Annotated in this window: 57 protein-coding genes and 1 pseudogene (2 of these 58 only partly in view); 20 read left to right on the top strand and 38 right to left on the bottom strand. The window is 71.1% G+C overall.

The genetic code is table 11. From position 1 onward, the window contains the following. A protein-coding gene (gene dnaG, locus V1457_RS14540; RefSeq protein ID WP_338604460.1) for a DNA primase crosses the window boundary here: on the bottom strand, positions 1-1,367 show its 5' portion. The gene continues 526 nt to the left of window position 1, outside the view; only the first 1,367 of its 1,893 coding nucleotides appear in the window; its start codon is at positions 1,365-1,367; the stop codon falls past the left edge of the window. Positions 1,368-1,421: 54 nt separating this feature from the next. On the opposite strand from dnaG, the gene V1457_RS14535 reads away from it, so the two are divergent. After that, complete coding sequence (locus tag V1457_RS14535; protein ID WP_200070991.1) at positions 1,422-2,345, top strand: sigma-70 family RNA polymerase sigma factor; 924 nt, start codon at positions 1,422-1,424, stop codon at positions 2,343-2,345. On the opposite strand, the gene V1457_RS14530 is transcribed toward V1457_RS14535, so the two are convergent. The 6 genes from V1457_RS14530 to V1457_RS14505 all read right to left on the bottom strand — a co-directional run bounded on the left by V1457_RS14530 (position 2,308) and on the right by V1457_RS14505 (position 7,956). Next, entirely contained in the window at positions 2,308-2,874 is a 567-nt protein-coding gene (locus V1457_RS14530) for a carboxymuconolactone decarboxylase family protein (RefSeq protein WP_200070990.1), read from the bottom strand. The genes V1457_RS14535 and V1457_RS14530 overlap by 38 nt on opposite strands. Before the next feature lie 83 nt (positions 2,875-2,957). After that, positions 2,958-4,058: a serpin family protein gene (locus tag V1457_RS14525; protein ID WP_295139850.1), complete on the bottom strand. Its 1,101-nt coding sequence runs from the start codon at positions 4,056-4,058 to the stop codon at positions 2,958-2,960. A 171-nt stretch (positions 4,059-4,229) separates the two neighbouring features. Continuing rightward, positions 4,230-4,415: a hypothetical protein gene (locus V1457_RS14520; protein ID WP_200070988.1), complete on the bottom strand. Its 186-nt coding sequence runs from the start codon at positions 4,413-4,415 to the stop codon at positions 4,230-4,232. Between the two features lie 150 nt (positions 4,416-4,565). Then, positions 4,566-5,846: a deoxyguanosinetriphosphate triphosphohydrolase gene (locus tag V1457_RS14515; RefSeq protein ID WP_338604454.1), complete on the bottom strand. Its 1,281-nt coding sequence runs from the start codon at positions 5,844-5,846 to the stop codon at positions 4,566-4,568. A gap of 44 nt (positions 5,847-5,890) precedes the next feature. Further along, positions 5,891-6,547 carry a YdcF family protein gene (locus V1457_RS14510; protein ID WP_200070986.1) on the bottom strand — a complete coding sequence of 219 codons (657 nt, stop codon included), beginning with the start codon at positions 6,545-6,547 and terminating at the stop codon, positions 5,891-5,893. A gap of 23 nt (positions 6,548-6,570) precedes the next feature. Next, entirely contained in the window at positions 6,571-7,956 is a 1,386-nt protein-coding gene (locus tag V1457_RS14505; protein ID WP_200070985.1) for a glycine--tRNA ligase, read from the bottom strand. Positions 7,957-8,488: 532 nt separating this feature from the next. Between V1457_RS14505 and V1457_RS14500 the strand changes: the two genes are divergently transcribed. Together V1457_RS14500 and V1457_RS14495 are read left to right on the top strand one after the other, a co-directional pair. Further along, on the top strand, positions 8,489-9,016 hold the full coding sequence (locus tag V1457_RS14500; RefSeq protein WP_338604450.1) for a metalloregulator ArsR/SmtB family transcription factor: 528 nt from the start codon (positions 8,489-8,491) through the stop codon (positions 9,014-9,016). After that, on the top strand, positions 9,013-9,435 hold the full coding sequence (locus V1457_RS14495; protein ID WP_200070984.1) for a Fur family transcriptional regulator: 423 nt from the start codon (positions 9,013-9,015) through the stop codon (positions 9,433-9,435). Before V1457_RS14500 ends, V1457_RS14495 begins: the two co-directional genes overlap by 4 nt. 93 nt (positions 9,436-9,528) lie before the next feature. Here V1457_RS14495 and V1457_RS14490 read toward each other — a convergent pair whose 3' ends face one another. From V1457_RS14490 to recO, 7 genes and pseudogenes are all read right to left on the bottom strand, one after another. Then, entirely contained in the window at positions 9,529-10,233 is a 705-nt protein-coding gene (locus V1457_RS14490; protein ID WP_407074785.1) for a TIGR03943 family putative permease subunit, read from the bottom strand. Between the two features lie 96 nt (positions 10,234-10,329). Continuing rightward, positions 10,330-10,512: pseudogene (locus V1457_RS14485) on the bottom strand (TIGR03943 family protein); the annotation flags it as partial. Next, positions 10,512-11,528 carry a permease gene (locus V1457_RS14480; protein WP_200070982.1) on the bottom strand — a complete coding sequence of 339 codons (1,017 nt, stop codon included), beginning with the start codon at positions 11,526-11,528 and terminating at the stop codon, positions 10,512-10,514. The pseudogene V1457_RS14485 and the gene V1457_RS14480, both read right to left, overlap by 1 nt. A 280-nt stretch (positions 11,529-11,808) precedes the next feature. Next, the gene (locus tag V1457_RS14475) at positions 11,809-12,243 is read right to left on the bottom strand and encodes a hypothetical protein (protein ID WP_200070981.1); all 435 of its coding nucleotides are present in this window, start codon (positions 12,241-12,243) and stop codon (positions 11,809-11,811) included. Next, positions 12,240-13,088, bottom strand: coding sequence for an isoprenyl transferase (locus tag V1457_RS14470; protein WP_200070980.1), 849 nt, complete (start codon positions 13,086-13,088; stop codon positions 12,240-12,242). The genes V1457_RS14475 and V1457_RS14470 overlap by 4 nt, the downstream gene beginning before the upstream one ends. A gap of 53 nt (positions 13,089-13,141) precedes the next feature. Next, positions 13,142-13,741, bottom strand: coding sequence for a GNAT family N-acetyltransferase (locus tag V1457_RS14465; protein WP_295144614.1), 600 nt, complete (start codon positions 13,739-13,741; stop codon positions 13,142-13,144). Positions 13,742-13,743: 2 nt separating this feature from the next. Beyond that, complete coding sequence (recO, locus tag V1457_RS14460) at positions 13,744-14,568, bottom strand: DNA repair protein RecO (protein WP_295144611.1); 825 nt, start codon at positions 14,566-14,568, stop codon at positions 13,744-13,746. Between the two features lie 172 nt (positions 14,569-14,740). On the opposite strand from recO, the gene V1457_RS14455 reads away from it, so the two are divergent. After that, positions 14,741-15,130, top strand: a complete 390-nt coding sequence (locus V1457_RS14455; RefSeq protein WP_295144608.1) for a DUF4190 domain-containing protein — start codon at positions 14,741-14,743, stop codon at positions 15,128-15,130. Between the two features lie 7 nt (positions 15,131-15,137). Here V1457_RS14455 and V1457_RS14450 read toward each other — a convergent pair whose 3' ends face one another. The 10 genes from V1457_RS14450 to hrcA all read right to left on the bottom strand — a co-directional run bounded on the left by V1457_RS14450 (position 15,138) and on the right by hrcA (position 24,106). Beyond that, positions 15,138-15,515: a DUF2752 domain-containing protein gene (locus V1457_RS14450; RefSeq protein ID WP_338604442.1), complete on the bottom strand. Its 378-nt coding sequence runs from the start codon at positions 15,513-15,515 to the stop codon at positions 15,138-15,140. A 20-nt stretch (positions 15,516-15,535) separates the two neighbouring features. Beyond that, complete coding sequence (locus V1457_RS14445; RefSeq protein WP_338604439.1) at positions 15,536-16,414, bottom strand: RDD family protein; 879 nt, start codon at positions 16,412-16,414, stop codon at positions 15,536-15,538. A gap of 145 nt (positions 16,415-16,559) precedes the next feature. Beyond that, positions 16,560-17,468 (bottom strand): GTPase Era, encoded by a 909-nt coding sequence (era, locus tag V1457_RS14440; protein ID WP_338604435.1) that lies wholly within the window; start codon positions 17,466-17,468, stop codon positions 16,560-16,562. 47 nt (positions 17,469-17,515) lie between these two features. Further along, entirely contained in the window at positions 17,516-17,875 is a 360-nt protein-coding gene (locus V1457_RS14435) for a cytidine deaminase (protein WP_338604432.1), read from the bottom strand. Beyond that, entirely contained in the window at positions 17,868-19,232 is a 1,365-nt protein-coding gene (locus V1457_RS14430) for a hemolysin family protein (protein WP_295144595.1), read from the bottom strand. Before V1457_RS14430 ends, V1457_RS14435 begins: the two co-directional genes overlap by 8 nt. Positions 19,233-19,245: 13 nt before the next feature. After that, on the bottom strand, positions 19,246-19,803 hold the full coding sequence (gene ybeY / locus V1457_RS14425) for an rRNA maturation RNase YbeY (protein ID WP_200070972.1): 558 nt from the start codon (positions 19,801-19,803) through the stop codon (positions 19,246-19,248). Continuing rightward, positions 19,800-20,867: a PhoH family protein gene (locus tag V1457_RS14420; RefSeq protein WP_200071153.1), complete on the bottom strand. Its 1,068-nt coding sequence runs from the start codon at positions 20,865-20,867 to the stop codon at positions 19,800-19,802. The genes ybeY and V1457_RS14420 overlap by 4 nt, the downstream gene beginning before the upstream one ends. 290 nt (positions 20,868-21,157) lie before the next feature. Next, a complete protein-coding gene (locus V1457_RS14415; protein ID WP_200070971.1) occupies positions 21,158-21,529 on the bottom strand; it encodes an HIT domain-containing protein in 372 nt (123 codons plus the stop codon). A 316-nt stretch (positions 21,530-21,845) separates the two neighbouring features. Continuing rightward, positions 21,846-23,024: a molecular chaperone DnaJ gene (dnaJ, locus tag V1457_RS14410; RefSeq protein WP_200070970.1), complete on the bottom strand. Its 1,179-nt coding sequence runs from the start codon at positions 23,022-23,024 to the stop codon at positions 21,846-21,848. A gap of 59 nt (positions 23,025-23,083) precedes the next feature. Further along, positions 23,084-24,106: a heat-inducible transcriptional repressor HrcA gene (gene hrcA, locus V1457_RS14405; RefSeq protein WP_200070969.1), complete on the bottom strand. Its 1,023-nt coding sequence runs from the start codon at positions 24,104-24,106 to the stop codon at positions 23,084-23,086. Positions 24,107-24,283: 177 nt separating this feature from the next. Between hrcA and V1457_RS14400 the strand changes: the two genes are divergently transcribed. Continuing rightward, a complete protein-coding gene (locus tag V1457_RS14400; RefSeq protein ID WP_200070968.1) occupies positions 24,284-24,559 on the top strand; it encodes a ribbon-helix-helix protein, CopG family in 276 nt (91 codons plus the stop codon). Beyond that, a complete protein-coding gene (locus tag V1457_RS14395; RefSeq protein WP_200070967.1) occupies positions 24,559-24,966 on the top strand; it encodes a PIN domain-containing protein in 408 nt (135 codons plus the stop codon). The genes V1457_RS14400 and V1457_RS14395 overlap by 1 nt, the downstream gene beginning before the upstream one ends. Before the next feature lie 33 nt (positions 24,967-24,999). On the opposite strand, the gene hemW is transcribed toward V1457_RS14395, so the two are convergent. Beyond that, positions 25,000-26,226 carry a radical SAM family heme chaperone HemW gene (gene hemW / locus V1457_RS14390; protein ID WP_338604420.1) on the bottom strand — a complete coding sequence of 409 codons (1,227 nt, stop codon included), beginning with the start codon at positions 26,224-26,226 and terminating at the stop codon, positions 25,000-25,002. A gap of 114 nt (positions 26,227-26,340) precedes the next feature. Between hemW and V1457_RS30610 the strand changes: the two genes are divergently transcribed. The 11 genes from V1457_RS30610 (at position 26,341) to V1457_RS14340 (ending at position 42,243) form a co-directional block, all read left to right on the top strand. Continuing rightward, complete coding sequence (locus V1457_RS30610) at positions 26,341-26,433, top strand: putative leader peptide (protein ID WP_367269019.1); 93 nt, start codon at positions 26,341-26,343, stop codon at positions 26,431-26,433. 121 nt (positions 26,434-26,554) lie between these two features. Further along, a complete protein-coding gene (locus tag V1457_RS14385; RefSeq protein ID WP_200070965.1) occupies positions 26,555-28,267 on the top strand; it encodes a nitrite/sulfite reductase in 1,713 nt (570 codons plus the stop codon). Continuing rightward, the gene (locus V1457_RS14380; protein ID WP_200070964.1) at positions 28,264-28,425 is read left to right on the top strand and encodes a zinc finger domain-containing protein; all 162 of its coding nucleotides are present in this window, start codon (positions 28,264-28,266) and stop codon (positions 28,423-28,425) included. Before V1457_RS14385 ends, V1457_RS14380 begins: the two co-directional genes overlap by 4 nt. 14 nt (positions 28,426-28,439) lie before the next feature. Then, positions 28,440-29,162 (top strand): phosphoadenylyl-sulfate reductase, encoded by a 723-nt coding sequence (locus V1457_RS14375; protein ID WP_200070963.1) that lies wholly within the window; start codon positions 28,440-28,442, stop codon positions 29,160-29,162. A gap of 44 nt (positions 29,163-29,206) precedes the next feature. Further along, positions 29,207-30,160 (top strand): sulfate adenylyltransferase subunit CysD, encoded by a 954-nt coding sequence (cysD, locus tag V1457_RS14370; protein WP_233627636.1) that lies wholly within the window; start codon positions 29,207-29,209, stop codon positions 30,158-30,160. A gap of 146 nt (positions 30,161-30,306) precedes the next feature. After that, positions 30,307-31,653, top strand: a complete 1,347-nt coding sequence (locus tag V1457_RS14365) for a sulfate adenylyltransferase subunit 1 (RefSeq protein ID WP_200070962.1) — start codon at positions 30,307-30,309, stop codon at positions 31,651-31,653. A gap of 16 nt (positions 31,654-31,669) precedes the next feature. Beyond that, positions 31,670-32,527, top strand: coding sequence for a sirohydrochlorin chelatase (locus tag V1457_RS14360; protein ID WP_200070961.1), 858 nt, complete (start codon positions 31,670-31,672; stop codon positions 32,525-32,527). 507 nt (positions 32,528-33,034) lie between these two features. Then, the gene (locus V1457_RS14355) at positions 33,035-39,016 is read left to right on the top strand and encodes a type VII secretion system-associated protein (protein ID WP_338604409.1); all 5,982 of its coding nucleotides are present in this window, start codon (positions 33,035-33,037) and stop codon (positions 39,014-39,016) included. Between the two features lie 10 nt (positions 39,017-39,026). Next, the gene (locus V1457_RS14350) at positions 39,027-39,620 is read left to right on the top strand and encodes a hypothetical protein (protein WP_338604406.1); all 594 of its coding nucleotides are present in this window, start codon (positions 39,027-39,029) and stop codon (positions 39,618-39,620) included. Further along, positions 39,569-41,422, top strand: coding sequence for an ADP-ribosylglycohydrolase family protein (locus tag V1457_RS14345; protein ID WP_338604403.1), 1,854 nt, complete (start codon positions 39,569-39,571; stop codon positions 41,420-41,422). The genes V1457_RS14350 and V1457_RS14345 overlap by 52 nt, the downstream gene beginning before the upstream one ends. 41 nt (positions 41,423-41,463) lie before the next feature. Beyond that, the gene (locus V1457_RS14340; RefSeq protein ID WP_295143617.1) at positions 41,464-42,243 is read left to right on the top strand and encodes an enoyl-CoA hydratase-related protein; all 780 of its coding nucleotides are present in this window, start codon (positions 41,464-41,466) and stop codon (positions 42,241-42,243) included. A gap of 46 nt (positions 42,244-42,289) precedes the next feature. On the opposite strand, the gene V1457_RS14335 is transcribed toward V1457_RS14340, so the two are convergent. From V1457_RS14335 to V1457_RS14290, 10 genes are all read right to left on the bottom strand, one after another. Continuing rightward, positions 42,290-42,661, bottom strand: coding sequence for a barstar family protein (locus tag V1457_RS14335; RefSeq protein ID WP_295143620.1), 372 nt, complete (start codon positions 42,659-42,661; stop codon positions 42,290-42,292). Positions 42,662-42,804: 143 nt separating this feature from the next. After that, on the bottom strand, positions 42,805-43,056 hold the full coding sequence (locus tag V1457_RS14330; protein ID WP_233627635.1) for a hypothetical protein: 252 nt from the start codon (positions 43,054-43,056) through the stop codon (positions 42,805-42,807). Then, a complete protein-coding gene (locus V1457_RS14325; protein WP_233627694.1) occupies positions 43,056-43,271 on the bottom strand; it encodes a hypothetical protein in 216 nt (71 codons plus the stop codon). Before V1457_RS14325 ends, V1457_RS14330 begins: the two co-directional genes overlap by 1 nt. Before the next feature lie 52 nt (positions 43,272-43,323). Beyond that, a complete protein-coding gene (gene mmsB / locus V1457_RS14320) occupies positions 43,324-44,259 on the bottom strand; it encodes a 3-hydroxyisobutyrate dehydrogenase (RefSeq protein ID WP_200070956.1) in 936 nt (311 codons plus the stop codon). 51 nt (positions 44,260-44,310) lie between these two features. After that, positions 44,311-45,357 carry an enoyl-CoA hydratase/isomerase family protein gene (locus V1457_RS14315; RefSeq protein WP_338604393.1) on the bottom strand — a complete coding sequence of 349 codons (1,047 nt, stop codon included), beginning with the start codon at positions 45,355-45,357 and terminating at the stop codon, positions 44,311-44,313. Next, complete coding sequence (locus tag V1457_RS14310; RefSeq protein ID WP_200070954.1) at positions 45,354-46,538, bottom strand: acyl-CoA dehydrogenase family protein; 1,185 nt, start codon at positions 46,536-46,538, stop codon at positions 45,354-45,356. The genes V1457_RS14315 and V1457_RS14310 overlap by 4 nt, the downstream gene beginning before the upstream one ends. A 36-nt stretch (positions 46,539-46,574) precedes the next feature. Then, positions 46,575-48,074, bottom strand: coding sequence for a CoA-acylating methylmalonate-semialdehyde dehydrogenase (locus V1457_RS14305; protein ID WP_200070953.1), 1,500 nt, complete (start codon positions 48,072-48,074; stop codon positions 46,575-46,577). A gap of 224 nt (positions 48,075-48,298) precedes the next feature. Beyond that, complete coding sequence (locus V1457_RS14300; protein WP_338604387.1) at positions 48,299-49,636, bottom strand: SLC13 family permease; 1,338 nt, start codon at positions 49,634-49,636, stop codon at positions 48,299-48,301. Between the two features lie 66 nt (positions 49,637-49,702). Next, positions 49,703-50,467 (bottom strand): SDR family NAD(P)-dependent oxidoreductase, encoded by a 765-nt coding sequence (locus V1457_RS14295; protein WP_200070951.1) that lies wholly within the window; start codon positions 50,465-50,467, stop codon positions 49,703-49,705. A gap of 39 nt (positions 50,468-50,506) precedes the next feature. Then, entirely contained in the window at positions 50,507-51,352 is an 846-nt protein-coding gene (locus V1457_RS14290; RefSeq protein ID WP_338604383.1) for a sugar phosphate isomerase/epimerase, read from the bottom strand. Between the two features lie 136 nt (positions 51,353-51,488). Here V1457_RS14290 and V1457_RS14285 point away from each other — a divergent pair, with 136 nt between their 5' ends. Both V1457_RS14285 and V1457_RS14280 read left to right on the top strand, forming a co-directional pair. Beyond that, positions 51,489-52,157, top strand: a complete 669-nt coding sequence (locus V1457_RS14285) for a GntR family transcriptional regulator (protein WP_200070949.1) — start codon at positions 51,489-51,491, stop codon at positions 52,155-52,157. 131 nt (positions 52,158-52,288) lie between these two features. Beyond that, positions 52,289-53,287 (top strand): methyltransferase, encoded by a 999-nt coding sequence (locus V1457_RS14280; protein ID WP_338604379.1) that lies wholly within the window; start codon positions 52,289-52,291, stop codon positions 53,285-53,287. Here V1457_RS14280 and V1457_RS14275 read toward each other — a convergent pair. Beyond that, a complete protein-coding gene (locus V1457_RS14275; protein WP_295143646.1) occupies positions 53,262-53,912 on the bottom strand; it encodes an MOSC domain-containing protein in 651 nt (216 codons plus the stop codon). The genes V1457_RS14280 and V1457_RS14275 overlap by 26 nt on opposite strands. A 112-nt stretch (positions 53,913-54,024) precedes the next feature. After that, entirely contained in the window at positions 54,025-55,077 is a 1,053-nt protein-coding gene (locus tag V1457_RS14270; protein ID WP_338604376.1) for a nitronate monooxygenase, read from the bottom strand. A gap of 374 nt (positions 55,078-55,451) precedes the next feature. Here V1457_RS14270 and V1457_RS14265 point away from each other — a divergent pair, with 374 nt between their 5' ends. After that, positions 55,452-55,670: a hypothetical protein gene (locus V1457_RS14265; protein WP_295143649.1), complete on the top strand. Its 219-nt coding sequence runs from the start codon at positions 55,452-55,454 to the stop codon at positions 55,668-55,670. 156 nt (positions 55,671-55,826) lie between these two features. Here V1457_RS14265 and V1457_RS14260 read toward each other — a convergent pair whose 3' ends face one another. Beyond that, positions 55,827-56,071, bottom strand: the 3' end of a protein-coding gene (locus V1457_RS14260; protein WP_200070947.1) for a Uma2 family endonuclease. It continues 319 nt past the right edge of the window; the window shows 245 of its 564 coding nt (coding positions 320-564); its start codon lies off the right edge, out of view; the stop codon is at positions 55,827-55,829.

Below are 56,071 nucleotides of genomic sequence, written 5' to 3'. Positions count from 1 at the left end.
TTGCGCGGGGACCGGCGGCGCGGCTTCTTGACCGGCGCACCTGCCGACTCCCGGACGCGACGCACGACCTGGTTCTCGTCGTTCCAGCCGGTCCAGCCGGCCAACTGGACCGCGTAGCCGTCACGGCGCTCCACGTCCTTGATCTGCGCGACCAGCGGGACCGTTCGCTTCAGCGCTTCCACCCGGCCGTCGACCGAATCCAGGTCGTACTCGCCCAGCAGGCTGCGGATGGCGAACTCGAACAGCGGTTTCCGGCGCGCCACCAGGTCCCGCACCGCGGTGTCGCCGCTGTGCTGCCGGAGTTCGCACGGGTCCTGGCCATCCGGGGTGATCGCCACATAGGTCTGGGTGGCGAACTGCTGCTCACCGTCGAACGCCTTCAGCGCCGCCTTCTGCCCGGCCTCGTCGCCGTCGAAGGTGAAGATGACCTCACCGCGGAAAGCGTTGTCGTCCATCATCAGCCGCCGCAGCACCGCGATGTGATCGTCGCCGAAAGCCGTTCCGCAGGAGGCGATCGCGGTCGGCACCCCGGCCAGGTGCATCGCCATCACGTCGGTGTAGCCCTCCACCACGACCGCCTGGTGCCGCTTGGCGATCTCCCGCTTGGCGTGCTCGATGCCGAACAGCACCTGCGACTTGTTGAAGATCGGCGTCGCCGAGGTGTTGACGTACTTGGCCTCGATCGGGTCGTCGTCGAAGATGCGCCGGGCGCCGAACCCGACCACGTCCCCGGCCAGGTCCTTCAGCGGCCACAGCAGGCGGCGGTGGAACCGGTCCAGCGGCCCGCGCCTGCCCTCCTTGGCCAGCCCGCACTTGTAGAGCTCGTCGAGCTGGAACCCCTTGCCGATGAGGTGCTTGGTGAGCTTGTCCCAGCCCGCCGGGGCGAAACCGCAGCCGAACTTGGTCGCCGCCGCCTCGTCGAACCCGCGCTCGGCCAGGTAGTTCCGTGCGGCCAGCGCGTCCGGGGAGCGCAGCTGTTCGGCGTAGAACTCTGCGGCCAGCCGGTGCGCCTCCACCATCCGCGCCCGCGTGCCGCGGTCGCGCTTCTCGCCGGGAGTGCCGCCTTCGTAGTGCAGCTCCACACCGGCCCGGTCGGCCAGCCGCTCGACCGACTCGACGAAGCCGAGGTGCTCGGACTTCATCAGGAACGCGATGGCGTCCCCGCCTTCACCGCAACCGAAGCAGTGGAAGGTGCCGTGGCTCGGGCGCACGTTGAACGACGGGGTCTTCTCGTCGTGGAACGGGCACAGGCCCTTCAACGCGCCGCCACCTGCGTTGCGCAGTGCCACGTAGTCACCGACGACGTCGTCGATCCGGTTGCGATCACGTACCTCGGCGACGTCGCTTTCCCGGATCCTTCCAGCCACGCGTCCAGTCTAGGCGCCGCGAACGAAACGCCGACGAGCGGCACAATCGCTCGCATGACCACCGCCGCCGAGTTCGAGCAGCACCGTCCCCGGCTGACCGCGCTCGCCTACCGGCTGACCGGGCGGCTCGCCGACGCCGAGGACGCGGTGCAGGAGGCGTGGCTGCGGCTGGACGCCGAACGCTCCGAGATCCGCGATCTCGGCCCGTGGCTGAGCACGGTGGTCGGTCGGATCTGCCTGGACCGGGTCCGCTCGGCGAGCGCGCGGCGGGAACGCTACGCCGGGCCATGGCTGCCGGAGCCGGTGGTCACGGACGTGGACGCCCGAGATCCGCTGGAGCTCGTGGTCGATCGGGACGAGCTGCGGATGGCGGCGCTGCGGGTGCTGCACGAGCTCAGCCCCGACCAGCGCGTGGCGTTCGTGCTGCACGACGGGTTCGACGTGCCGTTCGCCGAGATCGCCGAGCTGCTGGACTGCCCGGTCCCGACCGCGCGCCAGCACGCCTCCCGCGCGCGGCGCGCGATGGCCGAGGCACCGCCGCGAGTACCGGCACCGCAGCAGCAGGAGATGCTGGAACGCTTCCTCGCCGCAGTGGCCGGCGGCGATCTCGACGAACTCACCAGGCTGCTGCATCCGCGTGCCACCTTGTTCGGCGACAGCGACGGCAAAGCACCGACCGCGCGGCGGCCCGTGCTCGGCGGGGAGAAGATCGCCCGCTTCGCGCTCGGCCTGGCCGCGAAGTACGGCGACCGGCTGTGGTCGAGCGCTCGGCCGGTGCTGGTCAACGGCGAGCGCGGGCTGATCACTCCCGGCGAGCCGGAAGGCACCGGTACTCGCCGCGTCGCGCCCCGCGTGGTCGGTTTCGCCTGGCGGGACGGACTCATCGCGGAGATCTACGACGTGGTCAACCCGGAGAAGCTCGGCCGGGTCGACTTCTCGCTCACGGAACCGGAACGCGGCACGCCTCGCCGGAGGTGAATCCCTGCGCGGTGAGGCCGAGGGCGTGGTTGAACCGGCTGCGCTCGTTCTCCAACGCGATCATGTAGGTCAGCTCCACCAGCCCGTCGTGGCCGAGCTCCCGGTCGAGCTCGGCGACCTGGTCGTCGGTGACCCGCATCGGCTGGTCGGTCATCGCGTCCGCGTAGGCCAGCACCGTTCGTTCCCGAGCGGTGAACTTCGGCGAGGTCGGGTAGTCGTCGATCTCCTTCAGCCGGTCGATGTCCAACCCCTCGTTGCGCTGCACCATCGTGCCGAAGTCGACGCACCACGAACAGCCGATCCGGGTCGCGGCGCGGTAGGTCGCCAGCTCCCGCAGGTTCGCGGGGAGTCTGCGGGCAGTCCGGTCCACGGCGAACTCGGCGCAGCCCATGGACATCAGCAGCTTCGGGTGGTGCGCGGCGACCGCAAGCGGCTCCGGCACGGCGCCGAACCGCCACTTCGCGGCCCGGTACAGCAGCTTGGTCAGCCAGCCCGCCCGCTGCGCGGGCAATGGTTCGATGCGCGGCATGAGCACTCCTGTGCTGGTGTCCCGCCCGGTGCGGGAACTCGTCACCGGGACGGGACAGCCCGGCCGGACGTGACAGCGCCGCTTCAGGACGGGTCGACCACGCGGGACAGGAAGTAGATCGCGCCGGTCTCGCGGTGCCGGACCAGGAACAGGAACGGGCGGTCCACCCGGACCCGGATCGGGTCCTCCTCCCGCACGATCGCGGTCAGCCGCATCATCGCCGCGGTCGCCGCCGCGCCCTCGAAGCCCGCTTCGTCGACGCGCAAGACCGCCTGGTGCACGACCGTCGAAACCTTCAGCGGCTCGTCGGTGAGCGGGGTGAAGTCGGCGGCCGGCGTGAACAACCGGCGCACCCCCAGCTCACCCAGCGGGCCGCTGAGCTCGGCCTCGCCGGTGACGGAGAACCGCGGCAGGTGCAGCTCCACCCGCTGTTGCCGGCTCGCGGCCAAGAGCGAATCGAGCGCGTCCGCGGTCAGCTGCGGCTCGACCGGGCCGAGCTCACCGTCCGGCAACAAGACCACGGCCTCGACATCACCCGCGGCGGGCAGCGTCAGCGCCTGCCAGCCGTCCGCTGCTGCGTACCTCATGCGGCGGGTGGCGGTCATGGTCGGGACGTCGCGGTCCCCTGCCGGGGCGTGGAACGGCTGCTCGGAGGTCGCCTGGGTGTCGAACGCCTCGTGCCAGGCCACCTTCAAGTACAGCGCGTTGACCAGCGCCGCGACCGTTTCGGCGTCGACGGTTCCGGGATCCAGCAGCTCCGGGATCAGATCCCTCGTCGTCTCGGCGACGTCGCTGTTGATCCGCTGCCGGGCCTGCTCGGGATCGACGCGGAACGGCGCGGTGCGCACGGCGTTGCCCGGCCATTCCTTCAGGGTTTCGAGGAAGGACTCGCGCACCAGCAGCTCGTCGTGCGCCCACAGCGTGTTCGCGACCGCCAGCACCGGATCTTCGCCGGGGCCGGAGGCGGTGAGTTCGGCCGCCCCGGACAGCAGCCGCCGCAGGCCGGTCGGCTCATCGCCCGCGCGCAACGCCGTGAGCACCTCAGCGCGGGTTTCGCCGCCCGCGGCCGAAGCGACCAGGCCGAGCGCGCTGGCGACCGAGTAAGGCGACCAGCAGAACGCTCGGTCCGGTGGCGGAGCCAGGCTGTGGTGCAGGGACAGGCTGAAATCGAGGTGTTCGCGCACGGCCGGCTCCGTTCGGCGTGTCGGCTTCACTGCGGAACGCCGAGTCTGCCACTTCCGCGGCCCGCGCGGTCGCGCGCTCCGGTCGGTGATCTCATTTCAGCCGGTGCAAGGCCATGCCGCTGCACAACCGGCGGGCCGGGCCGTTCGGGGTGCGGTCCGGCCCGCCGGTGCTCACCGCACGGATTCCTCGATGTCGGACAGACCCATCAAGCGCAGTTCCTGGGCGATGTACTCGGCCGCGCGCCGCGCTTCGGGATTGCGCCAGCGCAGGTCCTTCACCCAGTCCGCGAGGTCGTCGGCATTCACGTACGGCTCGCCGTCGACGACGAGCTTCTGGATGTAGTGCCGGTTCGGCATCGGGGATCTCCTTGCGGCACGGGGACGGTTCGGGGGACCGCGCCGCACACACAGCAGCCGGCCGTTCGGGTCGGGGGGCCCGAACGGCCGACACACCGGGTGAAGAGTATGCCGTACCTGGCAAGTCGATACCGCCCGTTCGGGCGTACTTCACACCAGACTGGTTTCGCTGCGTACATGGCGTGCATGCCAAGACACCGCCTGCGCATCGGTCAGCGAAGCCACCTGATCCAGCACCACCCGCAACCCGGCGGCATCGCCCGCGGCGGCGCGCCACGCCGGGGCGAACGCCGGGTCCAACGCCTCCGGTGCCCGGTCGGCCAGCGCCGGCACCAGCTCGGCCAGCAGCTCCCGCTGCCGAGCCTGCATCCGCAACCGCTGCGGATCGCTCAGCACGTAGTGCACCGCCACCGCCTTGAGCACCGCAACCTCGGCAACCACCTGCCGCGGCACCACGAGTTCGGCCTGGTACCGGGTCAACGGTCCCGGCCCGAACGACTCGACGGTGCCGGTCACCGCGGCCGAGGTGAACCGCCCGACCAGTTCGCTGGTCAGCCGCTTCAGCCCGGCCTGCGCGGGCAGCGTCGCGTCGTAGTCCGCCACCGCCGCCACCGCAGGCAGCCTGGCCAGTTCACCGGCGGCCTCGTCCAGCTCACCGGCGTCGCCGTCCGGCCAGAAGTGCTTCGCGGCCAGCCGCACGATCTCCGCGCGATCATCCGCGCCGGACAGTTCGCGCAGCGAGATTCGGCCCGAGTGCACGCCGTCCTCCACGTCGTGCACCGAGTACGCGACGTCGTCGGCCCAGTCCATGATCTGCGCTTCCAGGCAGCGCTGCTGCGGGACCGAAGCCTGCCGCAGCCAGCTGAACACGTCGAAGTCGTCCGGGTAGACGCCGAACTTGACCATCCCGGGGCGTCGCGGCCACGGGTACTTCGTGGCCGCGTCCAATACGGCACGCGTGAGGTTCAGACCGCTGCCCTCCCCCGACTCCCCGAGCAGCTTCGGCTCCAGGCGGGTCAGGATCCGCAAGGTCTGCGCGTTGCCCTCGAAACCGCCGCAGGACTCGGCCAGCGCGTTCAGCGCCTGTTCGCCGTTGTGCCCGAACGGAGGGTGCCCGATGTCGTGCGCGAGCCCTGCGGTGTCCACCAGGTCCGGGTCCGCGCCGAGCGTCGTGGCGATGCCCCTGCCGATCTGGGCGACCTCCAGCGAATGGGTCAGCCGGGTTCGCGGGACGTCGCCTTCCTCCGGACCCATGACCTGCGTCTTCCCGGCGAGTCGACGCAGCGCCGCGGAGTGCAGCACGCGGGCGCGGTCCCGCGCGAACGGTGCTCGGGTCTCCGGCCGCGAGCCCGGCAGCGCCGCGCGCTTCGGCGGTTCGGGCAGCAGCCGCGCCACGTCGTGCTCGTCGTAGCCGGGTGGAAGGGGGTTCATCGCGCCCAGCGTAGTGCGCGGCACCGACGAGCAGCCGCGATCAGTCAGCCGAGCTGCGTGCCCGCCACATCGGACGGGGCGTGGGTGAGCCGGTAGTACAGCAACCCGCCGGTCTCCCGCACGATGTACTGGAACTGGGTCTCGCGGGTCTGCACCATGGGCCCGCTCCTGGTGGGCGAGGCCCAAGCCTTCAGCCCGGCATCGGAGGCCATCGTCCTGGCTCGCATCGAGTGCCACGGGTCGCTGACGATCAGCGTGGAATCCCAGCCGCGGCGCTCGGCGATGCCCGCCACGGCGCGAACGCTGCCGAGCGTGTCGCTGCCGGTCTCCACGTCGGTGAGCTTCGAATCCGGCACGCCGTGCTCGGCCAGCCACATCCGACCGGCCTGCGCCTCGGTGTACTCGTCGCCTTCCTGCCTGCCGCCGACCGTGACCACGTGCTCGGTGAGGCCCTGCCGGTAGAGCTCCAGCGCCTGGTCCAGCCGCGCGCGCAGCACCGGGGTCGGCTTGCCGTGGTATTGGGCGGCGCCCAGCACCACGATCATGTCGACCGGTCTGCGGTCGTCCGTGCGCGCGACCTGCCAAACGCGGACACCGGCACCGATGAGCACCAGCAACGCCACCAGGACGGCACCGAACAAGGCGCGCCGCAGGACCCGGCCGGGACCGGGACCTGAGCGGCCCGCACGCACATCAGACATCGAACTTCCCCGGGTGGGCGGCGTCAGCAGCCGACGAGGCGGACGGCGAGATACTCCTCCAGCTTGTCCATCGCCACCCGCTCCTGCGCCATCGTGTCCCGCTCGCGCACGGTGACCGCGTGGTCGGACAGCGAATCGAAGTCGACCGTCACGCAGAACGGAGTGCCGATCTCGTCGTGCCTGCGGTACCGGCGGCCGATCGCGCCGGCGTCGTCGAACTCGATGTTCCAGTTCGTCCGCAGCTTCGCGGCGAGGTCGCGGGCCTTCGGCGAGAGGTCGGAATTGCGCGACAGCGGCAGCACCGCCGCCTTCACCGGCGAAAGCCTGCGATCCAGCTTGAGCACGGCGCGCTTGTCCACGCCGCCCTTGGCGTTCGGCGCCTCGTCCTCGTGGTAGGCGTCGGTCAGGAACGCCATCATCGGGCGCCCGACACCCGCGGCGGGCTCGATCACGTACGGCCGGTAGCGGGAATTGCTGGCCTGGTCGAAGTAGGACAGGTCCACGCCGGAGTGGTTCGAGTGCGTGGTGAGATCGAAGTCGGTGCGGTTCGCGATGCCTTCCAGCTCACCCCACTCGTTGCCCGCGAAGCGGAACCGGTACTCGATGTCGACGGTGCGCTTGGCGTAGTGCGAGAGCTTGTCCTTGGGATGCTCGTAGTGGCGCAGGTTGTCCGGGTTGACGCCGAGGTCCGTGTACCACTTCGTCCGGGTGTCGATCCAGTACTGGTGCCACTGCTCGTCATCGCCCGGTTCGACGAAGTACTCCATCTCCATCTGCTCGAACTCGCGGGTGCGGAACACGAAGTTGCCGGGGGTGATCTCGTTGCGGAACGACTTGCCGATCTGGCCGATCCCGAACGGCGGCTTCTTGCGCGCGGTGGTCACCACGTTCGCGAAGTTCACGAAGATGCCCTGCGCCGTCTCCGGGCGCAGGTAGTGCATTCCCTCGTCGCTCTCGACCGGACCGAGGTAGGTCTTGAGCATCATGTTGAACTCGCGCGGCTCGGTGTACTGGCCGCGGTTGCCGCAGTTCGGGCACGGCACATCGGACAGGTCGCCTTCGGCGATGTCCTTGCCGGTGCGCTCGGCGTATTCCTCGACCAGGTGATCGCCGCGGAACCGGTGGTGGCAGGAAGTGCACTCCACCAGCGGGTCGTGGAAGGCGCCGACGTGCCCGGAGGCCACCCAGACGTCGCGCGGCAGGATCACCGAGGAGTCCAGGCCCACCACGTCCTCGCGGCCCTGCACCATCGCCTTCCACCACTGGCGCTTGATGTTGTCCTTCAGCTCGACGCCGAGGGGTCCGTAGTCCCACGCCGACCTGGTACCGCCGTAGATCTCCCCGGACGGGAAGACGAAGCCACGGCGCTTGCAGAGGTTGACGATCGTGTCGATCTGGTCGGCGGGCACGGTCACTCCGGAATCTCGGGTCGAAGATTTCGACGGTCTGCTGCGGGGTTTCGGGGGTCGTTCCAGGTCGAACGCCCGGGGGTCCCGGGCCCAGCGGTACCGCCTCGGCCGGTCCGGCCGGGAAGCCGCGAAGGTGATCTCCGGCTTTCCCGCCGACCGCACCGCGGGCAGCGGTGGCGCCCTGGGGTTTTCCAGCGTACCGATGCGGCCTGCCGCATCGGTGGGCCCACCCGGATCTACGAGGCCACCCGATCGGGCATCGTCCGGGAACCTGCCGGATGGCCGTTGCGGTGCGCTTTCGCCACGGACCCTGGCACCGTCGATGTGCTCGTGCGCGCGGCCGCGAACTCGCCCGCGCACCTGCACAGCCGTCCGCAGCGGCAGCCTCCCGCGAGGTGCCGACGGGTTTCCGGTGCCCCGTAGAATGGCGCAAGGAGAGCACCGCTGTTCCCAGGCCACCCCGGACCGGGACGCCCACAGGCCGGAGATCGCCGGCCGGGACGCACCACCCGGGCCAGCCGGAAAGGACGTCATGCCCGCCAGCCCGGACCCCCTCGCCGAACCGGCCGGAGCCGACGCGGCCGGGTGCACGTCGGAGGGCGCGGCCGCGCCGGACGCGGCCCCGGCGGCGGACACCGGCCACCCGGACCACGCCGAGGACCACGTCCACTCCCCGGAGCGGGAAGCTCCCCGGCTCGCGCCGGTCGAGGACCAGCAGACCCTGGTCGAGGCCGGCGAGCTGCTGCGCGCACTGGCCGCGCCGGTGCGAATCGCGATCGTGCTGCAGTTGCGCACGGCCGAGCGCTGCGTGCACGAACTGGTCGACGTACTCGGTGTCACGCAGCCGCTGATCAGCCAGCACCTGCGGGTGCTGAAGTCGGCGGGTGTGGTGTACGGGCAACGGCACGGCCGGGAAGTGGTGTACCGGCTCGTCGACGAGCACCTCGCGCACATCGTCGCGGACGCGGCCACGCACGCCGAGGAGCTCTCCGGGGCGCGCCCCCGGGGACGCAGGACGCCTCCGCCACCAGAGACCCGACAGGATACGGAGACAGCGTGACCATCGGCGAGCGCTCCGCGGCCGGTGTGCCGGGACTGCGGGCCACCAGACAACGGGCGGCGGTTTCCCGGCTGCTCAGCGAGGTCGACGACTTCCGCTCCGCGCAGGACCTGCACGAGCAGCTGCGCAGGCAGGGCGAGGGCATCGGCCTGACCACCGTGTACCGCACGCTGCAGACGCTGGCCGACGCCGGGGAGATCGACGTGCTGCGCACCGACTCCGGCGAGGCCATCTACCGCCGGTGCTCGACCGAGCACCATCACCACTTGGTGTGCAGGCATTGCGGCCGCGCCGTCGAGGTCTCCGATCCTCCGGTGGAGGACTGGGCGGAGCGGATCGCCCGCGAGCACGGCTTCACCGACGTGGGGCACACCGTGGAGATCATCGGCATCTGCCCGAACTGCGCTTCGGCCGAGTGAATCCGGTAGGCCGACGGCGCCTTCCGCGCTGAACCAGGTCGGCGTGCTGTGCATCGCGATCACCTCCGTTCGCGCCTCGCCGTGCCGTGGAGATCAGTACTCGTAGGGGTTGGGCGGAGTCGGTATTCCGTGCACTGCGGTGATGTCGACGGTCGGCACCTGACCGTTGGCCTCGGTCGCGCTGCCGGTCCGCAACGCGCCGGTCACCTCGATCCAGGTGTCGGCCGGGGTGTTCGCCAGGGCCGCGGCGGCGGGCCCGGACAGGTCGACGAGCACCGGTGCGGCGTCCGCGGCGCAGCAGCTGATCCGCATTCTGGCCAGCCGGGTGCGTCCGGGGTCGTCATCCGGATGCACCACGAACCCCTGCAGGCGAACGGCCCGGTCGTCGAGCGAACCGCTGGTGTCCCACACGACGCGGGTTTGGAATTCCGAGACGGTCAGCAGCGGGGCTTCGCCCGGGGGCAGCGGCCCGAACAACGAGCCGGTGCCGCTCGGCCGCTGCGGGACGGCTGCGGGCTGCCCGGCGCGGCCTATCGAATCGGAGCCGAGCGCGGGCGGGCCGACCAGGAAGATCGCGAGCACCGGTAGCAGCAGCATCCACGGGCTGCGGGAACGGTGCTCGTGGCCGGCGCTCACGTGGCCGGGTTCCGCCGCGACAGCCGCGCGGTCGCCGACAGAACCACCAGCGGGCTCGACGCCGACTGTTCCTTCCGCCGTCGCACCAGCAGCGAAAGCGGCGGCGTGCCCGCTCGGGGACTCCGCGCTCTCCTCGGAACGACCGGCCGCGTCCGCGTGCACCACCGCGCCTGATCCGGCCGAGCCGTCGGCGGTTCGGGTGCAGACCTGTGGCGTCGACTCTCTGCTCGATTGCCGTCTCGGCGGAGCGGATTCGGCCGCCCCGGCCCGGATGTCCCGCCAGATCGCGGTGCCCGCCAGCGCCACCATCACCACCCCGGCCAGCACCAGCCAGGGCAGCAGTGACGGCTTCACGTAGCGCAGGTACACACCGGTGAACGCGATTTTCAGCAACGCGCCGCCGAGCAGCACCAGCAGCAGGTTCTGCGTCTCCCTGCGCATCACGCACCTCCCAGCAACAGCGCGCCCACCAGCACCGAGCAGGCGATCGCGACCAGCAACGTGGCAGGCGCGAAGCGCGCGGCGAACGCGCGCCCGAACGTGCCCGCCTGCAAGGCGATGAGCTTGATGTCCACCGCGGGGCCGACCACCAGGAACACCAGTTTCGGCAGCAGCGGCAAACCGGCCATCGAGGCCGCCACGAACGCGTCGGCTTCGCTGCACAGCGCGAGCACCACCGCCAGCAGCGCCATCACCAGCACGCCCAGCACGAGCTGCCCGCCCAGCGAGCGCATCCACTCCGCGGGCACCAGCACGTTGAACACCGCCGAGGTGAGCCCGCCGAGCACCAGGAACCCGCCGGCCTCGACCAGGTCGTGCCGCGCGGTCTCGGTGAACACCGCCCACCGCCCACCGCTCGGCTCGCGGACCTCGGCGCGCCTCAGAGCTCGTTCGGCGATCCACTCGCCCTTGCCGACGCGCAACCACAACCAGCCCATCACGCAGGCGGTCAGCAGCGATCCGAGGAAGCGCGCCAGCACCATCACCGGCTCGCCGGGGAATGCGACCGCGGTGGAGACCAGCACGATCGGATTGACCGCGGGTGCCGCCAGCAGGAACGCCAGCGCCGCGGCCGGTGCGATGCCCTGCTGCATCAACCGCCGCGCCACCGGCACGGAAGCGCATTCGCAGCCGGGCAACGCGATGCCCGCGAACCCGGCAACCGGAACCGCAGCAGCGGAGTTGCCGGGCAACAGCCTGCGCATGGCGCTCGGCGGCACGAACGCCGCGATGGCTCCGCTGATCAGCACTCCGAGCACCAGGAACGGCAATGCCTGCACGCACACCGCGACGAACACGGTGGATCCGGTGCGCAGCCCCGGCACATCGAGCAGTCCGCTGATCGGCCCCTGGAACAGCAGGGACGCCAACAGCAGGGCGCAGAGCACCTCCAGCGAGGTGATGCGGCGGCGAGCTCGCTCCGGCACGCGGCCGGCCGAGCGGGAGGTCGTGGTCACCGGCTCATCGTGCCAGCGAGAACTGATAATCGTTCGCACCTGGCGCCGACCGGCCGCACCGATGATCACTTGATCGAGTTCACGCGCCTCCCGTTCGGCCGATCATCGGGCACTCGGAGTGCGCTGAGATCGTTGTCCAGCTCGCCCATCCGGCCGCACGCACCCCTGAACCCGGTGAGTCCGAATCTGATCGAGCCGACACGCCCGCGTGTGTCGGACGCATCCGGCGAATCTGGCTGCGCGCGGCGAATTCCCGCAGCTCAGCGGATGGGAGACCGGCTCAGTCCACCGGGGTGTCCTCTTCGACCTCGGTGAGCAATTCCCCGCGCAGCTGCGAAGCCGTCGACACCACCAGCATCAGCAGCGTGCCCAGCGGCTGCGCTTCCATGCCCTCCGCGGGGAAGGCGTAGCGCAAGGTCACGTCCATGCCGCGCTCGGTGCGGACCACGCCGAGCGTGCCGAACAACCCCTGTCCGGCCCGCTCCGCCGCCGATTGCGCGAGCTTCTCGCTCAACGGCAAGTCCCACGCCACCACGCAGGTCAGGCTGAGCACCGTCAGCCCATCGGCGAGCTGCATGGCCTGCACCGCGCACGGCACGTCACCGTGGCGCAAGGTCAACGCGCCGTCGTCGTCGACGCTCACCTCGTGATAGGTCTCCAGCGCCTCCTTGGCCGCGGTCAGCAGCTCGGCGGTAGTGGCGGCCTCCTGGGTCATGAGATGCCCTCCTGGGCGGTAGCGGTGCTGCCCTCCTCCTGCGCAGCACGGTCGATGGCACCGCCGAAACGCCGGTCCCGGCCCGCGTACTGCTCGCACGCGCGCCACAGGTGGCGGCGGTCCACATCGGGGAACAACGTGTCTTGGAACACCAACTCGGCGTAAGCGGACTCCCAGAGCAGGAAGTTGGAGGTGCGCTGCTCCCCGGACGGCCGGATGAACAGATCAACGTCGGGCATCTCCGGCTGGTAGAGATGCCGGGCCACGGTCCGCTCGTCCACCTTCTCTGGATTGATCTTGCCCGCGGCGGCCAACCGGGCGATCTCGCGCGCGGCGTCGCCGACCTCGGCCCGGCCACCATAGTTCACGCACATGGTCAGGTTCAGCACCTCGTTGCCGCGGGTGCGCTCCTCGGCGGACTGCAGCTGGTTGACCACGCTGCGCCACAGCTTCGGCTTACGGCCGGACCAGCGGACCCGCACGCCCAGGTCGTCGAGCTCGTCCACCCGGCGGGCGATCACGTCCCGGTTGAAGCCCATCAGGAACCGCACCTCTTCCGGGCTGCGCTTCCAGTTCTCGGTGGAGAAGGCGTACAGCGACAGCCACTTCACGCCGAGCTCGATGGCCCCCTTGGCGAGTTCGATCACCACCCGTTCGCCCTGCTTGTGCCCTTCGATGCGCGGCAGCCCGCGCTCGTTGGCCCAGCGGCCGTTGCCGTCCATCACCACGGCGATGTGCCGGGGTACGAGATCGGCGGGCAGGTCCGGCGGCTCCGCCCCGGAGGCGTGCGGGTCCGGCGGCTTCACGCTGGGGTCGTCGGATCCGCGCCCTCGGCGTCGCAGCATGGTGCCTTCTCCTTCGTGTCTGCGGCGGTCGTCCATTCTCCCGGACGCCCGCGTCACCCGTTCAGTGGTCTCCCGTAGCGGACCTCGACCCGGTCGTCCGAAGGCAACCGCACCATCCCGGTCCGCCGGTAGAACGCCTGCGCACCGGTGTTGCTGGTGCGCACTCCGAGCTGCACACCGGGCGAACCGGCCCACGCGAGCTGGTGGAACACCGCGTGCAGCAGCTGCTTGCCCGCACCGCGCCCGCGGGCGTGCGCGAGCAGGTTGATGTGCAGGTGCGAGGGATAGCGGTCCAGATCCGCGGGAAGCATCAGTCGCGGCCGGTGCAGGAACGCCCGCAACTGGCTGTCGGCGTTGCGGCTGTCGATGTTGCGGCTCGCGGGATGTGTGGCGGCGAAGCGCGGTGACCATTCGAGCTGCCAGCGCGCGTAGAACTCCTCGGTGTGCAATGCCGCCACGACGTAGCCGAGGACCCGGCCACCGGATTCGGCGACGAACGCCAGCTCCGGGTGCAGCAGCACGTACGGGTCGGCGAAGACGTAAGCGACCAGATCCGGGTCCTGGAGGATCTGCTGTGCGGGCTCACCCGCGTCACCGGTGGCGACGCAGATCCGGTGCACCGCCTGGGCGTCGCACGGACGCCAGCTGCGCACGATCAACCGGTGGTCCCGTCGGCGGTTTCCGCATCGGCGACGTCTGCGGTCCCGCCCAGCGCGGCGGCTCGTTCGCGGATCAGCTCCGGAACGTGCTCCTGGCGCTCCACCAGCGGCAACGAGCGCAACTGCCGCTCCATGTGCCACTGCAGGTGGGCCGCGACGAGGCCGCTGCCTTCGCGCCGCACCGGGTTCGCGGCCTCCTCGGCGGCGGGCCAGTCGCCGTGCAGCAGCGCCTCCAGCAGCGGCAACGTCTGCTGCGCCGGACGCGCGGAACCGGCGGGTCGGCAGTGCACGCACATCGCGCCACCGCCCTGCACGTTGAACGCGGAGTGCGGCCCGGACTCGCCGCAGCGGGCGCATTCGGACAGCGCAGGCGCCCAGCCCGCATAGGACATGGCGCGCAGCAAGAACGCGTCCAGCACCAGCGAAGGATCGCGTTCCCTGCCGGACAGCGCCCGCAGCGCGCCTACGACCAGCAGGTACAGCCGCAGCACCGGCTCCCCTTCCTCCGCGGCGAGCCGGTCGACCGTCTCCAGCACCGCGCAGCCCGCGGTGTAGCGCTGGTAGTCGTCGACGATGTGCACGCCGAACGCGTCGAGCGTCTGCACCTGCGTGATCACGTCCAGCGTGCGCCCGGTGTGCAGCTGCACGTCGACGTGGCAGAACGGCTCCACGCGGGCACCGAAGCGCGAGGTCGTGCGCCGCACGCCCTTCGCGACCGCGCGCACCTTGCCGTTGCGGCGGGTGAGCAGGGTGATGATCCGGTCGGCCTCACCCAGCTTGTGCACCCGCAGCACGACGCCGGTATCCCGGTAAAGGCTCACTACCCAATCGTCGCACTACTGGGCTACGCGGCGGCTGCGGGCGTCCGGCCGCGGGGCCGGTGCAACACCCGATTTGAACGATCCCGTCCCGTGATCGCGCAACCGGCTGATAAGAACAGGTCCGTCCCGCGCATCGGGGCACGAGCCCGGCCGGAGCTGGCGAGAGGAAAGCATGTCCAACCCGTACGACCCGCAGAACCCGTACGACCCGCAAAATCCGTACAACCCGCAGAACCCGTACCAGAACCATCCCCAAGGGTTCCAGCAGAATCCGCACCAACAGCCCTCGAACAACGGGCTGTCGATCGCCTCGATGGTCGTCTCGCTGGTCGGGCTGGTCTGCTCGCTGGGAATCGTCCTCGGGCCGCTCGGCGTGATCCTGGGTCACGTCGCGCTGGGCCAGCACAAGAGGAACCCGATGCTGCGGGGTCGTGGGATGGCGTTGGCCGGGGTGATCATCGGCTGGGTCGTCATCGTCCTCTGGGTGTTGCTCGCCCTCGGGCTCTACGGGGCATCAGCCGGCTATTTCGGCCCCGAAGTCCAGCGAGAGTTCTGGTCGTGACGGCGCGCTAGGCGCGCAGCGCCTCGAACCCGGGAAGGTTCCGCACGACACCCCACGCGAGAACCGTCCCGGCCAGGGCGCAGGTGAGGATTCGGCCGGTCCGTCCGGCAGGCCAATGTCGCGATGCCCGGCCGAGTTCTTCCCGGGCCATCGCGATCAGGACGGCACCCGCCAACGGCAGGATCACGACGAGTGCGAAGAGGTTCAAATCCGCGGCCAGCGCCACGTCGCCATGCAACAGCGCGCCGATCATCCGGCTGCCGCCGCAGAAGGGGCAGTCCAAGCCGGTCAGCGCGAGCAACGGGCAGGGCAACGGCAGCCCGGTGGTTCCGAGCACGAGCGCGGACGCCCCGGCACCGGCGATCAGGCCGGTCGTCCGGGGCATCCTGCGCAACGTGTCGATGATCACCACTGCTGCGGCGGCTGTCCGTAGCCCTGCTGCGGGTGGCCACCGGTCTGCGGTGGGTAGCCGCCCTGCTGCGGATAACCGCCGGATTGCGGGTAGCCGCCCTGCTGCGGGTAGCCGCCCTGCTGCGGGTAACCACCCTGCTGCGGGTAACCACCCTGCTGCGGGTAGCCGCCGGGCTGCTGCGGATACCCCGGCTGCTGGTAACCGGCCTGCGGGTAACCCGGCTGTGCCGGACCGCCTGTCTCCGGCGCCGGAACCACGACGGAACCGATGATCTTGTCAGCGAAGGTCTGCCGCTTCTCGTCCCACAGCGGCCAGAGGTAACCGACGTAGCAGGCGATACCGTCCAGGAAGTGGGCCAGCTGACGCAAGAAGGCGTAGCCGAAGCCCAGCGGCTGCCCGGTCCGCTCGCTGAGCGTCCGGATCTTCGCGACCTGCTGGCCGAGCGACTGCCCGGTGGTGCCGCGGCGGTAGCAGGAGTTCCAGATGACGAACGCGATCAGCGCCAGCGACACGACCATGTTGATGATCTGCGTGGTCATGGCGGTGCCCTGGTCACCGGACATGGCCGCGGTGGTGCCCACGGTCAGCAGGACTCCGCTGATGATGCCGACGATCAAGCCGGGAACGAACGAGTCGATCAGGAACCCGAGCGCCCGCTGTCCCCAGTGGGCGTAGTTCTCCGGATTCGGCTGCCCGTACCCGCCGGGCGCCCCGTAAGGAGCCTGGCCGTAAGGCGCGGGCGCACCCGGCTGCGGCATCGGCCCGGACTGCGGGTACTGCTGAGGCTGCGGACCCGACTGCGGATATGGCTGCTGCCCGTAGGGCTGTTGGGGCTGCGGACCGGACGGCGGACCGCCATGCGGGTTCGTCACTGCAATTCCTTCGGTCAAGAGATCAAACGCGGCAGCCGCCGCGGCGGTTGATCGGAAAACTACCCGAACGAGTGCTCCAGCCGCGGGTGTTCGAGCAAATCGCCCGACCTGCCCGAGCCGACCCTTCGACCTGCGGAATCACCGATCAGAAGCCCAGCCGCCGCAGCTGCTTCGGGTCGCGCTGCCAGTCCTTGGCGACCTTGACGTGCAGGTCCAGGTAGATCTTGCTGCCCAGCAGCGCCTGGATGTGCTTGCGCGCGCGGGAACCCACCTCGCGCAGCCGTTCCCCGCCGCGGCCGATGACGATCGACTTCTGGCTCTGCCGCTCCACGTAGACGATCGCGTGCACGTCGAGCAGGTCGTCGCGATCCTCCCGCTCGTTCATCTCCTCGATGCCGACCGCCAGCGAGTGCGGCAGCTCGTCGCGCACGCCTTCCAGCGCCGCTTCCCGGATCAGCTCGGCGATCAGCGTCGTCTCCGGCTCGTCGGTGAGATCGCCGTCCGGGTACAGCTGCGGCCCCTCCGGCAGGTGGCCGACGAGCAGGTCGCTGAGCGTGTCCATCTGGTAGGAGTCCACCGCCGATACCGGCACCAGGTCGGCGAACTCCATCACCTCCTGCAGCGCCACCAGCTGCTCGGCGACCTGCTGCTTGGTCGCCAGGTCGGTCTTGGTGACCACGCCGAGCACCGGTGTCCGCTTGGCGACCTTCGCCAGCTGCTCGGCGATGTAGCGATCGCCGGGGCCGACCTTCTGGTCGGCGGGCACGCAGAAGCCGACGACGTCCACCTCGGCCCAGGTCTCGTACACCAGGTCGTTGAGCCGCTGGCCGAGCAGCGTGCGCGGCCGGTGCAGCCCCGGGGTGTCGACGATGATCAGCTGCGCGTCCTCGCGGTGCACGATGCCGCGGATGGCGTGCCGGGTGGTCTGCGGCTTGCTGGAGGTGATCGCCACCTTCGAGCCGACGAGGCTGTTCGTCAGGGTGGACTTGCCCGCGTTGGGGCGGCCGACGAAGCAGGCGAACCCGGAGCGGTGCGCGTCTGGAGTGCTGGTCACCCGCTCATTGTCCCGACCGCCGGATGCCGCGGCCGAAGCGGCCCTGCTCAGCGCAGCACTCCGGCGACCTCGCCGCGGGCGTCGGCGCGCAGCAGCGGCGCGGAAGCGGACAGGTCGCGCAGCGCGGCGGCGGATTCGGCGGAGATCTCGGCGGCGTCGGTGACGACCGCGGCCGCCTCCAGTCCTTCGGCACCGCTGGCGACCGCCGCGGCCACCGCCGCCTGCAACGCGGTGAGCTGCAACGACGGGAGGGCTACGGTGCACGCGGCGTAGGTGCGGCCGTCGGTGTCGCGCACCGCGGCTCCTTCGGCGGCACCGGTGCGGGCACGCGCCGAACGGGCCAGCGTGACGATCTTGGCGTCCTCCGCGTCCAGCTCCGCCGGGGCCGCGGTCTCCTGCTCAGCCACGGGCACTGCTTCCTTCCTGGTCGGCACCGCTGTCGCCGTCCTGCTCGGCCACCTGGCCCGCGCGCTGCGGTGCGGTCTCCCCGTTCGCGCGGCGAACGAGCAGAGCGTTGATCCGGATGCGGCCGCGGTGGTCCTTGCCGCCCTCGGCGCGCAGCCGCAAGCCTTCCAGCTCGGCTTCCGCACCCGGCAGGGGGACCCGCCCGAGGCGCTGGGCGAGCAGACCGCCGACGGTCTCCACCTCGGAACCGTCCAGTTCCACGCCGAACAGTTCGCCGAGGTCCTCCACCGGCAGCCGGGAGGACACCCGGACCGTGCCGTCGTCGAGGTGCTCGATCGGCCGGTGCTCCTCGCGGTCGGACTCGTCGGTGATCTCCCCGACGATCTCCTCCAGGATGTCCTCGATGGTCAGCAGGCCCGCGGTACCGCCGTACTCGTCGACGGCGATCGCCAGGTGGCTGCGCGAGAGCTGCATCTCCTTGAGCAGTTCGTCCAGCCGCTTGGTGTCCGGCACGAAGCTCGTCGAGCGCATCAGTTCGCCCACGCCCGGACCTGCCTGGCTGAGCTCGCCGCGTTCCACGATCGCCCCGGTGAGGTCCTTCAACGTCACGATGCCGACGATGTCGTCGACGCTGTCCCCGATCACCGGCACCCGCGAGAACCCGGAACGCAGGCACAGCGCCAGCGCCTGCCGCGCGGACTTGGTGCGCTCGATCCAGATGATCTCGGTGCGCGGCACCATCACCTCGCGGGCGATGGTGTCGCCGAGCTCGAACACCGAGTGGATCATCTCGCGCTCGCCCGCGGCGACCACGCCGCGCTCACCGGCCAGGTCGACCAGTTCCCGCAGTTCCACCTCGGAGGAGAACGGCCCTTCCCGGAAACCGCGGCCGGGCGTGATCCCGTTGCCGACCAGGATCAGCAATCGCGTCAGCGGGTTCAGCAGCCGCGCCAGCACCCGCACCGGCGCCGCGACCAGCAGCCCGACACCGTAGGGGTGCTGCCTGCCGATGGTCCGCGGGCCGACCCCGACCAGCACGTAGGACACCACCAGCATGATCGCGATGGCGATCAGCGCGCCGAGCCCGTCGGCGATCTCCAGCCGCAGGATCACGACCGTGACCAGCACCGTCGCGCCCATTTCGCAGGCCAGCCGCAGCAGGATCAGCAGGTTCACGTGCCGCGGCCGGTCCTCCAGCACCACGGCCAGCCGCTCGGCCCCGCCGCGGCCCTCCCGCACCAACTCGTCCACGCGGGCGCGCGAAGCCGCACCGACCGCGGAATCGGCGGCGGCGAACAACCCCGCCGCCAGCACCAGGACAACCGCCCAGATCAGCAGAACGGTCGAACTCGTGAACACGGTCCCAGCCTTCTCAGTCGCGCGGGACCTCGGGCGAGGAGCCCTGGTCCAGCCCCACCGCGCCGAGCACGCGGGAGTCCGCGTCCCGCTGCGCCGCTTCCCGGTCGGCCTCGGCGCGCGCCGTGCGGTAGTCGGCGAGGATGCGGTTCTGCAGCGCGAACATCTCCCGCTCCTCCTCCGGCTCCGCGTGGTCGTAGCCCAGCAGGTGCAGCACGCCGTGCACGGTCAGCAGGTGCAGCTCGTCCAGCAGCCCGTGCCCGGCCTTGCGCGCCTGATCGCGGGCGAACGCTGGGCACAGCACGAGGTCCCCGAGCAGCGCGGGCCCGGAGCCCGCCGAGTCCGGGCGCCGCGACGAGTCGTACTCGTCCATGGGGAAGGCCATCACGTCGGTCGGACCGGGCAGGTCCATCCAGCGCTCATGCAGGTCGGACATCACGTTCAGCTCGACGAGCACGATGGACAGCTCGGCGAGCTGGCTCACGCTCATCCGGTCCAGCGCGTAGCGGGCGACCGAGACGATGGTGCCCTCGTCGACCTCGACACCGGATTCGTTGGCGATTTCGATGCTCATGCTCGTTCCCGGAACTGGCCGCCGCGGCCGGAGCGGCCGTGGCGGGCGAACTGCTGCTCGGCCTCGGCGTCCTGGCGGGCCTGCCAGCGGTCGTAGGCGTTGACGATGTCGGTGACCAGCTGGTGCCGGACCACGTCCGAGCTGTCCAAGTTGGCGAAGTGCACGTCCTGCACGCCTTCCAGGATCTCCCGGACCACGCGCAGGCCGCTGCGCTGGCCGCCGGGCAGATCGACCTGGGTGATGTCCCCGGTGACCACGATGCGGGAGCCGAACCCGAGGCGGGTCAGGAACATCTTCATCTGCTCGGGCGTGGTGTTCTGCGCCTCGTCGAGGATGATGAAGGCGTCGTTGAGGGTGCGCCCGCGCATGTAGGCCAGCGGCGCCACCTCGATCGTCCCGGCCTGGGTCAGCCGCGGCACCGACTCCGGGTCGATCATGTCGTGCAGCGCGTCGTACAGCGGCCGCAGGTACGGGTCGATCTTCTCGTAGAGCGTGCCCGGCAGGTGGCCCAGCCGCTCACCGGCCTCCACGGCGGGACGGGTGAGGATGATCCGGTTGACCTGCTTGGTCTGCAGCGCCTGCACGGCCTTGGCCATCGCCAGGTAGGTCTTGCCGGTGCCCGCGGGGCCGATGCCGAAGACCACGGTGTGCTCGTCGATCGCGTCCACGTAGCGCTTCTGGTTCAGCGTCTTGGGACGGATCGTGCGGCCGCGCTTGGACAGGATGTCCAGGTTGAGCACCTCGGCGGGCGACTCGTTGTCGTCGGCCGAGAGCATCCCGACCACCCGGCGGACCGCGTCCGGGGTGAGCTGGTCGTCCTTCGACACGATCTCGACGAGTTCGCCGAACACCCGCTCGGCGAAGGCGACCTCGGCCGGTTCACCGGACAACGTGATCTCGTTGCCGCGCGCGTGCACGTCGGCGGTGAGCAGTTCCTCGGCCACCCGCAGGTTCGCGTCCCGGCTGCCGAGCAGGGCGAGCACCGCGCTGTCCGGGACGGTGACCTTGGACTGCACCGACCGCGCTTCCGGCCGGTTCTGCGCGGAGAGTCGCTGGGCGGACATCGCCGCCTGCGGCGCTTCGCCGTTGCGGTCCGGGGCGCCGCTGCCGTCCGGGGCGGTCTCCTGCGGTGGCTCCGCCTGCGGTGCTCGAGCCTGCGGTGCCGGGGCCTGGTGGTTTTCGACGTCCCTGGACTGCTGCTGTCCGGACTGGGCGGGTCCATCCGCTGCGATTCCGGCCACTAGTGTTCGGGCCTGCTTTCTGCGCTGGCGCGCGAGTCGGTCGGTTCTTCCCGACACCGATGGTAGAGCAATCGGCAACGCGGTTCCGCCGCCGATCACGGGTGTTCCGGTGGTCAGCCCTTGAGCGGGCCGCCGGTGAGCCCGCCCAGGTTCTCCCCGCCGAGCAGGTGCAGGTGCACGTGGAAGATCGTCTGGCCCGCGTCGGCGTTGGTGTTGAACAGCAGCCGGTAGCCGGCTTCGGCGATGCCCTCCCGCTCGGCGATACCGCCCGCGACCCGCACCAGCTCGGCCAGCAGGTCCGGATCGGCCGTGGCGAGTTCGGCGGCGTTGCGGTACTTCGTCTTCGGCACGACCAGCACGTGCGTCGGCGCCTGCGGGTTGATGTCGCGGATCGCGTACACGCGCTCGCTGTCATGCACCACATCGGCCGGGATCTCGCCGGCCATCATGCGCAGGAACAGGGAGTCCTGGTCGTCGTCGCTCATGCTCGCCAGGCTATCCGCGCGACCACAGCGACCCCGCGGGCACCCTGCGCACCGCGCAGACCCCCGGGAACCCAGGACCAGGCCGCTGCTCATCCCGGGGGTGCTGCGCCGCAGCGAGGCTGGGGGTGGCCGACTGCGGCGCAGCCTCGCCGGACCGAGGGGGGGAGGTTGTCCGGCGAGCGTCCCTGCGGAGGCTCGCTGCACGAGCCATGCGGTGGACGGGTCCCCAACACCCGTGCACGTCGCAGGCACACACGGTAGCCCTGCGTCACCCGTCCGCGCTACAAAACCCGGAAAACCGTCTCGATCTTGTCGATCAGCGGTGGCCGAAGGACTTGAACCGGGAGAACAGCCCTTGCCGCTGTCCGTTGCCGCTCGCGCTCACGGTCGGCTCCGGCTGCTCCTCACCGCGCAGCGAGGCCAGCTTGCGCAACAGCTCCCCCTGCTCGTCGTCCAGCTTGGTCGGCACCTGCACATCGAGGTGGACGTGCAGGTCACCGTGCCCGCTGACCCGGCCGTTGGAACGCAGCTTCGGCAGTCCGCGCCCGGACAGCACCCGCTCGGTGCCCGGCTGGGTGCCCGGCTCGACGGTGATCTCCTCGCTGTCGTCGAGCGTGTCCAGCGTGATCACGGTGCCCAGCGCGGCCGCCGTCATCGGGACTTCGACGTTGCAGTGCAGGTCCGCACCGTCGCGCACGAACCGCTCGTGCGGGAGTTCCTCGACCTCGACGAACAGGTCGCCCGCCGGACCGCCGCCGGGCCCGACCTCGCCTTCGCCTGCCAGCCGCACCCGCATCCCGTCGCCGACGCCCGCGGGGATCTTGACGGTGATGGTGCGCCGCTCGCGCACCCGGCCGTCACCGCCGCACTGCTGGCACGGATCGGTGATGACCTCGCCGAAACCACGGCAGACCGGGCACGGCCGGGACGTCATGACCTGGCCAAGGAACGAGCGCTGCACCGACTGCACCTCGCCGCGGCCACCGCAGGTGTCGCAGGTGGAGGGCGCGCTGCCCGCGCGCGACCCGCCGCCGTCGCAGGAGTCGCACAGCACCGCGGTGTCCACGGTGATGTCCCGGTTCACGCCGCTGGCGCACTCCTCCAGCGTGAGCTCCAGCCGCAGCAGCGCGTCCGAGCCGGGCTGCACCCTGCTGCGGGGGCCGCGGCCGCCGCCTCCGCCACCACCGGAGCCGCCGAAGAAGGCGTCCATGATGTCGCCCAGGCCGCCGAACCCGGCGAACGGATCGCCGCCCATGCCGCCACCGGCCTCCGCGCCGCTGGCCATCGGGTCGCCGCCCAGGTCGACTACCTGCTTCTTCTTCGGGTCGGAGAGCACCTCGTACGCGGTGGTCACCTCGCGGAAGCGCTCCTGGGAGCCGGCTTCCTGGTTGACGTCGGGGTGCAATTCCCTGGCGAGCTTGCGGTAAGCCCGCTTGATCTGCTCCGGCGTAGCGTCCTTGGCCACCCCGAGGGTCCCGTAATAGTCCCTGGCCACCTTGTACGTCTTCCTCTGCTCGGTCTACGAGTTCGCGCGGGCGATCCGCGCCGGCTGCGTCACCGGCCCGCCAGGATCTCACCCACGTAAGCTGCAACGGCACGGACCGCCGCCATCGTTCCCGGATAGTCCATCCGGGTCGGGCCGACGACCCCCATGCCTCCCAGCACCATCCCATGCGTGCCGTAACCGGTGGACACCACCGACGTCGTCTGCATCTCCTCGGCTTCGTTCTCCATCCCGATGCGCACGGTCACCGTGCTCGCGTCGCGGGAGGCCGCCAGCAGCTTGAGCACCACGACCTGCTCCTCCAACGCCTCCATGACCTGCCGCAGCGAGTTCGGGAAGTCGGCGACGTTGCGGGTGAGGTTCGGCGTGCCGCCGAGCACCATGCGTTCTTCGGGGTGCTCCACCAGCGACTCGATGAGCACGCTGCTGACCCGCGTCATGGTGTCGCGCAGTTCGGGCGGGGACTGCTCGGGCAACTCGGCCACGGCCGCCGAGGCGTCCGCGAGCCGCTTCTCGGCCATCGCGTGGTTCAGCACCCCGCGCAGCCGGGACACGTCCTCGTCGCCGATCACATCGCCGAGGTCGACCATCCGCTGGTCCACCCGGCCGGTGTCGGTGATCAGCACCAGCATCAGCCGCGCCGGGGTGATCGTGACCACCTCGACGTGCCGCACCGTGGAGCGCGCCAGCGTCGGGTACTGCACGACCGCGACCTGCTGGGTGAGCTGGGCCAGCAGCCGCACGCTGCGGCGCATCACGTCGTCCAGGTCCAGCGCGCCTTCCAGGAACGCCTGGATCGCACGGCGTTCGGCGGTGGTGAGCGGCTTGATCTCGTGCAGCCGGTCCACGAACAACCGGTAGCCCGCATCGGTCGGGATCCGGCCCGCGCTGGTGTGCGGCTGGACGATGAGGCCTTCCTCTTCGAGGGCGGCCATGTCGTTGCGCACGGTGGCGCTGGACACCCCGAGGTTGTGCCGGTCGACCAGCGCCTTCGAGCCCACGGGTTCGTTCGTCGACACGTAGTCGGCCACGATGGCCCGCAGGATCTCGATCCGGCGTTGATCGGCGTTCACCCAGTCACCTCCTCGTCGCCCGGTTCGCACCCGCCGCCATCGAGTTTACGGTCCCGGAGCCCTTGATCCGAAAGCCGCGCACGTTCGCAACACCTTCCACCAGGGCACCAAGGCCCTTGCTGGCGAGCTCCTCGAAAGTGGTACCAATGCCCGCACCATTCTCGGTACCATCATCACATGGCTCTCAACTTGCGCCTTCGTCCCGAGGCTGAGCAGGCACTTCGCGAGGAGGCAGAACGAACCGGACGCTCGCAGCAGGAGCTGCTGCGCGCGGCGCTCGACGAGTTTCTCGGTTTGTCCCAGCCCGAAACCCCGCACCACGAGTGGGAGCACTTGATCGCCTCCGGCAAGGTGCTCCCGCCGCGCGGTGCATATCGCAAAGTCATCCCGACGAAGACACTTCCGGAAGGTCAGCGCAGCATCGACCTGCTCGACCGAGACGACCGGCTCTGATGCGCGTTTACGTGGACAGCAGCGCGCTGCTCAAACGAGCGATCAAAGAAGCCGAGTCCGAACCGCTCGCCGAGGAGATCGATCGGCTCCACCGGGACGGCACACTGCTGCTTTCCGCTTCGCTGGCATGGACCGAGGTTGCTCGCGCACTGCGCACTCGTGCCGCTGCCTCGTACCAGGAGATGGCCGAGGACCTGCGACAGGCCATGCTGGGCATTGCCGAGCACCCGTTGGACGCCGAGATCATGAATCTGTCCCGCCGGATCGAACCGAACCAGCTCCGTTCGCTTGACGCGATCCATTTGGCGGCCGCGATCGCGGTCGACGCCGACTTGATGATCACCTATGCCGCTCGGCTGGCCGAAGCCGCCGATGCGAACGGCATACCGGTCAGCGCTCCTTCTTGAGCAGCGCCCGTTCCGTCCACTGCGTCCGCCCGCTCACAACAACCGCTGCACGACCGCGTCGGCAAGCAGGCGGCCGCGGTCGGTGAGCACGCAACGGCCCGCGCGCAGCGCGTCCGGCAGCAGCAGGCCGTCCTCGGCGGCCTGCTTGGCGGCGACCGCCCCGTCCGCGTCCAGCGCTGCGACCGGAAGCCCTTCGGCGACGCGGAGTTCGAGCATGATCCGCTCCACCCGCTGGTCCTCGGCATCGAGCACTTCCCGCGCCTGCGCAGGCGAGGCGCCGTCGGCCAGCAGCGCCGAGTAGCGCGCGGGGTGCTTGACGTTCCACCAGCGCACCCCACCGACGTGGCTGTGCGCGCCGGGTCCGGCGCCCCACCAGTCGCCGCCCTGCCAGTAGCCCAGGTTGTGCCTGCAGCGGGCGTCGTCATCGGACGCCCAGTTCGAGACCTCGTACCAGCGCAAACCGGCCTCGGCCAGCTTGGAGTCGAGGATCTCGTAGCGGTCGGCCAGCACGTCCTCGTCCGGCATCGGCAGATCCCCGCGACGGACCTTGCGGGCCATCGCGGTGCCGTCCTCGACGATCAGCGAGTACGCCGAGACGTGGTCCACGCCCGCTTCGAGCACCGCGTCCAACGAGTCCCGCAGGTCCTGGTCGGTCTCCCCCGGCGTGCCGTAGATCAGGTCGAGGTTGACGTGGCCGAACCCGGCCGCCCGCGCCTCCTGCGCAGCCGCGACCGCCCGGCCGGGGGTGTGGCGGCGTTCCAGCACGCGCAGGACGTGTTCGGCCGCCGACTGCATTCCCAGCGAGATCCGCGTGTAGCCGGCTTCGCGCAGGCCCGCGAAGAACTCCGGCGAGGTCGATTCCGGGTTGGATTCGGTGGTGACCTCGGCGTCGGCGCGGAGGCCGAAGGACGACCGGATCGCATCGAGCACGGCGCCGAGCCGTTCGGCACCGAGCAGCGAGGGGGTACCGCCGCCGACGAACACCGTCTCAGCACTCGGGACGGGCGAGTCGCCCGCGTCCAGCACTCGGGCACCGAGGTCGAGTTCGGCGCGCAGCCCGTCCAGCCAGTCCGCGAATCCCGCCGCGGACCCCAGCTCGTCGGCGGTGTAGGTGTTGAAATCGCAGTACCCGCAGCGGGTGGCGCAGAACGGGACGTGCACGTACACGCCGAACGGCCGCTGCCCGAGATCGGTCAGCGCGCCGGCGGGCAGTGCACCGTCGGTCGGGGCCGGTTCACCTGGTGGTGGCTGCGAAGGCACCCTTCCAGTGTCCCAAAGCCGGAGCCCGGCGCCGGGGTGCGCCCGAGTTTGACCCTCGTCTCACTATTCGGCTGATCATGGACCACAGGATGGACCCGTGGCACGCTGACCTGTATGGGTGCGCCCGCAACTAGGCTTCTGCTGGTCGCCCGCCGCTACGTGGACCTGCGGCGGGTGTCCAGCGCGCTTTGCCGTCGCCAGGGCTGAACCCGCCGCCGCGTTTTCGAACTGTCCAGTCGGCGCCGGGGAGACGCCGACTGCGGACACCTCCGTTGGACCCGCACGGCGTCGAACCGCGCCTGAAGTCCACCACCACGGAGGTCCGGCCATGGCCCCTTCGACGGAAGCTCCGAGCCGCACCGAACGCCGCACCCCGGCCCGCAAGGGCAAAACACGTGGTGAGGGGCAGTGGGCTCTCGGCTACCGCGAGCCGCTGAACGGCAATGAGCGGTCCAAGAAGGACGACAACCCGCTCAACGTGCGCCAGCGCATCGAGAACATCTACGCCCACCGCGGCTTCGATTCCATCGACCCCGCCGACCTGCGCGGGCGGTTCCGCTGGATGGGTCTCTACACCCAGCGGGCCGAAGGCATCCCCGGTGCCCGCACCGGCACGATCCAGCCGGAAGAGCTCGACGCCTCCTACTTCATGCTGCGGGTGCGCGTCGACGGCGGCGCGATGACCACCGAGCAGCTGCGGGTCGTCGGCGAGATCTCGCAGACCTACGCCCGCGACACCGCCGACATCACCGATCGGCAGAACATCCAGCTGCACTGGATCCGCATCGAGGACATGCCCACGATCTGGCAGAAGCTGGAAGCCGTCGGGCTCTACACCACCGAGGCGTGCGGCGACTGCCCGCGCGTGCTGCTGGGCTCGCCGGTCGCCGGGGTCGCCGCGGACGAGATCATCGACGCGACGCCCGCGATCAAGGAGATCACCGACCGCTACATCGGCGACCAGTCGCTGTCGAACCTGCCGCGCAAGTTCAAGACCGCGATCAGCGGCTCACCGCGCTGGGACACCGTGCCGGAGATCAACGACATCTCGCTGGTCGGCGTCGAGCACCCGGAGCACGGCCCCGGCTTCGACCTGTGGGTCGGCGGCGGCCTGTCGACCAACCCGAAGCTGGCGGTGCGGCTGGGCGCCTGGGTGCCGATCGAGGAGGCCGCCGAGGTCTGGCACGCGGTGACCAGCGTGTTCCGCGACTACGGCTACCGCAGGTTGCGCAACCGGGCGCGGATGAAGTTCCTGGTCGACGACTGGGGCGCGGAGAAGACGCGGCAGGTCATCGAGGACGAGTACCTCGGCCGCAAGCTCATCGACGGCCCGGCGCCGGAGACCCCGGGCGGGCACCGCGACCACCTCGGCGTGAACCCGCAGCAGGACGGCAACTTCTACGTCGGGGTGAAGTCGCAGGCCGGGCGGGTCAGCGGCGCCACGCTGATGGAGGCAGCCAAGGCCGCCGAGCGGGTCGGTTCCAGCCGGGTGCGCACCACCGTGGAGCAGAACCTGCTGGTGCTGGACGTGCCGCAGCAGCAGGTGGAGGGCCTGGTCGCGGACATGGCGCAGCTGGGCCTGCACACCACGCCGACGCCGTGGCGGCGCAACGTGATGGCCTGCACCGGCATCGAGTTCTGCAAGCTGGCGATCGTCGAGACCAAGCAGCGCGCCATCGACCTCATCAACGAGCTGGAGCAGCGGCTCGAGGACATCCAGGGCGACGTGCGCGACCCGGTGACGATCAACCTGAACGGCTGCCCGAACGCCTGCGCCCGCACCCAGACCTCGGACATCGGCCTGAAGGGCCAGATGGTGCGCGACGAGGAGGGCAACCAGGTCGAGGGCTTCCAGGTGCACCTCGGCGGCGGGCTCGGGCTGGACGCCGGGTTCGGCCGCAAGATCCGCGGGCACAAGGTCACCTCGGACAAGCTGGGTGACTACGTGGAGCGCCTGGTGCGCAACTACCTCGCCCAGCGCACCGACGGCGAGCGGTTCGCCCAGTGGGTCGGGCGCGCCGAAGAGGACGACCTGAAGTGAGCGCGCAAGCCGCCCCGGAAGGCCGGGCGGTCCCGTTCTACTGCCCGTACTGCGGGGACGAGGAACTGATCCCGGAAGCCGAACCGGCGGGCGCCTGGAAATGCCAGGCGTGCCTGCGGGTGTTCACCGTACGGCTCGTCGGGTTGGCGAGCGGCTGAGGAGACGGAGACTCATGACTGTCGAAACCACGGACATCGGAGTTCGCCGCAGCGATGCCGAGCTGCGCGCACTGGTCGACGAAGCCGCGCCGCGCCTCGCCGAGGCCAGTGCCGAGCAGGCGCTGCGCTGGGCGGCGGAGACGTTCGGCGACGGCCTGATCGTCGCGTCGAACATGCAGGACGCCCTGCTGGTGGACCTGGCCGCGAAGGCCAAGCCTGGGGTGGACGTGCTGTTCCTGGAAACCGGCTACCACTTCGCCGAGACCCTCGGCACCCGCGACGCGGTGCAGCAGATCTACGACGTGAACATCGTCAACGCCCAGGCCGAGCAGTCGGTGGCCGAGCAGGACGCCACCGAGGGGCCGAAGCTGCACGACCGCGATCCCGGCCGGTGCTGCTTCCTGCGCAAGGTGGTGCCGCTGCGCAACACGCTCGCCCGCTACGAGGCGTGGGTGACCGGCGTGCGCCGGGTGGAGGCGCCGACGCGCGCGAACACGCCGATCGTGACCTGGGATGATCGCAACAACATCGTGAAGATCAATCCGATCGCGGCGTGGAGCGATGCCGATGTGGACGCCTACATCGCCGAGCACGGCGTGCTGGTGAACCCGCTGGTGCCCGCCGGTTACCCGTCGATCGGGTGCGCGCCGTGCACGGCCAAGCCCGCGCCGGGCGCCGACCCGCGCAGCGGCCGCTGGGCGGGGAGCTCGAAGACCGAATGCGGGCTGCACGCCTGAAGCGGCGGGCCGCCCACCGACCACCTGACGCGCAAAGGACGGGTATGACCGCCGAGCAACAGATCGAACTGCCGGAGGACCCGGCGGGGGCGGCGGAAGCGCCGCCGCAGGTCGACAACCTGGACGCCCTGGAGTCCGAGGCCATCCACATCTTCCGCGAGGTGGCCGGGGAGTTCGACAAGCCGGTGATCCTGTTCTCCGGCGGCAAGGACTCGACGGTGCTGGTGCACCTGGCGCTGAAGGCGTTCCGCCCCGCGCCGGTGCCGTTCCCGCTGCTGCACGTGGACACCGGGCACAACTTCGACGAGGTGATCGCGTTCCGGGACCAGCTGGTTTCCCGGCACGACCTGCGGCTCGTGGTGGCCTCGGTGCAGGACTACATCGACGACGGACGGCTGTCCGAACGCCCGGACGGCACCCGCAACCCGTTGCAGACCACCCCGCTGCTGGACTCGATCACGGAGAACAAGTTCGACGCGGTCTTCGGCGGCGGTCGCCGGGACGAGGAGCGGGCCCGGGCGAAGGAGCGGATCTTCAGCCTGCGCAACGCGTTCGGGCAGTGGGACCCGCGCAGGCAGCGCCCGGAGCTGTGGAACCTCTACAACGGCAGGCACCGCGCCGGTGAGCACGTGCGGGTCTTCCCGCTGTCGAACTGGACCGAGCTGGACGTGTGGCGCTACATCCAGCGGGAGAAGATCGAGCTGCCGCAGATGTACTACGCGCACCGGCGCGAGGTGTTCCTGCGGGACGGCATGTGGCTGACCTCCGGTCCGTGGGGCGGTCCGCAGGACGGTGAGGAGGTCGCGGAGAAGACGGTGCGCTACCGCACCGTCGGCGACGGCTCCTGCACCGGCGCGGTGGAGTCCGAGGCCTACACCGTGGACGACGTGATCGCGGAGGTGGCCGCCAGCAGGCTCACCGAGCGCGGCGCGACGCGCGCGGACGACCGGATGTCCGAGGCCGCGATGGAGGACCGCAAGCGCGAGGGCTACTTCTGATCTCGGCGTCCGCACCACGCGCCGCCTGACCGCTCCATCGAGTGCGCACCGCTTCGGCAGAACCGCGGGTCGAGCCGGCAGCGCACCGGCGGCCCGGTCCCCAACTCCACCAGCTACGCAGGAACGATCCCAGGAAGAGACTTCTGATGACCGAGACGACCACGCGCACCGCGCCGGACTCCGGTACGCAGGTGGAGCTGCCGGTGCACACCGATCTGCTGCGGCTGGCCACCGCCGGTTCGGTGGACGACGGCAAGTCGACGCTGGTGGGCAGGCTGCTGCACGACACGAAGTCGGTGCTGGCCGACCAGCTGGACGCGGTGCACCGCGCCAGCGCGGACCGCGGTCTGCAGACCCCGGACCTGTCGCTGCTGGTGGACGGGCTGCGCGCGGAGCGCGAGCAGGGCATCACGATCGACGTGGCCTACCGCTACTTCGCCACTCCGAAGCGCTCCTTCGTGCTGGCCGACACGCCGGGGCACGTGCAGTACACCCGCAACACCGTCACCGGCGCGTCCACGGCGCAGCTGGCGATCCTGCTGGTGGACGCGCGCAAGGGCGTGATCGAGCAGACCCGCAGGCACGCCGCGGTGCTGGCGCTGCTGGGCGTGCCGCGGCTGGTGCTGGCGATCAACAAGATCGACATGGTGGACTTCGACGGCGCGGTGCACGAGCGCATCGCCGCTGAGTTCGCCGAGCACGCCCGCGCGCTCGGCTACACCGACGACGCCGTGGTGACGATCCCGGTTTCGGCGCTGCACGGGGACAACGTCGTGGAGCGCTCCGAGCGCACGCCCTGGTACTCCGGGCCGTCGCTGCTGGAGCACCTGGAGAGCGTGCCGGTCGCGCCGGACCCGTTCGACGCGCCGTTCCGGATGCCGGTGCAGACGGTGATCCGGCCGCGCACCACCGAGTACCCGGACTACCGCGGCTACGCGGGCCAGATCGCCGCCGGAGTGATCGCCGAGGGCGACGAGGTCGTGGTGCTGCCCGCGGGCATCCGCACCCGGGTGTCCAAGGTGGACACACCGGACGGGCCCGCGCCGCGCGCGGCCGCCGGCCGCGGGGTGACGCTGCTGCTGGAAGACGACGTGGACCTGGCCCGCGGAGACCTGATCGCTTCGGCCGAGCCCGCACCGCGGGTCACCGACGAGCTGGACGCCACGGTGTGCTGGCTGGCGGAGAAGGCGCTGCAGCCGGGCGCGCGGGTGCTGGTCAAGCACGGCACCCGGACCGTGCAGGCGATGGTCACCGAGCTGTCGGCCCGCTTCGACGAGCAGCGGCTGGCCAGTGTGGACACTCCGGATGCGTTGCAGCTCAACGAGATCGGCCGGGTGCAGTTCCGCACGGCGGAGGCGCTGCCGGTGGACGACTACGCCGATTCCCGCCGCACCGGCTCGTTCCTGGTGATCGACCCGTCGGACGGGACGACGCTGGCCGCCGGGCTGATCGGCCTGCCGCTCGCTCCGCTGGCCGCGGCCGTCGCGGCGTGACGCGGGTGGTGGCGACATGAGCCCCGGCGCGTTCGGTTCCGGCACGTTCGGGCCCGGCGCGTTCGGGCCCGGGGCCTTCGAGCCCGGCGCGTTCGGCACCGAACCGAACCTGTCCAGCGCAGGCGAAGCCCCCGCGCTGGTCGCCGTGGCGCACGGCAGCCGGGACCCGCGCTCGGCGCGCACCGTGCACGCCCTGCTGGACGTGGTGCGCGCCCAGCGGCCGGACTTGGACGTGCGCACCGCTTTCCTGGACCTGTCGGCGCCGCGCGTCGGCGACGTGCTCGCTTCGGTGCACGCCGACGGTCACCAGCAGGCCGTGCTGGTGCCGCTGCTGCTGGGCAGCGCCTTCCACGCCAGGGTCGACGTCCCGGCGACGGTGACCGAAGCGGCGCAGCGGTTCCCGAAGCTGCGGGTGCACACCGCCGACGTGCTCGGGCCGGACCACCGGCTGGATGCGGCCGCTTGGCGGCGGTTGGCCGAAACCGGTGCGGATGCGGAGGATTCCGGGCTCGGCGTGGTCCTGGCCGGGGTCGGCTCGGCGCACGCCCCGGCGAACCGGCTGGTCGCGCAGGTCGCCGAGCGCCGCGCGGAGCGGACTTCGTGGGCGGGTGCGCGCGCCGCGTTCGCGACCGCGGCCGACCCGGACGTCCCGACGGCCGTCGCGGACCTGCACGCCCGCGGCGCCCGGCGCATCGCGGTCGCGTTCTGGTTCCTGGCGCCGGGTTTGCTGACCGATCGCGTGGTCACCAGCGCGCGCGAGCACGCGCGGGATCCGCTGATCGCGGAGCCGATGGCGGACGCGCCGGAAGTCGCCGAGCTGGTCCTCGCCCGCTACGCCGAAGCGCTCCGGCCGAGCGGCGCGGCCACGGCCTGAAGCTGCGCAACTCCAGCAGAATTACCAGATTTTCCCGGTCGTGCGGAATCCGGCGCAATCGCCGGACCACCGCTTGCCACCACGGGTTGCGCCGTTCTTGCGAAATTCCGGCGAACATCCCCGCACCGCCGGACATCGGGGCAGGATTTCCGCCCGTGCGACCGGACGAGTCGCGGCGCACGAAAGTCCGGCGGTGGCCGACGACCCCGACAGCCGGCCGCCGCCGGACACCGCGGCGGATTCCGGCATTCCGCACATCCGGGAGGCCCGCGCCGCAAGCGGCTGCCGCCGCTTCTGAAAGACCCCCAGCGCTGACGCAGGGTGTTTTTCCGGAACACTAAACTTCACCCCAAGTGGTCATGAGAGAGTGCGGTTCAACCACACGGCGGTGGTGCTCCGCAGTTCGCCGAGCGACCTCGCCGCACGGTCTCCCCCGTTCGGGCGAGTAACCGTGGACCTCGGCGGCAGAATCAGGGTGGAACGACAAGTCGGGGGCGAGCGCGGGAGATGAACACGCAGCAGCCGAGTCGGCCGGTGATCACACCGGCCATGCGGGAACAGGCCAGCAAGCAGCCGAACACCTGGCTGTACGTGGTCGACCCGATCTTCAGCGACCCGAGCGCGGAAGTACCGCCGTGGGGCTTCATCGGCGGATACCGGGTCGACGAGCGCGGCGAGCTCACCGACGACTTCTCCCCGAACCCGAACTACCGCCCATCACCGGTCGCGCTGCGGCTGCCCGCGCCGACCAACGACGTCGAACGCGCGCTGCAGCTGACCACGACCGGCTACGCGCAGGCGGCCACGCTGCTGTCCGCGCTGCTGGACGCGGAGCTGATCCTGTTCGCGCAGCCGCAGGGCAGCGGACTGTTCACGGTGGACCACGACTCCGGCAGGCGGCAGCTGCAGCTGTTCACCTCGGAGAGCTTCCTGCCCGCGAACTGGACGAGCTGGCAGCGGCTGACCGGCAGGCAGCTCGTCGAGCGCAACCCGGTCGGGATGGACCTGCAGATCAACCCGACCAGCGCGGTCAAAGCGCGGCTGCCCGCCGAAGACCTGATCAAGACCGCGGGGGTGCGGGTGGCGCCCGCCGCGCAGCCGGAGGAGACCCAGCCCGCGCAGGTGCCCGGCGGCCAAGCGACCGGCGGACAGCAGCAGGCGCCCGATCCGATCAGCAGCGACTTCGGCCAGCGCTTCATCGGCAGCGTGCTGGCCGCCGCGGCGGGCGACGCGCTGGGCGCGCCGGTCGAGTTCTACCCGGTCGAGCAGATCCGCAACCGCTTCGGCGAACACGGCGTCACCGACTACGACCGCAGCGGTTCGCACCCGGGCGAGTTCACCGACGACACCCAGCTGGCGATGTTCACGCTGGAGGGGCTGATCCGCGGGCACATCGCGGCCCGCGGTGGCGCGGGAAGCGGGCCGCTGGCCGCGATCCAGCTGGCCTACCAGCGCTGGCTGCACACCCAGGGCTACGCGTGGTCGCGCGCGGCCGGGCCGTACGCGCAGTCCCACCCGGAGCCGGACGGCCTGCTCGCCGGGGTGCGCGAGCTGTTCGCGGTCCGCTCGCCGAACAGCGACTGCATCACCGCGTTGCGCGGGTTCGCCTCGACGGGCGTACCCGGCACGTTCGAGCGGGCGATCAACGACTCCGACGACAACACGGGCGTGGTGCGGGCGGCGCCGATCGCGCTGTGGTCGGACGAGCCGCGCGAGGTGTTCCGGCTCGCCGCCGCGGCCGCCGCGCTGACCTGCTCGAAGCCCAGCGGCTACCTGCCCGCCGGGGTGCTCGCGGTGCTGGTGCACCGGCTGCTGCGCGGCGAGTCGCTCACCGATGCGCTGGCGCACGCGCACAAGCTGCTCACCGAGTGCACCGGGCACCAGCAGACCGAACGCCTTTTGCTGGTCGCCGAAGACCTCGCCGCGCGGGGCGAGCCGACTCCGGAACAGGTCAAGGATCTGCTCGGTGACGGCTGGAGCGGGCACGAGGCGCTGGCGATCGCGGTGTGCGCGGCGCTGAGCAGCGACGGTGTCGGACCGGCGGTGATGGCCGCGGTGAACCACTCCGGCGACAGCGACTCCACCGCGGCGATCTGCGGCGCGATCGTCGGCGCGCAGCACGGGGTTTCGGCGGTTCCCGGGGTGTGGCTGCGTGATCTGCGGCTGCGGGAGACGGTTCAGTCGCTGGCCGCGGACGCGCTGGTGGAGTTCGGGCCGCAGCCGCGCGGCGACGAGACCTGGTCGCAGCGGTATCCGGGTGAGCGCGACGTCATCGGGCTCGAGTTCGGGTCCGAGCTGCCGCGGGTGGCCGGGCAGGATGCCGAGGAACCGGCCGGGCAGGACGAGACCGCCGCGCAGGATTCCGCTCCGGACACCGCCGAAGAGCAGACGGCCGAGCAGGATGCCATTCCGGTGGCTCGGCTGTCGGTTCCCGGTGCGCAGCCCTCGGAGACCGGCGCTGCTTCCGCCGAGCAGCGGGATGCGTCCCCGGCGGATTCCGGCAGTGCGGAATCCGCCACGCAGCAAGGGGAAACGGCAGACCGGAGTTCGGAGGAGACGGACTCCGCGCAGCAGGCCTCTTCCGAGCCCCCCGATCCGGCCACGACCCCCGAGCAGGCAACGACCCCGGCCGCTGGACCGTCCACTGCGGACGGTGCCGCTGAGCCGCAGCCCGCCGCGGCATCGGGCGCGGCGTCGTCGGGCACTGCCGCATCGGACGACGCGGCCTCGGAGGACGCCGAGTCCGCGGCCGAGCCGATCGTGCCGACCATGGGTTCCTGGCCCGCCCCGTCCAAGACCGCACCCGCCCGCGAACAGAAACCCGCGCACGACGCCGAACGCGCCGAACCGGGCGGCGAACGCATCCTGGGCTGCCTGCTCGGCACGGCGATCGGGGACGCGCTCGGCTACCCGGTGGCCGACGAGTCCATCGAAGTGATCCGCCGCAACTACGGCGGCGCCGGGGTGGCCGACCTGGTCGGCCATGCCATCAGCGCGAACACCCAGCTCAGCTTGTTCACCGCCGAAGGGCTGATTCGCGCGGGCATCCGCAACCGCCTGCACGGCGACACCGACCCGGCGCAGCCGGTGCAGCACGCGTACCAGCGCTGGCTGCACACCCAAGGCGTCGACTGGGCGGACGCGGGCGGCCCGATCGCGGACATCCCGCCGAACGGCTGGCTGATCCGGGAGAAGGGCCTGTTCGCACGCCGCTCCCCCGACGACACCTGCCTGCAGGCGCTGCGCGGTTACGCGGGCGGTACGGCGCTCGGCACGCTGACCAACCGGCTCAACGACGCCAAAGGCAGCGGCGGAGTGGTTCGCGCGGCACCGGCTGGCTTCCGCACCGGCGACCCGGCCGAGACGTTCCAGACCGGCGCGGCCATCGCCGCGCTCACCCACGGGCACCCGAGCGGTTTCCTGCCCGCGGGCGCGCTGGCGGTGGTGGTGAGCCAGCTGCTCGCGGGCCGCTCGCTGCCGGAGTCGGTGGACCGCGCGCTCACCGAACTGTCCACTTGGGAGGGTCACGAGGAGACCTCCGCGACGTTGCGCCGCGCCATCGAGCTGGCCACCGAGGGCACCCCGACGCCGGAGCAGATCCAGCACCGGCTCGGTGCGGGGCGGGTCGGTGAGCAGGCGCTGGCCATCGCGGTGTGCGCGGCGCTGGCGCGGCCGTCGTCGTTCGCCGACGCGGTGGTGCTGGCGGCGAACCACTCCGGCGACAGCGCCGCGACGGCCGCCGTGTGCGGCTCGATCATGGGCGCGGCGCACTCGGCGGAAGCGGTGCCGCAGAGCTGGCGGCGGAAGGTCGAGCTGGGCGATGTCGTCGAGCAGCTGGCGCGGGACGCGGTCGAGGAGTTCGGCGCGAACCCGCCGGCCGTTCCCGAGTGGCTGAGCCGCTACCCGGCGGGCCCGGCCGCGCCGATCGCGAGCCCGGTTTCGGCGCGGGTGGCCGCTGCGGAGCAGTCCGGTGAGTCGGCTTCCGGTGCGGAGTCGGGTGCCGGTGCCGCGCCGGACGCCGGTTCGGGCCCTGCGGCCGGTGCGGGCCCTGCGGCCGGTGCGAGCTCTGCGGCCGGTTCGGGCTCTGCGGCGGGTGCGAGCTCGGTCGCCGATGCCGCGTCGGTCGCCGGTTCGGTGTCCGCTGCCGCGTCGGCACCCACCGCCGGTTCGGCATCCGCTGCAGACTCGGCAACCGGTACCGGACGATCGTCCGATGCCGGTCCATCGGCGGATGCAGCAACGTCCTCGGACTCGGAAACGGACCCGGCAACGGGCTCCGAGTCGGCGGCTCCGTCGACCGGCTCCGCGGCTGCCGCCTCGGTTTCCACGTCCGCTGCCGCGCAGACCGCGGCCGATTCTCCGGCAGGAGATGCGAAGCGCGACGAGACCGCTACCGGTGCCGCTTCCGGAGGAACGGCCGCCCAGCTCGCCGCCACCCAGCTCGCCGCCGGAAACGGAACCGACGACAGCTCCGGCGAGCAGGACACCGCTCAGCGGCCCGGTTCCGGTCCGGACGCCGCTTCTGGCCGGAGGCCCGGCTCCGACCAAGGTCCCGGATCGACACCGGGAATCGGCCAGGGCGCGGTGTCTGGCCCGCACTTCGGGACCGGCCAGGGCTCGATGGCCGAGGAACGGGATTCCGACCGGCAAGACCAGGCCGGACAACCCGACGCCGAGCGGCATGACGCGGCTGAGCAGCATTCCGCGGCCCAAGCCGCCGCGGAAATCTCGGCAGCCGAACGACCGGCCGAGTCCGCGCCCGCACAGCCGGCAGCTGATCAGCAGGCCACGGAAGCGCGGACGCAGGCGCGATCCGAGCGAACCGCGACCGAGCCGCCGACCGCCGAACCGATCGCCCAAGAATCCGCGGCCGCGCAGCAGCCTCCGGTGACGACTGCATCGGCGCTCGCGCACGAGCCCGCGGCCACATCGCAGGCAGCCCGGGGGTCCGCAGCGGCTCAGGACTTCGCAACAACCCGGCAATTCGCTGCGACCGAGCAACCGGCAGCGAACGGGCAACCTGCAACGACCGCGGATCCCGCAGAGTCCGAACCGGTTCAACAGCAACCGGCAGCCCAGGACCCCGAACCGGCCCGGAGCCCGGCAGCCGCCCGGGTCCCAGGCGCCCAGACTTCAACGACCCAGACTTCAGCGACCCAGACTTCAGCGGCCGAGACCCCAGCGACCGAGACTCCGGCCGCGGAGACGTCGCAGGAGTCGTCCTCCGATGACGGCGACGGTCTCTCCCACGAGGAACTCCGCCTCCTGGCCGCCTGGCGCAAGTTCCGCGACGGCGAGGACGACACCCCCAACGACCTCTCCGAGGGCCTGCACAAGCTGCTGCAAGAGGCGTTCGGCGCCGAACGCGCCGCGCAACTGGTCGCCTCCGGCGACGAGGACGGCGAACTCCCCGAGGAAACTCCGCAACCGCTCAACCGGCTCGACCGGCTCGCGGGCTGCGCGCTCGGCTGCGCCGCGGGTGACGCGCTCGGCGCCCCGTGGGCCTACACCGCGCAGCGGATGATCCTGCGCAAGCAACCGGACGGGGTTCGGGAGCTGACCGAGCACCTCGGCGCGATCGGCAACGCGAGCGCGATCGGCCAGCAGTCGGTGTTCGTGCTGAACGGCCTCCTGCGCGCGACCGTCCACAGCAGACTCCACGGTTCGGCTTCGGAGGCCGAGTCGGTGCGCGGCGCCCTGCAGCAGTGGGTCGTGGCGCAGGGCGCCACCGAGCCGGTGGTCCGCCCCGATCCGCTGGCCGCCGACGCGCGGCTGCGCACCCAGCGCTTCCCGGACGAGGCGACGCTGACGGCGCTGGGCACTTGGGACGGCCAGGCCGGTCTGCCGACTCCGGCCGCTGCACCGAACCAGGCCACCGGCGCGGTGGCCGCGGCCCGCGCGGCGCTCGTCGGCCTGCACGCCGACACCCCGGCCGCGGCCGCGGAGCTCGGCATCTCGATCGGCGTTCTCACGCACGGCCACCCGGACGGTTACCTGCCCGCCGCGGCGGCGGCCGCGATGGTCGCCGCGCTGGGCGACGGGCAGACGCTTGCCGAGAGCGTGCAATCCGCCCTCACCGAGCTGAAGGCGTGGGAGGGCTCCGAGAACACGGTAGAAGCGCTGCAGCAGGCGCTGGAGCTGGCCGAACGGGGCCCGATTCCAGCGCGGGCGCTGGAGTCGCTGGGCAGCGCCAGAACCGGGCCGTCCACGCTGGGCAGCGCGGTGGCCGCGGCACTGGCGCACCCCGAGTCGTTCGCCGACGCGGTCGCCCTGGCGGCAACGCACTCCGGCGACAGCGCGGCGACCGCGGCTCTGTGCGGCAGCCTGCTCGGCGCGGCGCGCGGAGCCGATGCGGTACCGCAGCGATGGCTGGACGAGCTCGAGCTCGGCGATCTGCTGGCGGAACTGCTCGCCGACGCCCGGCGCGCCGAGGAAGAACTCGTCGAGGGCGGGCCGGTACCGGAATGGGCGCAGCGGTACACCGGATAGCGTTGCACAGGTGACGGACGCGAGGGGCTCTGGCGGGCTCACCGATGCGGAACGGGCGTTGCTGGCCGCGTACCGGCAACGGCGCCGGACCGCCCCGCCTTCCGGAACGAGCCCAGCCTCCGGAACCGCCCCGCCCGACGCCGACGAGCGGCTGCTGCTCCAGCGGTGGAGCTGGTGGCGGGACCGGCCGCTGTCCCGGCCACCGTGGTTCGCCGCGCTGCGCCAGCGGATCGTCGAGCCCGAGCCGCCCACGCCCGCGACCGGGCTGGCCGGCCCGGACGGCTACCTGCCGGAGGCCGCGAGCCGGTTCGCCGGGATGCTGCTCGGCGCGGCCGCGGCCGAACACACCGTGCTCGGCAGGCTCGGTGAGCGCACCACCTCGGTGCTGTTCGCGTTGGAAGGGCTGATCCGCGCGCACACCGCGTTGCGCGTGCACGGCACCGCCTCCCCACCTCTTCCGTCCTCAGTGGACTGCAACGGTGGCTGCACACTCGCGGAATCGCTTGGCAGGACTGCGTTCCCGCGCCCGGCGGCGAACCGGACGGCTGGCTGGTGGGCAGGCCGGAGCTGCATTCCGCCGCCGTCGACGAGCCCGCGCTGCTGACCGCGCTGACCCGCATCGCCGCCGGGAGCAAACCTTCGCCGCACGCAGCGGGCGCCACCGCAGTGCCGATCGGAGCGGTCGCGGCGCTGTGGTCGGCCGATGACGGGTTCGACCTCGGCAGGGAACTGGCGGCGTTATCCCACGGCCACCCCGACGGGAACCGCCCGGCCGGTGCGACGGGCGCGGCGATTTCCCTGCTGTTGCGGGGAATTCCGCTCGCCGAAGCGCTGCCCGGTGCGCTGGCCCGCTGGCAGCCCGCCGAATCCCGGCCCGCGCTGCTGGACCGCGCGCTGCACCTCGGCTCGACCAGCCCGATCGGTTTCGTCGCCCGGCGGGACCAACTGGACGCGATGAGCGGCGGACGCAGCGGCGTGCAAGCGCTCGCGGTCGCGTTGCGCATCTGCGCGGCCTGCCCCGACGACTTCACCAAGGCCATCGAGTCAGCGAGCGAGCACTCCGGGGACGTCGGCACGACCGCCGTGTTGTGCGGTCAGCTGCTCGGCGCCGCGCACGGACCGACCGCGATTCCTCCGGAGCTGGCCGCGGAATCGCCCGCGTGGACGGTGCTCGAGCAGCTCGCCGAGGACGCCGCCGCGGAGTTCGGGCCCTACCCGGACGAGTCCGACGACTGGTTCGCCCGCTACCCGGTCGGCGACCCCGACGGCCGACCCGATCAGCGCAACAGCATCACCGCAGTGCCCAGGCTGGCCGCCTCGCGCGACCGGTTCCTCGGCGCGGTGCTGGGCTGCGCGATCGGCGAAGCGCTCGGCGGCCCCGTCGCGGGCGAGAGCTGGGACCAGATCCAAGACCGGCACGGCGAACGCGGTCTGCGCGATTACGTGCCCGCCGGGCACCCGGCCGGGCGGCTCGGCAGCGACACGCAACTGCTGCTGTTCTCCCTGGAAGGCACCATCCGCGCCGGTGTGCGCCGCCGCGACCACGACATCGCCGACCCGTCCCGGCACATCCAGCACGCCTACCAGCGCTGGCTGCACACCCAGCACCTGAGCTGGAGCCGCGCCGCGGGTGAATTCCTCGAGCGCACCGGCGAACCGGACGGGTGGCTGGTCGGGCACCGCGCGCTGTTCCAGACCCGCAACCCCGGGCGGACGATGATGCGCACGCTCATCGCCTTCGCCAAGGGACAGCAACGGATGGGCACGCCGCAGCACCCGGTCAGCGACTCGAAGGGCAGCACAGCGGTGATGCGCGCGGTGCCCGCCGCGCTGTGGAGCGAGAACCCGTCCGAAGTGTTCCGCGTCGGGCAGAACACCGCGGCGCTGACCCACGGCGACCCCGTGGCGCACCTGAGCGCCGGGACGCTCGCATTCCTGGTTTCGCGCCTGATGGCCGGTCAGGACCTCAACACCGCCGTGGAGGAGGCGTCCGCGGAACTGCGGAACCACCCCGGGCACGAAGAAGTCGCCGCCCGGTTGTCGGCGGCGGTGCACTACGCCCGCTCCGCGGGAACCACGCCGACGCACTTGGAAACCGGCATCGGAACCGGCTGGACCGCGGCGGACGCGCTCGGCATCGGGCTGTACGCGGCGCTGGTCGCGGACGGCGACTTCGACGCCGCGCTGCCGCTGGCGGTGAACCACTCCGGCAACAGCGCGACGACCGGGGCGGTGTGCGGCAGCCTCGTCGGCGCGCAGCGCGGCGCCGCGACCATCCCGCAGCGGTGGCGCGCCGAGCTGGAACTGCACGACGTGATCGAACGGCTCGCGCACGACGCGGCGTTGGAGTTCGGCCCGCGACCACCGGATACCGCGGAGTGGTTCACCCGCTACCCGCCGACCTGAGTCCTGGCTCCCCGGCTGCCCAGGCGGCTACGGTTCGCCGCATGGGCGAAGAACTCGTGCACCGCAACGTCGAAGCGGGCATCGCGACGATCACGCTGGACTCCCCGCACAACCGCAACGCGCTGTCCGCGCAGTTGCGCCGCGAACTCCGCGAGCAGTTGGCCGCCGCGTTGGCCGACGAAGCGGTGCGGGTCGTCATCCTGGACCACACCGGGCCGGTGTTCTGCTCGGGCATGGACCTGAAGGAATCCAGCGGCGCCGGTTCGCAGGACCAGGGCGTGCGGGAACTGCCCGACATCCTGGAAACGCTGTGGACCAGCCCGAAACCGGTCGTCGCGAAACTCGCGGGCCCCGCCCGCGCCGGCGGAGTCGGCATCGTCGCCGCCTGCGACCTCGCCGTCGCCGCCGAGACGGCGACCTTCGCCTTCTCCGAAGTCCGAATCGGCGTCGTGCCCGCGGTGATCTCGCTGACCGTGCTGCCGCGCCTGCAACCGCGCGCCGCGCACGAACTGTTCCTGACCGGCGAGACCTTCGACGCCCACCGGGCCGTCGAGATCGGCCTGCTCAACTCCGCCGTTCCCGCCGAAGAACTCGACACCCGAACGCGCCGCTACGCCGACCTGCTCACCCGCGGCGCCCCGAACGCCCTGGCCGCCACCAAGGCGATGCTGCGCCGCCCGCGGGCGAGCACCCTCAACGAGGACTTCGACGCCATGCTCGACCTCTCCGCCCACCACTTCGCCTCGGAAGAGGGCCAGGAGGGAATGCGCGCCTTCAAGGAGAAGCGCCCGGCTTCTTGGGTGCCCGAACAGGAATCCTGAACACGGCCCGAAGGATGGACCGGTCCACCCGCAGCTCGGCGTCCGCTCAGTCGCGGGTGAGCACCGGTTCGAAGGAGCGGCCGCAGACGGTGTTGCGGGCCGCGTCCCGCAACACCGAGTTGATCTTCTCGTAGGCCCTCGGGTCGTGCTGGGCCAGCGAGGTGGAGCCGGACCAGATCAGCACGTGCTCGCCCTCGGGCAGCCAGGACAGGTCGGTGAGGCAGTCGTAGAGCGCGTCCAGATTGCGGCCCGCCCACTCCGGGAAGGACAGCGCCGCCGCGATGCCCTCCAGCGTGGTGCGCTTGTTCACCAGCTCCCGGCCGTCGAGGACGTGCGGTACCGCGCCCCGCTGCTCGGCCGCCGCAGCGGCCTCGCGGGCGCTCACCGCGCTCTGCTCAGGCTGCTCCTGCTCGCCCACCGCAGACTCCTTCCGGAAGACCTTGCCGGGCCGTTTAGCCGCCAGCAGCTTCGTCGCAAACATCCCACTCAACCGCGCAAGTCGACAACCACGAAAACGTCACTTTTCCCGCTGTGCGGGGCCATTCCGCGACCGGAAGGGACTCAGCCCCACGGCCCGCCACCGGGCACCGGGAGGCCCCGGGCCCGCACAACCTCGAAAGCCGATCCGGACGAACTCCGGATCGGCCACGAATCGTAGGAAACCGGCATCGGCGAGCTCACCGCGGGCCGGGACATGCCCGCGGGAGCGGACGGGTCGGCCGAGCGCTGCTGCACGAACCAGCCGACCACCACCAGCACGATCAGCCCGACCAGGGCGATCGTGATCCGCTTGCGGGAGGACACGCGGTTCACTACCGCTGCGCCTTCGGGCGGGAACGCACCGGCGGCTCGGCATCGCGCAGCCGCGTCAGCTTCGCGCCGAGCCCGTCGATGCCCCGGTCGAGCACCTTCGCCAAGCCGAAGCACACCGGCAGCAGCACCGCCAGCACCAGCGTCACCTGCAGCGGGTACCACAGCTGCACGAGCCACAGCTCGACGGCGTCCCACAACTCGAACAGCCAGTCCATCACGGCGCGGAGCCTACGCCCGGGTTGCAACCCGATGAACCCGGGCCGGAGCTCACGCCGTGCCGGTGGCCTCCGCCGATCCGGACGGCGTCACCGTGCCCTCGGCACCGGAGTGCTCCCGGATGGAGCGGATGATCGCGCCGAAGTCGTACTCGCCGCCGCCCTCGGCGTTGAACCGCTGGTACAGCTCGGTGGCCAGCTGCCCGATCGCGGTGTCGGTGCCGCTCTGCTCGGCCGCGGACTCGGCCAGCCGCAGGTCCTTGAGCATCAGCGCCGCGGAGAACCCCGGCTCGTAGTCGTGGTTCGCGCGGCTGGTCTCCACCAGATCCGGCACCGGGCAGTTCGTGGTCAGCGACCAGCACTGCCCGGTGGAGATCGAGGCGACGTCGTAGAGCGCCTGGTTGCTCAGCCCGAGCCGCTCGCCCAGCACGAAAGCCTCGCTGACCGCGATCATCGACGCGCCAAGGATGAGGTTGTTGCACATCTTGGTGACCTGCCCGTGCCCGGCGCCGCCGCAGTGGATCACCTTGCGCGCCATCGGTTCCAGCACCGCCTCCGCGCGCTGGAACACGTCGGCGGCACCGCCCGCCATGAACGTCAGCGTGCCCGCCTCTGCGCCCGCGGTACCGCCGGAGACCGGGGCGTCCAGCGAACCGAACCCGGCCGCGCCCGCCGCCTCGTGCGCCGCCCGCGCGTCGGCGACGTCGACCGTGGAGCAGTCGATCAGCAGCGCACCCGGCTGCACCGAACCGAGCACCTCCCGGTAGCAGTCCAGCAGGTGCTTGCCGCTGGGCAGCATGGTGATCACCGCATCCGCCCCGGCCACCGCATCGGCCGCCGAGTCCGCGGTGGTCACGCCGTTCGCCCGCGCCTGCGCCAGCGCCGCAGGGGCCAGGTCGAACCCGCGCACCGCGTGCCCGGCCTTGACCAGGTTCGCCGACATGGGCCCGCCCATGTGGCCCAGCCCGATGAAAGCGATGACAGCCATTGTCACGTTCCCTTCTGCCGATCGGCCGGGACGGCCCCGGCTGCAGCGGGATCAGTCCGCTGCGAGTCCCAATTCCGCGGCGCCGAGCGGGGCGAAGAACCGCTCGACGAACTCGTCGGTCACCTCGTCCAGGCGCTCCGGCGACCACTTCGGGTCCTTGTCCTTGTCGACGAGCGTGGCGCGCACGCCCTCCACGAAATCGCCGACCGAAACGGTGGCCAGCGCCAGCCGGTATTCCTGGTCGAGCGCCTGCTCCAAGGTGTCCGGGCGCGACCGCAGGGCGCGCAGCGTGATCTTCAGCGAGGTCGGCGACTTGGTCTCGATGGCGTCGGCGGCCTGCTGCGCGGCTTCTTCCGGGCGCGCGCGCAGCCTGGTGAGGACGTCTTCCACGCGGTCGGCGGAATAGGCCGCTTCGATCCATTCCCGGTGCGCCGCCAGCGGTGCGGGCGGGCGCTCGGTGGCGAACCTGGCCAGCGCCGCGTCCACCTCGCCATCGGTCAACGCCGCGACCAGCTCTTCGAGCCGGTCGCTGGGCACGAAATCGTCGGCCAGGCCCAGCGCGATCGCGTCCGCGCCGCCGACCGGAGTACCGGTCAGCGCCAGGTGCGTGCCGAACTCACCCGGCGCGCGCGAGAGCAGGTAGGTGCCGCCCACGTCGGGCACGAACCCGATTCCGGTCTCCGGCATCCCGACCTTGGAACGTTCGGTGACCACCCGGTGCGAACCGTGCGCGGTGATGCCCACGCCGCCGCCCATGCACACGCCGTCCATCAGCCCGACCACGGGCTTCGGGTAGTGCGACAGCGCCGCGTTGAGCCGGTACTCCTCGCTCCAGAACGCCTTCGGCAGCGAGTCGTCGTCGGCCTTGGCCGCGTCGTAGAGCGCGCGGATGTCCCCGCCCGCGCACAGGCCGCGTTCCCCGGCGCCCTCGATGAGCACCGCGCGCACCCGGTCGTCGGAACGCCACTGCTCAAGTGCCTCGGTGATCGACCGCACCATCTCCAAGGTGAGCGAGTTGATCGCCTTGGGGCGGTTGAGCGTGATCCGTCCGAGCGCGCCCTCTACGTTGAGCAGAACTTCCGGGGCGGTTGATGTCATGATGCCGACTCCAGCAATCCACGGGAAATGATCAAGCGCATGATCTCGTTGGTGCCTTCGAGGATCTGGTGCACGCGCAGGTCGCGAACGATCTTCTCCAGGCCGTACTCGGCAAGGTATCCGTAACCACCGTGGATCTGAAGTGCCTCGTTCGCCACGGCGAAGCCCGCGTCGGTGGCCAGCCGCTTGGCCATCGCGCACAGCCGGGTGGCGTCCGGATCGCGGGTGTCCAGCGCCCACGCCGCGCGCCACAGCAGCATCCGCGCGGCCTCCAGATCGGTCGCCATGTCGGCGAGCTTGAACTGCAGCACCTGGAACTCGCTGAGCTTCGATCCGAACGCGCTGCGCTCCCGGACATAGGCAAGGCTCTTGTCCAACGCGGCCTGCGCGCCCCCGAGCGAGCAGGCCGCGATGCTGAGCCGGCCGCCGTCCAGCCCCGCCATGGCGATCTTGAACCCGATGCCCTCCGGCCCCAGCCGCCTGCTCGCGGGCACCCGGACCTCGTCGAACAGCACCTGCCGGGTGGGCTGGGCGTTCCAGCCCATCTTGCGCTCGTTCGGCCCGAACGAGAGCCCTTGCGCACCGGCTTCGACCAGGAACGTGGAGATGCCGCCGGACCCGGTGTCCCCGGTGCGCGCCATCACCGCGTAGACGTCCGAGCTGCCGCCGCCGGAGATGAACTGCTTGACCCCGGTGAGCAGGTAGTCGTCCCCGTCGCGCACCGCGCGGGTCTGCAGCGCGGCCGCGTCCGAGCCCGCCTCCGGTTCGGTCAGGCAGTAGCTCGCCCGCTGCTGCAGCGAGCACAACCCGGGCAGCCACTGGGCTTTCTGCTCGGCGTCGCCGAACCGGTCGATCATCCCGGCGACCATGTTGTGGATCGACAGGTACGCCGCCACCGAAGGGTCACCGGAGGCCAGCGCCTCGAAGATGAGCACCGAGTCGAACCGGCTCAGGCCGGTGCCGCCGTAGGCGTCGTCGACGTAGATCCCGCCGATGCCCAGTTCCCCGGCGGTGCGCAGCACCTCCACCGGGAAGTGCTTGTCCTGGTCCCACTGCACCGCGTGCGGCGCGAGCTGTTCGGCGGCGAACTCGCGGGCGGTCTGCTGGATCGCGCGCTGGTCCTCGGACAGCTCGAACGGCGACGCCGCGCCGGTGGGGCCGGTTACCGCTGCAACGGACACGTCTGACTCCTCACCTGTGGGGCAGGCTCACCGAGCTCAGTTCATGGTCGGAATGGTGAAGCTGGCGCCTTCCTTGAGCCCGGACGGCCAGCGCGAGGTGACCGTCTTGGTCTTGGTGTAGAACTTGATCGAGTCCGGGCCGTGCTGGTTCAGGTCGCCGTAGCCGGAGCGCTTCCAGCCGCCGAAGGTGTGGTACGCGATCGGCACCGGGATCGGCACGTTCACCCCGATCATCCCGGTGTCGACGCGGCTGACGAACTCGCGCGCCGCGTCGCCGTCCCTGGTGAAGATGGCGACCCCGTTGCCGTACTCGTTCTCGCTCGGCAGCCGCAGCGCCTCCTCGTAATCGGCCGCGCGCACCACCGACAGCACGGGACCGAAGATCTCCTCCCGGTAGATCCGCATGTCCGGCGTGACGTGGTCGAACAGCGAGGCACCCGCGAAGAAGCCGCCCTCGTGGCCTGCCATCTCGAACCCGCGACCGTCGACCAGCAGCTCCGCCCCTTCGTCGACACCTGCGGTGACCAGGTCGTCCGCCCGCTGCTTCGCCTGCCTGGTCACCAGCGGCCCGAAGTCGGCATCCTCGGTGAAGCTGGTGCCGATCTTGAGCTTGCGCACCCGCTCGGTGAGCTTCTCCACCAACGCGTCCGCGGTGGCCTGCCCGACCGGCACCGCCACCGAGATCGCCATGCACCGCTCACCCGCCGAGCCGTAGCCGGCGCCGACCAGCGCCTCCACCGCCTGGTCCAGATCCGCATCCGGCATCACGATCATGTGGTTCTTCGCGCCGCCGAAGCATTGCGCGCGCTTGCCGTGCGCGGCCGCGGTCGAATAGATGTACTCCGCGATCGACGAGGAGCCGACGAACCCGACCGCCTCGATCCGCGGGTCGGTCAGCACCGCGTCCACCGCGGTCTTGTCACCGTTGACCACGTTGAGCACGCCCGGCGGCAGGCCCGCTTCGACGAACAGCTCCGCCAGCCGCAGCGGCACCGACGGGTCCCGTTCGGAGGGCTTGAGCACGAAGGAGTTGCCCGCCGCGATGGCAGGTGCGGCCTTCCACAGCGGGATCATCGCCGGGAAGTTGAACGGGGTGATGCCCGCGACCACGCCCAGCGGCTGGCGCATCGAGTAGACGTCGATGCCGGTTCCCGCGTTCTCGCTGTACTCGCCCTTGAGCAGGTGCGGGATGCCGACGGCGAACTCGACGACCTCCAGGCCGCGCTGGATGTCGCCCTTGGCGTCCGGGACGGTCTTGCCGTGCTCGGCGGCCAGCAGCCGGGCCAGCGAGTCCATCTCGTCGTTGACCAGTTGCAGGAAGCGCATCAGCACCCGGGCCCGCTTCTGCGGGTTCTGCGCCGCCCACGCCGGTTGCGCCGCGGCCGCGTCGGCGACGGCGGCGGAGACCTCGCCGGTCGAGGCCAACGGCACCGCCGCCTGCACCTGCCCGGTGTTCGGATCGAACACGTCACCGAAGTTCCCGGAGGTCCCGGCGACCCGCTCGCCGCCGATGAAGTGCGTCAACTCCTGGGACATACCGCACCGAACCTTTCACCGATCTCGCCGTTGATGCCCGCCGCCGAACGGGCCGATTACTCGGCCTTCCAACCTTTGGCCACCCAATCATTGCGCCGGGGCCTGCCACCGCAACAGGTGCCGCACGTCACATCTACCTGAACCGATCGGGTGCGGCCCGCTGCGAAACGTCCCCGAACAGCACGAAAGCCCCCGCTCGGGGGGCTTTGGTGCGTGGCGGGGCCTCAGCTGACCAGGTCCGCGACGAGCACGAGAGCCAGCGCCACCACCGACATGATCGACTGGGCGACCGTGTAGACCTGGAACGCGCCGCGGGTGGACAGGCTCAGCAGCGTGCGGAACATCCAGAACGTGTTGTCGCTGACGTGGCCGCCGAAGCTCGCCCCTGCCGCCGCGGCCAGCGCGACCAGCACCGGCGCCGTGCCCAGGCCACCGACGACGGGCGCCAGCAGCGTCGCCGCGGTGATCGCCGCGACCGAGCCCGAGCCCTGCGCCAGCCGCAGCAACGCCGCCACCAGCCACGCGAGCAGCAGCGGCGACGCACTGCCCGCGTGGAACAGGCCGCTCACCACGTCGCCGACGCCGGTCCGGCTGATCACCTCGCCGAGCGAACCTGCCACGCCGGTGAACAGCAGGATCGTGCCGCTGGTGGCCGCGCCCTTGTTCAACGCCCGCTCGACGGCGTCCCTGGACAACGTCCACACCGTGATCGCGCAGCCGAGCACGAGACCGATCAGCAATGCCACCACCGGGTCGGCCAGGAACGCGATCCAGCCGACCCGCGCGCCCGCGGTCTCGGTCACCGTGCCCAGCACGATCAGCAGCAACGGCACCAGCACCGGCAGCACGAGCACGATCAGCGGCAAGGTGCGCTTCGGGGTTTCCGCGGAGCCCACGGCCATGCCTTCGATGCCGTCATCGACGTGCGCTTCGTCCTTGGCCGGGTTCCAGGTGCGGCGCATGAGCCTGCCGTGCAGGAACACCGCGATGACGATCGATGCCACGCCGATCCCGATGCCGAACAGCAGCATCATGCCGAGGCCGACGCCGAGCGAACCGCTGATCGCCAATGCCGCCGCACCCGGCAGCACCATCAGCAGCCCGACCTCCAAGCCGATCGCCAGCGCGCCGCCGACGGCCGCCACGCTCGCACCGGTGCGGGCGGCCACCGAGCGCGCCATCGGCGCCAGCATCACCAGGGCCACGTCGAAGTAGATCGCCGGGAACACCACGCCCGCGGACAAGCCCAGCGCGTACGGCGACCGGTCCTTCCCGAACGCCTTCAGGAACAGCTCGACGATCCGCTGCAACGTCCCGGTCGCCGACAGCAGCGAACCGAGCAGCACGCCGAACCCGATGATGAGCCCGACCTCGGCCATCAGATCGCCGAACCCGGTCGTGACGGCCTTCGCGGTGCCTTCGAAACCGAGCCCGGTGGCCAGGCCGAGGTACAGCGAACCCAGCACCAGCACGATCACCGGGTTCAGCCGCGCACCCACGATCAAGCCCACGATTCCGAGCACCGTGATCGCGGTGTGCAGCAGGAGGAGGGAGTTGGACATCCTTGTCGCTCTTTCCGTGGTCCTCGCCATTGCGGCGCGCCCGGCGCGGCCGGGCGGGCCAGGCGGTCAGTTGATGTGCGAGCCGCCGTTGATGTCGAAGGTGGCGCCGGTGATGTAGCCGACGGATTCGCCGGCGAGGAAGGTGATCGTGCTCGCCACGTCGGTGGTCCGGCCGTTGCGCCCCACCGGGACTCCGGAGATCAGTTCTTCCTTGCGTTCACCGCTGAGCAGTCCGCCGGTGATGTCGGTGTCCACCAGGCCCGGGGCGACCGCGTTGACCACCACTCCGTTCGGTCCGACCTCCCGCGCCAGCGCCCTGGTCAGCCCGAGCACGGCCGCCTTGGCCGCCGAGTAGTGCGACCCGCCGAACACCCCGCCGCCGCGTTGCGCGCTGACCGAGGAGACGTTGACGATGCGCCCGTAGCCGCGCTCGACCATCCCGGGCAGCACCCGCCGCGTGACCAGGTACGTCCCGGTGACGTTGACCCGGAACACCAGCTCCCACTCGTCCTGCTCGATGTCCAGGAAGCGGGTCGGGCGGGTGATTCCCGCGTTGTTGACCAGCGTCGCGATCGGCGGCAGATCGGCGGATTCGACGGCGGAGACCGCGGAGTCCACCGAGGACTCGTCGGTGACGTCGGCGCGCACGCCGAGTGCGCGGACCCCGTGCTCCTCGGCGACGACACCCGCGGTGCGCTCGGCGGCGTCGCCGTCGACGTCCAGCACCGCGATGTCGAAACCGGCCGCGGCCAGCTGCCGGGCGGTCTCCCGCCCGATGCCGCGCTCGGATCCGGCTCCGGTGATGACTGCGGTACGTGCGGTTTCGGACATGCGGGTCCTCCAGATCTCGGTCGTCGGGAACCGGCCGGGTCAGCCGGCCAGCAGTGCGCGGACGTCGTCGCGAGCGGCGGCGGCCGCGGCGGGACGGTCGGTTTCGGCCACGTCGTGGGTTTCGAGTTCGAGCACGTGGCGGCGGTTGCCGGGGTTCTCGGCCAGCGCCGCGATCACTCCGGCGAAGTCCGCGCGGCCGCGGCCGATGCTGAGGTTGATCTCGCCGGGCGCGGCGTCCCGGTAGTGCACGTGCTCGACGCGGGTAGCGAGTTCCCGCGCCAGCGCCACCTCGTCGATGCCACCCGCGACGACGTGGCTGACGTCGTAAACGAGCCCGGCCGCTTCGGCAGGAACCCGCTCCAGCAGCGCGATCGCGCGCTCGGCGGTGTGGCAGAACCGGAAGTGGTGCAGGCCCTCCACCAGCAACCGCACCCCGTTGCTCGCGGCGAGCTCGCCGAGTGCGCGCAGGCCGCGCGCGAGCCGGTCCAGATCGGCGTCTTCGGCCACGAACGGCGTCCGGGTCTGCGCTCCGCAGGGCACGATCATGGCGGCGTTCAGGCGAGCGGCCAGCCGCACCAACCGCCGCCCGGATTCGAGCAGGTCGTGCTCGGACAGCGCGGGATCGTTCAGCGGCCCCGGGTCGACGTTGATCGCCCAGGTGCGCAAGCCCGATTCCTCGACTGCGCGCACGATGCCTGCGGTGTCCTCGCCCAACGGGTGCGGGATGTGCTCGCAGACTCCGGGGAGTCCACCGAGGTCGATTCCGTCGAAACCGAGCTCGCGGATCGTCGTCAGCGCCTCGGTCAGCCGGCGGTGGCGGAACGAGATCGTCGAGCAGCCCAGTTCGGGCAGGCAGCTCGGCTCCGGATCCCCGCGCAGCACCATGACCGTCACTCCTTCGTGCGTTAGGTGGCGCACAGTTAACGTCCAACTCGCGTCGACTGTCAACAGTCGACTGTCACTGGACGACCGGGTCTTGGACTACGATGAGCCCGGACCCGAGCAGAGAGGCGATCCACACGTGTCCCTGGATGTCCCGGCGCTGGGCGGCGTCGACCGGCAGACGTTGCGCGAGCAGTCCCTGCACAAGCTGCGGGAAGCGATCAGCAGCGGGCAGCTCGAACCAGGGCGGCGGCTGATCGAGACCGAGCTCAGCGAAGCGCTCTCGGTCTCTCGCGGAACCTTGCGCGAAGCACTCCGGCACCTGGTGCAGGAAGGGCTCGTCGTCGCCGACGAACGCGGCAAGCTGCTGGTGCGCGCGCTGACGAAAGCCGAAGTGCGCGACATCTTCGCGGTACGTGCGGCGCTGGAAGTCCTCGCAGTGGAGCTGCTATGCGGCGCGCCGGAGCGGGACGAGATCATCAGCACGCTGCGCGCGGCCGTGGACCGGCTCCGCGACGAGCAGCAGGGCATGGCGGAACTGGTGGAGAACGACCTGGCGTTCCACCGGCTGCTGTGCGAACTGACCGGCAACGCCGCGCTCGTGCAGTCCTGGCAGAACATCTCCGGGCTGACCCGCGCGACCATCGTGCGTTCCGGCCCGGAGCTGGCGGTGCGCAACATGGCCTGGCAGCGGCACACCCCGATCGTCGACGCGATCGAGGCGGGCGAAGCCGCGCGGGCGCGCGAGGTGGTGCGCGAGCACATGAGCGAAACCACCGAGCGGATCGTCGCCGTGCTCGGCGACTAGGGCAGCTGCACGAGCGGCGTCAGCCGCAGCCAGAAGACGCCCGTGGTTCCGCCAACTGACCCGCTTTCACGCACTCCCCAGCCCCGCCGACGGCTCTGCCCAGGTCACTTACGGCGCCTATGCTGCGGCGCATGGCCCCGGAGCCGGTGGACATCTGGGCAATGGCAGACCTGGTGAAGCCGTTCGCCGTGCGAACGGTCGCGACGTTGCGCGTGGCCGACATCGTCCGGGACCGGCCGGTCGCGCTGGAGGAGATCGCCAAGAGGAGCGAGGCGCAGGCCGACCCGCTCGGCAGGCTGTTGCGGTACCTGGTGCAGCACGGCATGTTCACCGAACCGGAACCCGACGTGTTCGGTCCGAACGCCGCTTCGCGCGAGCTGGAGAGCGACTCGCCGAGCGGCACCAGGGAGTGGCTCGATCTGGACGGCGCGGTCGGACGCGCGGATCTGGCCTTCGTGGAGCTGATCGAGCAGGTGCGCGGGCACCACCCGGCGTACCGGGCTGCGTTCGGCCGCTCGTTCTGGGAAGACCTCGCGCACAGCGCGCAACTGTCGGACTCCTTCGACGACCTGATGGAGACGAAGTCGAGCACCCTCGCTCCGGTGGTGGCCGACGAACTGGACTGGGACCGGTTCGGCCGGGTCGCCGACATCGGCGGCGGCAAGGGCGTGCTGATCGACGCGATCCTGCAGCGGTACCCGGACGTTCGCGGCATGGTCGTCGACCTGGCCGGACCGGCCCTCAACGCCGACGAGTACCTGCGTTCGCGCGGTCTGCGGGACCGCGTCGAAGTGGTCACCGGGAGCTTCTTCGACCCGCTGCCGGACTCGGCGGACGCCTACGTGCTGAGCGACGTCCTCGGCGACTGGGACGACGAGGACGCGATCCGCATACTCGCCCGCTGCGCGGAGGCCGCGGGCGCGGACGGCAGCGTGCTGATCATCGAGCTGCTGCCCGGCGCCCCGGAAGCGTTCACCGAGATGGACCTGCGGATGATGATCTACGTGGGCGGCCGGATGCGGGATCTGGACCGGACCGACCGGATCGCCTCGGCCGCCGGGCTGTTCGTCGCGGCGGTCACCCGCGTGTCGGGGGGTTACGGCATCATCGAATGTCTGCCCGACCGGTGAGCTCTTCTAGCCGCAGCTGACGACGCCACTTCGGCGGCAGGTCCTGCGCCGCGGGCGCCACCTGCTCGCGGCGATCCCGGTCCCCCATGGCGAGCGCGAAAACGTCCGCCACCGTGACCGCGTGGCCGGGCTTGCTCAGCATCCGGACCTCGTCCCCGGCGCGGATGTCGCCGGATTCCTCCACCGCGAGGTAAGCCCCCGGCCTGCCGATTTCGGCGAACCGCTTCACCAGGCCCTTGTGCTGCCAGAAGCCGGCGAAGACCCGGCACGGGTTGCGCGGTCCGGTCACCCGCAGCACGGCGGCGCCGATGCGCCAGCGCTCGCCGATCACCGCGAAACTGCTCTCGCAGCCGAGAAGGCTCAGGTTCTCCCCCGCGTTGCCCGGCACCAGCTCCCGGCCCAGCTCCGCGGACCAGAACCCCAGATCCTCGGTGTCGAAGGCATAGGCCGCCTGGTACCAGGCTCCGTGGTGCTTGGTGTCGATCACCTGATCACCGCGCACTCCGCTCGGGGTGAACTCGACCGGATCGTCCACCGGACGCTTGTCGATCCCTGTTCGCCCCATCCGCCCGGTCCACTCACCGGTACGCAGCACCGCCACGTTCACCGACCGCACATAACCCACCGCGCCAACCTATGCGCTGCTCCGCCCGCGCATCCAGGTGTTTTCGCGGTCCTTCAACGGTCAGCGAGCACGAAGACCGTCCACGGCGCGGTGTTCCGCGAATACCGGCGGTTCAGGGCAGCTTGCCGCGTCCGGAGTCGAACGCTCGCCGCGCACCGTCCACGAGATCCTGGACCAGTTCCGCGGCGGGCCGAGCAGCGGCCTGCGAGTAGGTCTGCCCCGCCCACAGCGACATGGCTTCCGGGTCTCCGGCTTTCCCGGCCGCTGCCCGCACCGGCTTGGTGAGGTGGTGCAGTTGCGGGTAGGCGGCGGGCGCGTGCGGGCCGTTCTCCCGCATGAAGCGGTTCACCAGCCCGCGCGCGGGACGTCCGCTGAACGCTCTGGTGAACTCCGTGGCCCGGGTTCCCTCGGCGATCTCCGCACGCTGGGCCGCCGCGGTACCCGCCTCATCCGTGATCATGAAGGCCGTGCCCAGCTGCGCCGCGACCGCACCGGACGCGAGCACCGCGGCCACGTCGGCACCGGTGACGATCCCGCCCGCGGCGATCAGCGGCAGCTCGACCTCTGCCGAGATCAACCGCAGCGCGCCCAGCAGGCCGATCAACTCACCACCGGCCCGCGTCGCCTCATCGTCGTCGAAGACCGCCCGGTGACCGCCGGCTTCGGAACCTTGCACGCAGAGCAGGTCGACCCCGGATTCCGCAGCCTGCCGCGCTTCCGAGGGCGTGGTCACGGTGGCGACCACTTCCGCCCCCACCGAGTGCAACCGCTCCACAGTGGACGATTCCGGGCAGCCGAAGGTGAACGACACCACCGGCATCCGCTGGGCGATCACCAGTTCCACCTTGGCCTGGTACAGGTCGTCGTCCCAGTGCGCTGTCCCCGGTTCGACGCCGTAGTGCTGCGCCTGGGCTTGGACGCGGCTGCGGTAGGCCGCCAGCTCGATGTTGCGCCGATGGCCGGGAACGAACAGGTTCACCCCGAACGGTTCCGCGGTCAGCTCGCGCGCTCTGGCGATCTGCCCGTTCAGCGCCTCTTCGGTGAGGTAGCCCGCGGCCAGGAAGCCGAACCCGCCCATGCCGCTGACCGTCGCGGCCAGCTCCGGGGTGCTGATCCCGCCCGCCATCGGCGCCGCGATCACCGGCACCGTCCGCTGCTCGATCATGCCCGGCACATTAGTTGTCGCGCCGCCTGCCCGCGACATCGCGAGCACCACACCGGTTCGACGCCGAAAACGCTTGCGCGACAATGCTTTCTCGGACGTCGGCGGCAAACGGCTTCAGCTCCGTCCGCGAGGCGCTCCCACTGGAAGCCGGTGATCCGCTCCGGCACACCCCGCAGCCGATCATCCGAAACCCGTTGAGCCGATGGCCAACCAGCTCCTGGGCCGATGGCCCCACCTCCCTTCGTCTGTGCGCCGCGCCACCTCTGGTGCGCGGGTGTACCGAGCTGGAAAACGAATTGTTAATCGCCTTGTTCCGAATACCTCGCTCCACGAATCTCTTGGCACCGCAAACCACGCGAGAACGGGAGAAACCGATGAGTACAACCGCCAAGCAGACCACCGAGGCCGAAGCCGGGTCGCGGGTCAAGCGCATCGCGTTCGCCGCAACGGCGGTGCCCGCGCTGATGATCGGTCTGGCGCTACCGGCCAACGCCGCGGAACTGACGCCGATCGCGGAGGCGCTGGACGCGACCGTCGCCGACACGCTCTCGTCGGTCGGCGGCGCACTGGACGCCCTCGGCCTGGCGGCCTGACCGACTCCCCCGGCGGCCGTCGCCATGCCGGCGGCCGCCCCTGGATGAGGCCGCGTGGGGCGGAAGTTCCGCTACGAGATTTCCGCCCCACGTTCCGGCAAGCGACCTCCCCTGCCGAAACCACCTGTTCAGTCCACAACGGACACACCAAGCCGGTCACGGGCGCAGTCCCGCCACGAGATCCGCCGGGGCGAGCTTGACCGCGAACGGCTCGGTGCTCTCGAAGACCTCGTCGTCACGAACCCGCGCGATCCGCTGATACCGCGAACCACCCACCAACTCCCACGCGGTGATCGTCGGCTGCTCCAGATCGGGGTCGACGAGCCAGAAGAACCGCGTGCCCAGCCGCGCGTAGACGGCCTTCTTCAAGCTCTCGTCCTTGATCCGGCTGCTCGGCGACA

Source organism: Saccharopolyspora sp. SCSIO 74807 (assembly GCF_037023755.1).
Taxonomy (GTDB): Bacteria; Actinomycetota; Actinomycetes; order Mycobacteriales; family Pseudonocardiaceae; genus Saccharopolyspora_C; species Saccharopolyspora_C galaxeae.
This window is presented reverse-complemented; position numbering and strand designations above follow the sequence as displayed.

Excerpts from the sequence above, each read along its gene's own strand:
- V1457_RS14265 (WP_295143649.1), top strand. The coding sequence starts at position 55,452 with ATGAGTACAACCGCCAAGCAGACCACCGAGGCCGAAGCCGGGTCGCGG.
- V1457_RS14455 (WP_295144608.1), top strand. The coding sequence starts at position 14,741 with ATGTCCAACCCGTACGACCCGCAGAACCCGTACGACCCGCAAAATCCG.
- V1457_RS14515 (WP_338604454.1), bottom strand. The coding sequence starts at position 5,846 with ATGAACCCCCTTCCACCCGGCTACGACGAGCACGACGTGGCGCGGCTG.
- V1457_RS30610 (WP_367269019.1), top strand. The coding sequence starts at position 26,341 with ATGGGTGCGCCCGCAACTAGGCTTCTGCTGGTCGCCCGCCGCTACGTG.
- V1457_RS14510 (WP_200070986.1), bottom strand. The coding sequence starts at position 6,547 with ATGTCTGATGTGCGTGCGGGCCGCTCAGGTCCCGGTCCCGGCCGGGTC.
- V1457_RS14385 (WP_200070965.1), top strand. The coding sequence starts at position 26,555 with ATGGCCCCTTCGACGGAAGCTCCGAGCCGCACCGAACGCCGCACCCCG.
- V1457_RS14395 (WP_200070967.1), top strand. The coding sequence starts at position 24,559 with ATGCGCGTTTACGTGGACAGCAGCGCGCTGCTCAAACGAGCGATCAAA.
- V1457_RS14290 (WP_338604383.1), bottom strand. The coding sequence starts at position 51,352 with ATGGTGCTGCGCGGGGATCCGGAGCCGAGCTGCCTGCCCGAACTGGGC.
- V1457_RS14415 (WP_200070971.1), bottom strand. The coding sequence starts at position 21,529 with ATGAGCGACGACGACCAGGACTCCCTGTTCCTGCGCATGATGGCCGGC.
- ybeY (WP_200070972.1), bottom strand. The coding sequence starts at position 19,803 with ATGAGCATCGAAATCGCCAACGAATCCGGTGTCGAGGTCGACGAGGGC.
- V1457_RS14340 (WP_295143617.1), top strand. The coding sequence starts at position 41,464 with ATGGGCGAAGAACTCGTGCACCGCAACGTCGAAGCGGGCATCGCGACG.
- V1457_RS14365 (WP_200070962.1), top strand. The coding sequence starts at position 30,307 with ATGACCGAGACGACCACGCGCACCGCGCCGGACTCCGGTACGCAGGTG.
- cysD (WP_233627636.1), top strand. The coding sequence starts at position 29,207 with ATGACCGCCGAGCAACAGATCGAACTGCCGGAGGACCCGGCGGGGGCG.
- V1457_RS14530 (WP_200070990.1), bottom strand. The coding sequence starts at position 2,874 with ATGCCGCGCATCGAACCATTGCCCGCGCAGCGGGCGGGCTGGCTGACC.
- V1457_RS14305 (WP_200070953.1), bottom strand. The coding sequence starts at position 48,074 with ATGTCCCAGGAGTTGACGCACTTCATCGGCGGCGAGCGGGTCGCCGGG.
- V1457_RS14295 (WP_200070951.1), bottom strand. The coding sequence starts at position 50,467 with ATGTCCGAAACCGCACGTACCGCAGTCATCACCGGAGCCGGATCCGAG.
- V1457_RS14500 (WP_338604450.1), top strand. The coding sequence starts at position 8,489 with ATGCCCGCCAGCCCGGACCCCCTCGCCGAACCGGCCGGAGCCGACGCG.
- V1457_RS14325 (WP_233627694.1), bottom strand. The coding sequence starts at position 43,271 with ATGGACTGGCTGTTCGAGTTGTGGGACGCCGTCGAGCTGTGGCTCGTG.
- V1457_RS14360 (WP_200070961.1), top strand. The coding sequence starts at position 31,670 with ATGAGCCCCGGCGCGTTCGGTTCCGGCACGTTCGGGCCCGGCGCGTTC.
- V1457_RS14420 (WP_200071153.1), bottom strand. The coding sequence starts at position 20,867 with ATGTCCGCCCAGCGACTCTCCGCGCAGAACCGGCCGGAAGCGCGGTCG.
- V1457_RS14300 (WP_338604387.1), bottom strand. The coding sequence starts at position 49,636 with ATGTCCAACTCCCTCCTCCTGCTGCACACCGCGATCACGGTGCTCGGA.
- V1457_RS14400 (WP_200070968.1), top strand. The coding sequence starts at position 24,284 with ATGGCTCTCAACTTGCGCCTTCGTCCCGAGGCTGAGCAGGCACTTCGC.
- mmsB (WP_200070956.1), bottom strand. The coding sequence starts at position 44,259 with ATGGCTGTCATCGCTTTCATCGGGCTGGGCCACATGGGCGGGCCCATG.
- V1457_RS14270 (WP_338604376.1), bottom strand. The coding sequence starts at position 55,077 with ATGATCGAGCAGCGGACGGTGCCGGTGATCGCGGCGCCGATGGCGGGC.
- V1457_RS14450 (WP_338604442.1), bottom strand. The coding sequence starts at position 15,515 with ATGCCCCGGACGACCGGCCTGATCGCCGGTGCCGGGGCGTCCGCGCTC.
- V1457_RS14375 (WP_200070963.1), top strand. The coding sequence starts at position 28,440 with ATGACTGTCGAAACCACGGACATCGGAGTTCGCCGCAGCGATGCCGAG.
- V1457_RS14475 (WP_200070981.1), bottom strand. The coding sequence starts at position 12,243 with ATGACCCAGGAGGCCGCCACTACCGCCGAGCTGCTGACCGCGGCCAAG.
- V1457_RS14535 (WP_200070991.1), top strand. The coding sequence starts at position 1,422 with ATGACCACCGCCGCCGAGTTCGAGCAGCACCGTCCCCGGCTGACCGCG.
- V1457_RS14355 (WP_338604409.1), top strand. The coding sequence starts at position 33,035 with ATGAACACGCAGCAGCCGAGTCGGCCGGTGATCACACCGGCCATGCGG.
- V1457_RS14280 (WP_338604379.1), top strand. The coding sequence starts at position 52,289 with ATGGCCCCGGAGCCGGTGGACATCTGGGCAATGGCAGACCTGGTGAAG.
- V1457_RS14520 (WP_200070988.1), bottom strand. The coding sequence starts at position 4,415 with ATGCCGAACCGGCACTACATCCAGAAGCTCGTCGTCGACGGCGAGCCG.
- V1457_RS14315 (WP_338604393.1), bottom strand. The coding sequence starts at position 45,357 with ATGACATCAACCGCCCCGGAAGTTCTGCTCAACGTAGAGGGCGCGCTC.
- V1457_RS14470 (WP_200070980.1), bottom strand. The coding sequence starts at position 13,088 with ATGCTGCGACGCCGAGGGCGCGGATCCGACGACCCCAGCGTGAAGCCG.